Here is a 56,098-nt window from a genome sequence, read left to right on the forward strand (position 1 = left end):
AGAGCTTGAAATGGTGGATCAGCGCTTCCATCGACCGCTTCATCTCGCCGCGCGGCGGCGGCGACACCTTCCGGTCCTCGATCTTGTAAGGACCGTCCGGCATCTCCTTGCAGCACTGGCGGATGATGCGCAGCGACTGGCGCATCTCTTCCATGCGGACCAGATAGCGCGCCCAGCAATCGCCCGTCAGCCCGACCGGAACGTCGAAGTCCATGCGGTCATAGACCTCATAGGGCTGCGACTTGCGCAGATCCCAGGCGACGCCGGAGCCGCGCAGCATCGGGCCGGTGAAAGCCCAATCGAGCGCTTGTTCCTTGGTGACGATGCCGATGTCGACGGTGCGCTGCTTGAAGATGCGGTTGTCGGTCAACAGATTGTCGACGTCTTCCATGAATTTGGGGAAATTCTCGGTGAACGCCCAAATATCCTCAAGCAGACCATCCGGCAGGTCCCAGGCGACGCCGCCCGGACGGAAATAATTGGCGTGCAGACGCGCGCCCGACACCCGCTCGTAAAACTCCATCAGCAGCTCGCGCTGCTCGAAGCCCCACAGCGGCGGGGTGATGGCGCCGACGTCGATGGCGCCCATCGTGACCGCGAGAATGTGGTTCAGGATGCGGGTGATTTCCGAGAACAGCACGCGGATGTATTGCGCGCGCAACGGCAGCTTGATCTGCAACAGATTCTCGACGCCGAGCACGAAGGCGTGCTCCATGCACATCGGGCTGACGTAATCGAGGCGGTCGAAATAGGGCGTCGCCTGGATGTAGGTCTTGTATTCGATCAGCTTTTCGGTGCCACGGTGCAGCAGGCCGATGTGCGGGTCGCACCGCTCGACCACTTCGCCGTTCAGCTCCATCACCAGACGGAGCACGCCGTGGGCCGCCGGGTGCTGCGGCCCGAAATTCATCGTGTAGGGCTTGATCTGCGTCTTGGCGGCCGGGCCGCCGGCGCCAGCCACGACGACCCCAGTCGCCTCGGCGCCGGTCGCCGTTTCGCTCGTCACGGTCGTCATGCTCACGGCTTCTTGCTCCCGTCCTGGAGGGCGGCTTTCTCGTCACCGGGCAGCATGACGTTGGTCATGCCTTCCCACGGGCTGAGGAAGTCGAAGCTGCGGAAATCCTGCGTCAGCCGCACCGGCTCGTAGACCACGCGCTTCTGGTCTTCGTCGTAGCGAACCTCGACGTAGCCGGTCAGCGGGAAATCCTTGCGGAACGGATGCCCCTCGAACCCATAATCGGTGAGGATGCGGCGCAGGTCCGGGTGGTTGTCAAAGAAGACGCCGAACAGGTCCCAGGTCTCGCGCTCGAACCAGTTGGCCGCGCTGTAGACGGACACCGCCGACGGGACGGGCGTGTCCTCGTCGGTGGTCAGCTTCACGCGCATGCGCCGGTTGTGCTTGTAGCTGAGGAGTTGGTAGACCACCTCGAACCGCTCGACGCGATCCGGGTAATCCACCGCCGTGACGTCGGTCAACTGCTCGAACGAGCAGACCGGATCGTCACGCAGCGTGGTCAGCGCCGAGAGGATGGCGGCCCGCTTGACCGTCACCATCAACTGGCCGAGCCTCACCTCAACCGTCAGGACGTCGTCGCCAAGCTTGGCGGCGATCGCGTCCCCGAGTTCCTTCAACGCCTGTTCGGACATGGGCCGTACCCTGCCTTCTGACTGGTCTTAGCGAGCGATGCGGTTGCCGCGCCGGATCTTTTTCTGAAGCTGGAGGATGCCATAGACCAGGGCTTCCGCCGTCGGCGGGCAACCCGGCACATAGATGTCCACCGGCACGATCCGGTCGCAGCCGCGCACCACCGCGTAAGAGTAATGGTAGTAACCGCCGCCGTTGGCGCAGGATCCCATCGAGATGACCCAGCGCGGTTCCGGCATCTGGTCATAGACCTTGCGCAGCGCGGGGGCCATCTTGTTGGTCAGCGTGCCGGCGACGATCATGCAATCGGACTGGCGCGGGCTGGGACGCGGAATCACGCCGAAGCGGTCCAGATCGTACCGGCTCATGTAGGCGTGGATCATCTCCACCGCGCAGCAGGCCAGACCGAAGGTCATCGGCCACAGCGAGCCGGTGCGCGCCCAGGCCAACAGATCCTCGTACTTGGCCAGCACGAATCCCTTGTCCTGGATTTCGTCGGAGACGGCGCGGATGTACGCGTCCTGTTCCGGTCCGGGCGGAATTGGCGCCAGCGGCTTGGCGACCTCTACTCCCATTCCAGCGCTCCTTTTTTCCACTCGTAAATGAAGCCGATGGTCAGGATGCCCAGGAACAGCATCATCGACCAGAAGCCGAACAGCCCGATGTCGCCCAGCGCGATGGCCCAGGGGAACAGGAACGCGACTTCCAAATCGAAGATGATGAACAGGATCGAGACCAGATAGAATCGAACGTCGAACTTGGTGCGGGCGTCCTCGAACGGCTCGAAGCCGCATTCGTAGGGGGAGACCTTTTCGGCGTCCGGGTTCTTCGGGCTGATGACGTAGGACGCGCCCACCATCACCACGGCCAGCGCGATACCGATCAGCAGAAACACCAGGATCGGAAGATACTCAATGATCAGCGGAGTCGACACCGCGTTCCTCCCATAAGCCCACGGCCACGGACGCCGTTCCAACCGCTTGATCGGTGGACGCGCGCGACGCGGCAGGAATGCCTTGGATTAGCCCATCAGACGGGCCGGAATATATGCCGAGAGCGAGAGCAAGGAAAGGGCTTTGAACGCTTTCCACAACGCAAAAGGGGTCGTTTGATTACAGAATTACCCTTGGTAATACCACGCTTTACGCGCTGTTGAGGAAAGGAGAGGACAAATGCAAAAAGGCCCGCGAAGCGCGGACCTGTTGAGAATTACTCTCAGGAATTTTTAAATTTCAAAAGGAAAGTGGCGCGAGTGACGGGACTTGAACCCGCGGCCTCCGGCGTGACAGGCCGGCGCTCTAACCAACTGAGCTACACCCGCGCTGAGCGACTGTGGAATTCGGCTAACGCCTTGAGGCGCCTTCCGTTTTCCGAAGGCCGTCTGGCCCCCGTCGTTCGGTGGGCGGTTTTTAGACGCCAACCCCATCCCTGTCAATCACAAATTTGAAAAAACTTGCGGCTCTTGTTTTCCACATCCTGCGGCAATGGAGCGCGAGGCCGCTCAAGACAGGCTGTGCTCGGCCCGGCGCAACTCATCAAGCTTCTCGAACGCTTGGATCATGCCTTCGGACAAATCGCGATGGTCCACGGCGTCCGGGCCGCCGAATCGCGTCAGGGCGTCTTCCAACGCGCGCGCCAAATGTTCGGCCACATCCAGATGCCGTTGCTCCAACGCCAAATCCAGCGCGGCCAGGATGCGGTCTCCCAAGCGGCGTTCGTTCAAGGTCATGATTCCCCCCAGTCCCGGTTGTCTCGGCGTTGCAGAAGCCTATCAGAATCAGAGGCCCCGCGCCGAGGATTTGTGAATCAAAACGCTCCCTCTTCGGCTTGACGCGGGCGCCGGAGCGCTTTCGACCTCATCCGCCGCGTGCCATACTGCGGGCATGCGACAGCCCCCTCCCTCCCCCGCCGCCCGTTTCCCATTCGGCCCGCGCTGGCGGCGCCTCGCCGTCGCGCTCTGTCTCGCGGTCGTCGCGCCCGGCATGGCCAACGCGGCCGCCAATGTGTCGGCCGGGCAAGCTGAAGCGAAGGAGGTCGCCAAATCACAGGGAAACTGCACGCCCGCCAAGGTTGACGTCATGCGCTACGCCCCTGGACGGGAAGGGAACACGGTGTTCAAAGTCGGCTGTTCGGAAGACAAGGACGCCTTCGTCCTGGTTCAATGCCGTTCGCGGATTTGCGCGCTGCTCCGATAGGGCCATTTAGGGGTTGTTAATCACGTTGGCGCGCAATGCCAGGGTTGGAGAAGGAATCGGCGCCCGACGCCGGAAAACCGCCACGCACGTCACGGATCGGGATGAGCAGGATGAAAACCGCAACGACGCGAGGCCGACGCCAGCCGGTGTGGATGGCGGTTTTGCTGGCGTCCTGGCTGGCGCAGAGCGGTTGCACCGCGACTCAACTGACCGGCGCGGCGGTTGGCGTCGATATGGTCAGCTTGAACGCCACCAAAAAGACCATTGGCGATCATGTGGCGTCCGGCATCACCGGACAGGATTGCTCGATCATCAGCCTGACGGAGACGGGAACCTATTGCCCGGAAAAGCTCGTGGTTGACCGCTCGCGGCTCTATTGCTACCGGACCTTGGCCGATGTGGAGTGTCACCACATCCCCGACCCCTACAAGAACGGTTACACCGCGCTCGCCAGCCCGCCGCCGGACCTCAAGCCCGCCGCGCCCAAGGCCAAGGGCTGGTTTGACGATTGAGCCGCGACCCGACGCGGGGATGGGCGTTTCAAAGGGCGAATCAGCGGATTTTCTTGGCGACGAAGGCCTTGGCGATGGCCATCATCGCCTTTTCGTGATTGGGACCGCCAGCGGCGGCGGCTCCCGTCGGGCGCGGCGCGGAATCGAGCGGAGCCGCGCCGCCGGACGGCGTCCCGCCATCCCGGTCCCCCGGCTCTCGTCCCAATTGATTCAGCACATTTTCCAAAGCGTCCCGGCTCAAGCCCGAGGCGGACGGACGCGCGCCGCCCGCCGCCGCGCCCGCGCGCGCGCGCGACGGCGCGGCGGATTGTGGACGCGCCGCCCGCTCGATGGCGGCGGCGACGATGGCTTTGAGAAAGGGTTGCGCCATGCCACGCAGCAAATCGGGGTCGGTCGCGGCCCAGCCCATCAAAATCTTCTGCGCCAGCGCCCGGCTGCCCTTCGACGCCAGGATCGCTTCGCGCACTTTGCCGTCAACGTAGGAATTGCTCATCGCCCGCGCGCCCTTGACACAGCCGCGACCAAGACGTCGGGGCCGAGTTCGACTGTCGATCCACATCGGTTAACAAAGTGTTGCGATGAACTAATCGTTGCCCGTCGGCGCCCGCGCGGCGATAGTGGCGGACATGCTGATCGAAACCTTCGCCGATCTGATTTGTCCGTGGTGCTACATCGGCAAGAACCGATTGGCGCGCGCGTTGGAATTGCGGCCTGGGCTTCGCCCCAACATCCGCTGGCAGCCGTTTCAGCTCAACCCGGACATGCCGCCGGGCGGAATGGCCCGTTCCGATTATCTGGCGCTGAAGTTCGGCGGACCGGAGCGGGCGCGGCAAATTTACCGCATGGTTGAGGACACCGCCGAACGCGACGGGCTGCCGCTGGCGCTCGACCGCATACGCCGCACGCCCAACAGCTTTGACGCGCACCGGGCGATTCGCATCGCCGGGCGGCATGGCCAGGGCAACGCCATGGCCGACGCCCTGTTCGCCGCCTATTTCGTCCAGGGGTTGGACATCAGCGATCACGATGTTCTGGCCGCCACCGCCACCGCCGTTGGACTGGACGCGACGGAAACCAAACAACAACTGGCCACCGACGCGGAAAGCGCGGCGGTCCAGTCCGCCGACGCGCTGGCCCGCCAGATGGGATTGCAGGCGGTTCCCTGCTACATCTTTGATCGGCGCTACGCGCTGTCGGGCGCGCAAGAACCGGCCAGTTTCCTGCCGCTGCTTGATCTTGGCGTGGATGATTCGGAAAATCTGTCGGTGGTGAACGGCTGAATCGGTCGCTGGTAAGACCCGCCCCGCCGACCCATTACGCCCGCTTGTCCCAGCCGCCGCGTTCGTTTTGCTGCCAGTAGGTCAAGGCGTGACCGGCGGCCTTGCAGGCTTTCCAACGGGCGCGCGCCGCCAGCACCGCGTCCTCGTCGTTGCCGTCGAACAGGTCGCAGACCAGATCGAAGCCGTCCATCCGGTCGCTGACCGATCCATCGACCACCACCAGCACGGTGGCGTTGTTCGGATTCTCATCCTCCGCCGTCAGCCAGATCGGCTGTTTGTCGGCGAAGCCGTCGCGGGCGGCGCCGTGCGGCAGGAACGAATTGGGATCGTAGGTCCACAAAAGCTGATTGAGCGCGTCCACCCGCTCCGCCGAGGCGGCCAGCACCACGGCCCGCCAATTGCGCTCCAAAACCTTTTCCAGGATCTTGGGCAGCGCCTGTTCCAGCCTGCGGCGTTGCAGATGGTAAAAGCGGACTTCGGTCATCGTGGAATGGTCGCGTTCTCGCATCGTCAACGAAACGCCCCGCCGCCAGAGTCACCGGCGGCGAGGCGCTCCATCATCTCACGATCTCAGCCCCCGTGGAATCAGGCTGCGTGACATCAGGCTTCGTGGAAATCGGCGACGAAGCGATCGAGCAGACGCACGCCGAAGGCCGACGCGCCCTTCGGCACCGTGGCGCCGTCCTTCTTCGCCCAGGCCACGCCCGCGATGTCGATGTGCGCCCACGGCACGTCGTTGACGAAGCGCTTGAGGAACTGCGCGCCGACGATGCTGCCGGCCCCGCCGCCCGACCCGACATTCTTCATGTCGGCGGCGGGGGTTTCGATTTCCTTGTCATAGGCGTCGTTCATCGGCAGACGCCACAGCGGCTGACCGACCTTCAGACCGGCGGCGGTCAGATTCTGCGCCAGCTCGTCGTTGTTGGCGAACAGACCGGCGTGCTCATGGCCCAGCGCGACGATGATCGCGCCGGTCAGGGTGGCGAGGTCGATCATCAGCTTGGGCTTGAAGACGTCCTGCGCGTACCACAGGCAATCGGCCAGCACCAGACGGCCTTCGGCGTCGGTGTTGATGACCTCGATGGTCTGGCCCGACAGCGAGGTGACGATGTCGCCGGGGCGCTGCGCCGTGCCGGACGGCATGTTTTCCACCAGACCGACGATGCCGACGGCGTTGACCTTGGCCTTGCGGGCGGCCAGCGCGTGCATCGTGCCGATGACGGTCGCCGAACCGCCCATGTCCCACTTCATGTCCTCCATCCCGGCGGCGCCCTTGATGGAGATGCCGCCGGTGTCGAAGGTCACGCCCTTGCCGATGAAGGCCAGCGGGCGCTGGTCCTCGCCGTCGCCGTTGCCGTTGTAGCGCATGACGACGACGCGCGCCTCGTGCGCGCTGCCCTGGGCCACGCCCAGCAGAGCGCCCATGCCCAGCTTGCGCAGCTTCTTCGGTTCCAGAATCTCGACCTCGACGCCCAGATCCTCCAGCGCCTTGGTCCGGTCGGCGAGGCTTTCCGGGTAGATGACGTTCGCCGGTTCCGACACCAGATCGCGGGTGAAGAACACCGCGTCGGCCAGCGTGTCGAGTTTGGCGAAGGCCTTTTTGGCCTCGTCCGCGCCGTCGGCCAGCAGCGTCAGCTTGCCCAGCGACGGCTTCGGCTCCTTCTTCTCGGCCTTCTTGTCGTTGGTCTTGTATTTGTCGAACTTGTAGGAGCGCAGACGCGCGCCAAAGGCGATCTCGGCGGCGGCGACCGCGCCGGTCAGCGCCGCGCTCTCCGGCAGATCGACCAGCACCGACGCCTCGTCGCCCGCCTTGTCCAGCGTGACGAACAGCGTGCCGCCGACCGATTGCAGGGTCAGGTCGGTGATTTCCTCGGCCTTGCCGACGCCGACCAGCAACACGCGCTCCAGCTCGACCCCCGACGGGGCCAGCAGGGTCAGCGTCTCATCCTTCTTGCCGGTGAAGCGGGCGGCGGCCATGGCGCGGGCGAGCGCCCCGCCGGTCTTCTGGTCCAACTCCTGCCCGAGCGCGCCGAGGCTGCGGTCGGTGGCGACGGTGACGGCGAGGATGCCGGGCTTGCCCAGCGCCGACGACAAGGACGGCTTCGCGAAGGAGAACTTCATGTGGTCCTCTTGAAATGACCCGACGCCGCCGACGGCGGTCGGAAGGAAGACGGCGCCGACGGCGCCCGGAGGAAAATGGCGGGTGAAACCCTAACCCAGCGATAAAGGCCGCGCCACCCCGCCTGTCAAGGTCGGGGGCGGAGATTGGATTCGTTCTGCGCCGCCATGCCCCCTCCCCAGCCCTCCCCCGCTTCGCGGGCTACGGCATTCACACATCTTCGGTTTAGGCAACTCATTGGAAGAAAAAGAACTTTTCTCCGTCATTCCCGCGAAGGCGGGAATCCAGACTTACCCATAGGGTTCGTCTGGCAAACTCTGGATCCCCGCCTGCGCGGGGATGACGGAAAATCTGTTTTATTTCAATTGGTTGCAGAAAGAAAAAGATGTGTGCATCCAGTAGGCTTCGCGGGAGAGGGAGCATGAGAAAGCGGTGAGGCAGTCCCCTCTCCCGCGTTCGCGGGGGAGGGTTAGGGAGGGGGCCAACCGGAGCGCGGCTCAAACCACAAACCGCTCAGGCGTCGGTCGCCGTCGCGATGTCTTGCGGATCGACCTCGCCCAATTCGGCGCCGTCCAGATTGGCGGTTTCCCCATCATCCGCCGTTTCAGCCGCGACCTCCTCGGCCTTCCGGTCGAGAACGGCGGCGAAGAAGCCGTCGGTGTCGTGGCGGGCCGGGGTCAGGCGCAGATAGGGGCCGTCGCAGGGAACCGGGCCGAACCCCTCTTCCGCCCACACCTCGGCCACCGGCTTGACGGTGAATTCCGGGTGGGTTTCCAGGAAATGGGCGATCTGCCCCTCATTTTCGTCGAACAGCATGGAGCAGGTGGCGTAGACCAAGCGCCCGCCCGGCTTCACCAGCCGCGCGGCGCTGTCGAGGATGTTGGCCTGCAACGGCACCAGCTCGCTCAGGCCCGGCCCGAGTTGCCGCCAACGGCTGTCCGGGTTGCGCCGCCAGGTGCCGGTGCCGGAGCACGGCGCGTCCACCAGAACGCGGTCGAACTTGCGTTTATGGCGCTTCACCCAGGGATCGCGCTCGCTGGTCAGCGGGTGCGCCTCGATGTTGTGCAGACCGGCGCGGCGGAACCGCTCGGCGGCGCGCTTCAGGCGACCGGCCAGCACGTCGCAGGCGACGACGCGGCCCTTGTTCTTCATCATGGCGGCGATGGCCAGCGTCTTGCCGCCCGCGCCCGCGCAGAAATCGACCACCTGATGGCCGGGCTTCGGAGCCACCGCCAGCGCGACGAGTTGCGAGCCTTCGTCCTGGATTTCGACCAGACCGTCCTTGAACGCCTCAACCGAACCCAGCGGCGGACGGCCCTTGACCCGCAGGCCGAACGGCGACCATTGCGTGGTTTCGGCGACGATCTGCGCCTTGGCCAGCGCCTTGATGGCGCTCGCCTGGTTGGCCTTCAGCGGGTTGATCCGCAGGTCGAGCGGCGCGGCGTCGAGCAGTTTTTCCATCTCCACCGCGAAACGGTCGCCCAGCGAGGCGCGGATCGGACCCTCGGCCCAATCCGGGCATTCGACGCGCACCGCTTCGGGCATCTCGGGATGCTCCAGCGTGTGGGTGTCGAGCGCGCCGACCAGCGCCAATTCGTTTTCCGTCATCCGTTCCGGCGCGAATTTGCCGCCGCTGAACATCTCCAGCACGACGCCCGCGTTGCGGCGCTCTTCCAGCAGGGCATAGGCCAGCGTGCGGGCGCGCGGCGTCGGGCGATGCCCGGCGCGTTCGATCCACCAGCTCAGCCGCGCGTGACGCCGCAGGATCGCGTAGGTGGTCTGCGCGACGTTGCTGCGGTCCTTCGAGCCAATGTAGCGACGGTTGCGGAAATACGCGCTCATCACCGCGTCGGCGGGGCGGGCGATCTCGTCGATCTCGGTCAACAGCTCGATGACCGCCTGAAGGCGGGCGGCGGGTGTCATGGTGGCGGAATCCTTCGGGGGGCAAATGCGGCGGACGCAAAACGGCGTCGGCCCACCCTGTCGATACCGCGTTTTACGGTCGCTTGTCACGTCTTGCGCGCGGCGGCGGCGGGCGGGGCCGCCATGACGGGCCGTGACATCGGCGCGCGGGGGACGGAACCAGGGCAAACAGCCGTTGACGCTGCCGACGCCGCTCGGCACAAACGGGCCGGGGATGTGACTTTGGCGTGACAAGCCGTGACGCGCCCCAAGAGTTTTGAAACAGCGCGTCTTGGGCAAGGGGTGGCGTGATGGCGGTTGCGGGCTGGACGGCGGCGCATGAAGCGGCGGCGCGTGAAGCGATGGGGCGCGGGATCGGGCGCGCGGTTGGGTTGGGCGCGGCCTTGGCCCTGGCGGCCTGCGCCGGAACCACGCCCACGGCCCACCTGCCGGGCGGCGGCAAGCGGCCCTATGTCAGCCCCGAACAGATCGCGCCGGATTTCCGGGGGCTGGCCGGTTGGGGCGAAGACGACCACGCCGAAGCCCTGCCCGCCGTGCAACGCACCTGCGGTTGGGTGAAAAACCAGCCGCCGGGCAAGCCGCTGGGGGCGAACCGCGCCGCCGGAACCACCGACGATTGGCGCGCCATCTGCGCCGCCGCCAACCGTCTGCCGTCCAACGACCCGGAAGCCGCCCGCCTGTTCTTCGAGGCGAACTTCACCCCGGTGACGCTGGGCGCGGGGCAGGAGGGGCTGTTCACCGGCTATTACGAAAGCGAATTGCGCGGAAGCTGGACGCGCAGCGAGCGTTTCAACACCCCGCTGTACCGCAGACCCAACCAAGGCTCCCTGCCCTCGCGCGCGCGCATCACCAGCGGCGCGTTGAAGGGCCGGGGGCTGGAACTGTTGTGGGTGGACGATCCCATCGACGCCTTTTTCCTGGAAATCCAGGGATCGGGCCGGGTGCGGATGACCGACGGCTCCTACGTCGGCCTCAGCTATGGCGGGCAGAACGGCCACAGCTATTACCCGATTGGCCGCCACATCATCGACCGGGGCGACGCCACGCCGGACCAGATGTCGCTGCAACTGATCCGCCGCTGGCTGAAGGAGCATCCGGGCGAGGCCAACGACGTGATGAACCTCAACCCCTCCTACGTCTTCTTCAAGCAGCGGACGGACGGCGGACCACGCGGCGCCCGCAACATGGAGCTGACGCCGGGCCGCAGTCTGGCGGTGGACGTCGATCATGTGCCGTTGGGCGTGCCCTTGTGGCTGGAGGTGCGCGAGGCCCCGGTGCCGGGCGGCGGTTTCAAACGGCTGGTGCTGGCGCAGGACACCGGCGGCGCCATCAAGGGGGCGGTGCGCGGCGATCTGTTCTGGGGCGCCGGGGCGGAGGCCGAAGAGGGCGCCGGGGTGATGAAGGCGCGCGGGCGCTTCACCATGCTGGCCCCGCGCAACGCGGCGTTCCAGACGGCCCAGGCTCAAACCAAGTAAATGCGGCTGGTCCGTCTGACCGATCTGGCCGACCAAGAATCGGCGTTGGCGGCGTTGGAGGCGATCTTTTTCGCCTCCACCACCCGCACGGACTTCGCCAGCGTGGAAGAGCGCGCCGCCTTTCTGGCGACCTGGACCGGCTGGTTCGTCGCCCACGCCCCCGCCGATCTGTGGTTCGCGCTGGCTGAGGACGGGACCATCACCGGCTATCTGACCGGCTGCAAGGACAGCGCCGGGGCGACGCCGCTCGACCGGACCATCCCGAAATACGAGGTCTTCGCCGATCATTTCGCCGCCTACCCGGCGCATTTCCACGTCAATGTCCGGCCCGGCTGGCGCGACCGGGGAATCGGGCGTCTGTTGGTGGACCGCTTCGCCGAGGATTGCCGGGCCGACGGCTTGCCGGGTCTGCACCTCGTCACCGGGATTTTCGCCCGCAACGTCGCCTTCTACCAGCGCGCCGGATTCACCGACGCCCTGCAACGCGGCCCGCTGCTGTTTTTGGGGCGGCGGCTGTGCTAACACGACCATAGAAGGTCTGCGTCGCTTTCCCCCTCCCTACCCCTCCCCCGCTCGCGCGGGAGAGGGAACTCCGCTGAACGCCGACAAAGCTCAAGGCCCCCTCTCCCGCGCAGCGGGGGAGGGTTGGGGAGGGGGCCATCCCGCCAACGCAAAAGCCCGCCCGAAAGCCCGCCGCATGACCCGCCCGCCCCTGCTCATCGAAAGCCCGCAGAACCCGCAATTCAAGCTGTGGGAATCGGCGTTGGACGGGCGCGGGTTGAAAAAGAACGGCAAATTCCTGCTGGCCGGATTGAAAACGGTGCCGGAGGCGCTGCGCCAGCGCCCCGACCGATTCGAGCGACTGCTGTTCACCGATCCCGCCCAGATCGCCGGGTGGCCGCTGCCGCCGGGGGTCGAGCCGGTGCGATTGGCCCCCGCCCTGTTCCGGGCGCTGGACGTGTCGGGAACCGGCTTCCCGCTGCTGGTCGGCGCCGTGCCGCGTTTCCCGATGATCGACCTGAGCCAGCCGCCGCAGGGGTTGGAACTGCTGTGCGCGCTGGGCGATCCCAGCAATCTGGGGGCCTTGCTGCGCAGCGCGGCGGCCTTCGGCGCGTCCCGCGTCGTGCTGCTGGAGGGCGCGGCGCACCCCTTCCACCCGAAATGCCTGCGGGCGGCGTCCAACGCGCAATTCTCGCTGACTCTGCTGCGCGGCCCGCGCTGGACCGAGGTCAACGCGGCGGCGGGACCGCTTTACGCGCTCGACGGCGGCGGCGCCGACCTGACCCGCTTCGACTGGCCGACCGATCTGCGGCTGATTTTAGGCGAAGAAGGCCAAGGCGTCCCGGCGGACTGCCCGGCGGTTCGCCTGTCGGTGCCGACCACGGGCAATGTGGAATCGCTCAACGCCACCGTGGCCGTCAGCGTCGCCCTGTTCGCGCGGTTCGCGGCGCTGCGATAAAAAGAAAATCCCTCCCCCGCGCTGGCGGGAGAGGGAGAGACAAACCATCAACGCAGACGGTCAACCCTGGCGGTAGTTGGGCGACTCGTTGGTGATGGTGATGTCGTGGACGTGGCTTTCGCGCAGGCCCGCGTTGGTGATGCGGACGAACTGGCACTTTTCGCGCATCTCGGCGATGGAGGCGCTGCCGGTGTAGCCCATGGCGGCGCGCAGGCCGCCGACCAACTGATGGATCACCGCCGACACCGGCCCCTTATAGGGAACGCGGCCTTCGACGCCTTCCGGCACCAGCTTCATGGTCGAAACTTCCTGCTGGAAGTAGCGATCCGCCGAGCCGCGCGCCATCGCGCCGACCGACCCCATGCCGCGATAGCTCTTGTAGGAACGGCCCTGGAACAGGATGACCTCGCCGGGGCTTTCGTCGGTGCCCGCGAACAGGCTGCCCAACATGGCGACGCTGGCGCCGCCCGCGATGGCCTTGGCCAGATCGCCCGAATATTTGATGCCGCCGTCGGCGATCACCGGAATCCCGTGCTTCTCGCACTCCTCCACCACGTCCATGACGGCGGTGAGTTGCGGCACGCCGACGCCCGCGATGATGCGGGTGGTGCAGATCGACCCCGGCCCGATGCCGACCTTGACGGCGTCGGCGCCCGCGTCGATCAACGCCTTGGCGGCCTCCGCCGTGGCGACGTTGCCGGCGATGACCTGGGTGTAGTTGGACATGGCGCGCGCGGCGCGCACCTGATCCAGCACCTTCAGCGAATGGCCGTGCGCGGTGTCCACCACCAGCACGTCCACGCCCGCGTCGAACAGAGCCTCGGCGCGGGCCAGACCGTCGTTGCCGGTGCCGGTGGCGGCGGCGACGCGCAGACGGCCACGGGCGTCCTTGCAGGCGTGCGGGTGGGCTTGCGCCTTTTCGATGTCCTTGACGGTCAACAGGCCGATGCAGCGGTAATCCTCGTCCACCACCAGCAGCTTTTCGATGCGGTGTTGGTGGAGCAGGCGCTTGCCCTCGTCCTGGCTGACGCCCTCGCGCACCGTGACCAGATCCTTGGTCATCAGCTCGCTGATCGGCTGGCGGGGGTCGTCGGCGAACCGCACGTCGCGGTTGGTCAGCATGCCGACCAGCTTGCCGACGCCGCGCGCGTCGCGGCTTTCGACCACCGGAATGCCGGAAATCTTGTGGTGGGCCATCAGGTCCAGCGCGTCGGACAGCATCGCGTCCGGCGTGATGGTGATCGGGTTGACCACCATGCCCGATTCGTACCGTTTGACCTTGCGGACCTCTTCGGCCTGCTGTTCAATGGTCAGGTTGCGGTGGACGACGCCCAGACCACCCGCCTGCGCCATGGCGATGGCGAGGTTGCTTTCCGTGACCGTGTCCATCGCGGACGAGATCAGCGGGATGCCCAGTTCGATGGTCTTGGTCAACCTTGTCCGGGTGTCCACATCGTTCGGCAGGACGGAGCTTTCGGCTGGAACCAAAAGGACGTCGTCGAAGGTCAGGGCTTCGCGAATTTTCGTGACGCGCGCCATGCTGTGGATCTCCCGCAAGAAAAACGTGGCGCACTATACACAAGCCCATGGGCTTGTGAAGCCGTGCGCACACTGCATCTGTTATGCAAAGGCGTGACGCCGCTCAGCGCGCGTCACGACCGCCATCCAGGCCCTCATCCTGGTCATCGTCCCCGCCCTGGTCCCGGTGATCGCTGGTCTTGACGCCCCGGAAGCCGGTGGCGACGACGTAGGTTTCCGAGGATTCCGCCCGGCTGGCCGCCGGTTTGGCGTGCTTGACCACGGCGAAGGCCTTCTTCATCCGGTCAAGCAGATCGCGTTCCGCCCCGCCCTGGAACAGCTTGGCGACGAACACGCCGCCCGGCGCCAGAACCTCTTCGGCGAAATCATAAGCCGCTTCGGCCAGACCGGCGATGCGCAGATGGTCGGTTTGCTGGTGGCCGGTGGTCGGGGCCGCCATGTCGCTCAACACGATGTCGGCGGGGCCGCCCAGCGCCTCTTTCAAACGAACCGAGGCGCTGTCCTCCAGGAAATCGGCCTGCATGGTGACGGCGCCGGGAACGGCGTCCATCGGCAGGATGTCCAGCCCGACGACCTTCCAACCCTCTTTGCTGGTTTGCACCTTCTCCACCGCAATCTGCGTCCAGCCGCCGGGGGCCGCCCCCAGATCGACCACCCGCTTGCCGGGCGCGAGAAAACGAAACTTCTCGTCAAGCTGCAACAGCTTGAAGGCCGCGCGCGAGCGGTAGCCGCGCTTCGTCGCCTCGACCACATAGGGGTCGTTGAGGTGACGCTCCAGCCAACGGGTGGAGGATTCCGACCGTTTGCCCGCCGTCTTGACACGCACCGTGGCTTGGCGCCCACCCGGACGCGACGACGGAGTCTTTTGCACCATAATGCTTCACTGCCCTTGGTTACTCGCCGGTGGCCCCGATCAGGTCCACCAGAATGCCTTCGCGCAAACCACGGTCGGCGATGCGCAGACGCTCGACCGGCCAGACGTCGCACAGCGCGTCCAGCACGGCGCAGCCCGCCACCACCAGATCGGCGCGGTCATAGCCGATGCAGGGATGACGCGCCCGACCGTCAAAGTCCAGCCCGACGAGATGTTCGATCACCGTGCGGGCGTGGTCGATGCGCAGATAGCTGCCGTCCACCGCCCGCCGGTCGTAACGCCCCAACCCCAGATGCACCCCGGCCAGCGTCGTCACCGTGCCGGACGTGCCGAGCATCTGCACCTGCCCGGCGGCGACGCGGTCCTGGATGCGGTTGCGCGCTTCGAACGGGGCGATGGCGTCGGCCACCGCGTCGATCATGCGGTTGTACATGGCGGGGGTGACGTCCGGCCCGCCGAACTCTTCGGTCAGGCCGATGACGCCGCAACGGATGGAGATTTGATCGAGGATGCGCGGCGGCCGCCCGTTTTCCAGCGCCAGCCACATCAACTCGGTCGATCCGCCGCCAATGTCGAAGACCAGCGCGTAGGGCGAGCCGCGCTCCAGCAGGGAGGCGCAACCGGCCAGCGCCAGACGCCCTTCCTCTTGGCTGGAGATGATTTCCAGAGCGATGCCGGTTTCCCGTTCCACCGCCGCGACGAATTCCGGGCAATTGACGGCGCGCCGACAGGCCTCGGTCCCCACCGCGCGGGCCGACGTGACGCCGCGCCGCTCGATCTTCGATCCGCAAACCCGCAACGCGGCGATGGTGCGCTCCATCGCCAGATCGGACAGCCGGTCGTTGCGGCTCAGCCCCTCGCCCAGACGCACGATGCGGGAAAAGGCGTCGATGACGCGAAAACCGCCGCCGGGGGCCGATTTGGCGATCAACAGGCGGCAATTGTTGGTGCCGAGATCCAGCGCGGCGAAAACCGGGCGCAGCAACGCGGGCGAACGCAACCGCCCGGTGTCGCTCTGCCGCTCGCTGTGCACCTGAAGAATCACGAACCCCGTCCCACCGCGCTTAAAGAGCGGAGCATAACCCGGATTGCGGTCCGGCGGGAACCCCCCATCCGGGATTTGCTCCCGGATGAAAGGAAACCGCCCTTTGGTCCGGGCCGGTTACTTGCCGGTGATGAAGGGGCAGGCGCTTTTTTCCAACGGCAAAAAGGCCTCCGCCGCCGGAATGCTGCGGACCTTGGTGTAATAGTCCCACGGGGCCTTGCTCTCCGCCGGGCTTTTCACCTGATAGAGCGACAGGTCGTAGAGGACGCGGCCATCCTTGCGGACGCTGCCCGGCGTGCCGAAATAGTCGGTCGGCATCGCCTTCATCGCCGCCGTCACCGGCTCCGCCTCCGTACCGCCCACCTGCTGAACCGCCTTCAGCCAATGGGTGGTGGCCAGATAGGTGTTCGCCTGCTCCTTGCTGGGCATCTTGCCGTGGCGATCAAAGAAGCGCTTGGACCAGGCCCGCGTCTTGTCGTTCTGGTCCCAATAGAAGCCCTCGGTCACATACAGCCCCTTGGCCAGTTCCAGACCCAGCGAATGGACGTCGGTGATGAAGACGATGTAGCCGACCATGCGCTGGCCACCGGCGATCAGGCCGAACTCGCCCGCCTGCTTGATCGCGCCGATGGTGTCGGCCCCGACGTTGGCCAGCGCCACCACCTTCGCCCCGCTGCCCTGGGCGCTCAGCAGGTAGGAACCGAAATCGCCGGCGCCGATGGGATGCTTGACGCCACCCAGCACGGTTCCGCCCGCCGCCTTGATCGCCTCGGTCGCCGCCTTTTCCATCGCCGTGCCAAAGGCGAAATCAGCGGTGATGAAGTACCAGGACGCGCCGCCCGCCTGCACCACCGCGCGGGTCGCCCCCACCGCCAGCGACGCCGTGTCGTCCGCCCAATGGATGGTGTAGGGCGAGCATTGGCCGTTCGTCAGTTCGGTGGTGGTCGCGGCGCTTATCATCAGCACCTTTTTCTTTTCACGCGCCACCGCCTGGACCGCCAGCGCCACCGACGACACCGGAATGTCCGTCACCATGTCCACGCCATCCACGTCGAACCAGCGGCGGACGATGTTCGACGCGACGTCCGGCTTGTTCTGCATGTCGGCGGCGATGACCTCGATGGGACGGTCCAGCACCTTGCCGCCGAAATCCTCCACCGCCATCTGGGTCGCCAGCGTCGCCCCCTTGCCGCCGATGTCCGACGCGAATCCCGCCTCGTCCACCAGAACGCCGATCTTGACCGGCTTGACGTTTTGCCCCCAGGCCATGGTCGCGCTGGTCGCCAGCAACGCCGCCGCCAGGGCGAAGGGCCGTATCGAAACGCTCAAGGATTCCTCCCACAGGATTTTTTGTCTTCCGAATTCCGGTCGCCGACGCCTCATCCCCGATATGATGGATTGATGAAACTATCAGCGAATACGAACAGTATCGTATGAAACCTTATCGCTGTCGAGCGCGTTCCAACCGTGGTTTTTGTCCGAACGGCGGCGCCAAAAAATCCACCACGCGCAAAAAGAAACCCCCGCAACGATGGCGGGGGTTTCAAAACGGCCATGGAAGGAACAAACACCAATCTGGTGAGCAAAACCTGTCAGTTCAATGAACCTTGAGCATCACGAGTCGAAATCTTCGACCGCATCAAGTAAGCGCCGGTGGAGTCATGATCTTACTCACCCTCCCTGGTTTCGGTATCACCATCAATCTCAAGACAAGACGCTTGAGAGACATCAGAAACACGAAATCCGTTTTCTTCACCTCGACGATTACTATAAGGCAGAGCCTGCGCCTGTTCTGGGAAACTGTCAAGACCGTGTCGGCGGCTCTTTTGACGATTTTTGACAACAAACCAAAGACAACAAAAAGAAACCCCCGCACGTTCGGCGGGGGTTTCTGTTGCGAGCATACGCAGCCCGCACGTCGGTCGCCATCAGGCGAAAGAATTTCAAATTGTCAGGGCCGAACAGATCGGCATGCTCAAGTAAGCGTCGGCGGAGTCATGATCTTACTCACCCTCCCTGGCTTCGGTTTGATCGATGGACGCCCAAGACAGACCGCTTGAGAGACACCAGAACCCCGGAAACCGTTTCAATCACCTCAGCGATTACTGTAAGACGAAGCGTGCTCCTGTTCGTTTGGAGTGTCAAGAGCCTCTGTGGCGACAAGCCCGCCGTCAATCGCCACGCGCTTGGATGGCGCGCCAAGTCGATGAAACGCGGATGGCGGAGGCTCCAACCGCCAAGCTCAAAGACCCAAACTGTCCGGCGGTCGGGTCGCGGCGTGGCGCTTGACCAGACTGTCCATCTCCTTGGCCCAGCCGCTGTAATTGCGGTGATACTCGGCCAAGGCCGGATCGTCGCGGGTCCGTTCGGCCAGCGCGTGGAGCAGCGGCGCCTGGAGCGCCGCCAACGCCGCCGCGTCAGGCCGCCGGGTGGCGGTGAGGAAGGAGGACAGGTTGGTGACGAGGTTGCCGCCGGTCGGCTTCGCCGCCAGCGTGGCGAGGCTGTCGAGAACCCAGGGCATGTATTTGAGGACATACGCGGCGTAGACCCGCATCACCGGAGCCTGTTCAATCAAATCGGCGCGCTCACGGTCGAAATCGCCCGGATCGACGATGGCGTGGTCGCGGTACACCTCCGGCGCCGCCGCCGAGGTGTCGCACTCCCACCCCTTGCGCGGGACCAGCAGATCGGCCTGATCCTTTTCCTCACGGTAGGGGTAGAAGGGCATGGTGCGGCAGCGCGACGGCTTGTCGGCGTGGATGCCGCACAGACGATCCGGTCCCAGCTCCGGGCAGGGGTAGGACGGCGGCAGATAGGCGGTCGGCGCGATCAGCACCGCCACCGTCTTGCGGTTGGGCAAGCGCACGGTCGTTCCCAAACGCCCGGTCAGGTCAAAGGATTTCGCCCCCGACCGCACCGGCGTCCACACCAACGCCAAGGGAAAGCGCCCGGCGTGGGCGATGGCGTCCTTCAGAGTCAGCGGCAACCAGCCATGGCAGCATTTGCCGCAAGCGGTGCAGGAAAAGCGCGGGGCCATGGCGGTTCTCGGTGGCGAGGATTCTCAAGGGCGTGGATCAGGCGCCGCAGCAGGTCTTGAACTTTTTGCCGGACCCGCAGGGGCACGGCTCGTTGCGCCCGACCTTGACGACTCGGCGGGGCGGATCCTTCGGGTTGACCACGCCGCTGACATAGAGCCAAGCCCCATCCTCGCGGCGGAAGCTGGCCCGCTCGTGGTGGCGCATCTCCTGCCCGTCGCGGCGGAAGCGGATGAGGAATTCGACGGTGGCGTCGTCGCCCTCCTCCGCCGTCTTCAGGATCTCCAGACGCTCCCACGCGCATTCGTCGGCGACCCGTTCAGCCTCGGCGCGGTTGAAATCGTCGCGGACCTCCGGCGCGTGGGTGCGCTCGACATGGTCCAGATCATGGCGGACGAAGGCGGTGTAGCGCGAGCGCATCACCGCTTCGGCGGTCAATCCCGGCGCGCCGCCCAGCAACGGGCCACAGCAATCCTCATAAGCGCGGGCGGAACCGCAAGGGCAATCGGTCATGGAACAGACGGTCCTCAAAAAGCACGAACAGAGCCGCCGCACTCTGTCATCTTTGGCCCGGCGAATCCATGCGACGGAAGCGGCGGCGCTTCCAAATCACCCGCAGACTCCGCAGGCCGCCGACGCCACCCGGTGGGGCGGCTTGATCGCGGGTTTGCGCGGCGGCCAGGGCGCGGCGGCGGTCGGGGCCGCGTCCTCCCCCTCCGGGCGCAGGGACGACAGGCGGTTTTCCGCTTCATCCCGCAAAGCGACGACGCCACGCCACGCGTCGGTTTGCAGCAGCCCGCGCCAATCGCAGCCGAACAGGCCGGAAATCAGCCAGCCGCACAGGATGACGACGACCAACTGTTCGGAAAAGCCGCCGGTCTTGATGATCGGCAAGGCGAAGGTGCGCCGCCGCTTCAACGGGTAGAGCAGCGGCAAGCCCGATGGCGACAGCAGATCCCCGGCCAGATGGGTCAGATAGCCCACGAGAAACGGCGCGCTGTAGGCTGCGTGGACGCCGCTTTCGGAAAACAACCAGGCGCAACCGGCCACAGCGAACAACGAATGAGTGATCCCCCGATGGCCGAACACCAGCGAGATCGGCACGGAGATCGGTTTCAGCCGACTGCCCAGGGTTGATTTCGGATGGTCGATGTCGGGGGCGAGCGACCCCAGAACCGCCAGACCGAGTCCCAGCGGGTCCAGCGGCGGCAAGCCATAACGGGCCGCCAGCCACGTCCAGGTCGCGGCGCCGACAATGATGTGTGAGGACGCCATCATCGCGCGCCGTCCCCCTTCGATGCCCGCACCCTGGAATCCTCTCCGCACTGCCTTCCACGCGCGTCATGGGCGCGGAAAACGGAGGGTAATCCTAGCATCGGAACGGAATCAGAACAACCATGCGCCGCGTGCGGCGCGCAAAAGAAAGGCCCCTCTCCCGCAATGGAAGAGGGGCCTTGACGCGTTTGTCGGCGCGCCGACGGTCGGCTTACGCCATGCCGTCGCTGCTCTTGGCGTAGCCCAGCGTCTTCAGGGCTTCGGCGATTTCCGGCAGGATGCCGGGATCGTCGATGGTGGCGGGCATCTTGTAATCGGCGCTGTCGGCGATCTTCTGCATGGTGCCGCGCAGGATCTTGCCCGAGCGGGTCTTGGGCAGACGCTCCACCACCAGGGCGCGCTTGAAGTCGGCGACCGGGCCAATCTGGTCGCGCACCAGTTGGACCACCTCCTTGACGATGTCCTCATGCGGGCGGGTGACGCCCGCCTTCAGGCAGACGAAGCCCAACGGCACCTGCCCCTTGAGATCGTCGGCCACGCCGATCACCGCGCATTCGGCGACGTCCTTGTGGCTGGACAGCACCTCTTCCATCGCGCCGGTGGACAGGCGATGGCCCGCCACGTTGATGATGTCGTCGGTGCGCGCCATCACATAGACATAGCCGTCGTCGTCGATGAAGCCCGCGTCGCCCGTCTGGTAGTAACCGGGGTAATCGGCCAGATAGGATGTCTTGAAACGCTCGTCGGCGTTCCACAGCGTCGGCAGCGTGCCGGGAGGCAACGGCAGCTTGACGCAGATGGCGCCGATGTCGCCGCGCGCCACTTCTTGCAGTTCGGCGTTCAGCACGCGGACGTCCCAACCCGGCATCGGGCGGGTGGCGGAGCCGTATTTGATCGGGAACAGATGGACGCCCAGCGGGTTGCCGGAAATCGCCCAGCCGGTTTCCGTCTGCCACCAATGGTCGATGACCGGAACCTTCAGATTGTCCTCGGCCCAATGCAGGGTGTCGGGATCCGACCGTTCGCCCGCCAGGAACAGGGCGCGGAAATGCGACAGATCATATTTCTTCAGCAGCAGCGCGTCGGGATCCTCACGCTTGATGGCGCGGAAGGCGGTCGGCGCGGTGAAGAGCGTGCCGACCTTGTGCTGTTCGATCACCCGCCAGAAGGTTCCGGCGTCGGGCGTGCCGACCGGCTTGCCTTCAAACACCAGGGTCGTCGCCCCGGTCAGCAGCGGCGCGTAAACGATGTAGGAATGGCCGACCACCCAACCCACGTCCGACGCCGCCCAATAGACCTCGCCCGGCTCGACGTTGTAGATGTTCTTCATCGTCCAGCGCAGCGCCACCGCGTGGCCGCCATTGTCGCGCACCACGCCCTTGGGCTGCCCCGTCGTGCCGGAGGTGTAGAGGATGTAGAGCGGATCGGTCGCCGCCACCGGCACGCAGGCCGCCGGTTCGGCGGTCTTCACCGCTTCGGCCCAATCGACGTCGCGCCCGGCGATCAACGTCGCGGTTTCCTGCGGGCGCTGGAGGACGATGACGCTCGACGGCTTGTGGTCGGCCTGCTCGATGGCGCTGTCGAGCATCGGCTTGTATTTGATGACGCGGTTGGTTTCGATGCCGCAAGAGGCCGACACGATGGCCTTGGGCGTCGAATCGTTGATGCGGGTCGCCAGTTCATGCGGGGCGAAGCCGCCGAACACCACCGAATGCACCGCGCCCAGACGCGCGCACGCCAGCATGGCGACGACCGATTGCGGGATCATCGGCATGTAGAGCAGAACGCGGTCGCCCTTGCTCACGCCCTGGTCGCGCAGCACCCCGGCGAAGCGCGCCACCTGATCCTGCAATTCGGCGTAGGTGATGGTCTGGACGGTCTGCGTCACCGGGCTGTCATAGATGATCGCCGCCTGCGCGCCCCGCCCGCCTTCGACATGGCGGTCCACGGCGTTGTAGCAGGTGTTCAGCTCGCCGCCGACGAACCAGCGGTAGAACGGCGCGGCGCTGTCGTCCAGCACCTTGTCCCACGGCTTGAACCAGGTGATCTCTTTGGCCGCGTCGCCCCAGAATCCTTCCGGATCCGACAGGGAACGGGCGTGCATGTCGTCGAAAGCGGCGGCTGTGCTTTGGCTCATCGGGGGCGTCCCTTATATTATAATTGGCTCGCATTTCCTCGCGAACGCGCAATGATCCATCACGCGTCCCGCTTCAATCTGCGCCAAGAATATAAGCGAGCGCAAATGTCAGAAGGTCGGGGGTGCGACGGGCTGTCGCATCCCCCAATCATCCTGACCACGCACAGCGCTCAAAACCCGACGCAGGCCGGGCGCGCGATCTTCTCGGTGCGCATAATCATACACATTCTCTCTTGCGCGCGTCGGTTCCCGACGTAAAATGACCGCTGCGGAATGAAACAGGCGCGTCAACCATGAACAGCCGCGAGTTGATCCGACGGCTTCAAGACGATGGTTGGATTCACACCGACACAACCGGGTCGCACCATCATTTCAAGCACCCGACCAAACCGGGCAAGGTCACGGTTCCTCACCCGAAGCGCGACCTTCCCATCGGCACGGTGAAGAGCGTTCTGCATCAGGCCAAGCTCAAGATTTAAGGTTGTCGATCATGCCCCACTACATCGCCCTGGTTCACAAGGATCCTGACAGCGACTATGGCGTGACGCTGCCGGATTTTCCCGGTTGCGTCAGCGCGGGCGAGACCTTCGACGAGGCCGTGCGCGAAGCGGCGGACGCGCTGTCCGGCCACGCCGCTGGGATGCGCCGTGACGGCGACCCAATTCCACCGCCGCGCTCCCTGGACGCGATCAAGGCCGCCGCCGAAGATTGGATCGTTTGGACCGACGCCGTCGTCGTGGCCATTCCCTTGCTGCCGCCCAGCGGGCGTGCAGTTCGGGTCAACATCACGCTGGATGAACGATTGCTGGCGGAAATCGACGCCGCCACGACCAACCGCTCCGCGTTTCTGGCCGTTGCCGCGCGGCAGGCGCTGGACGCGGCGTCCGCCTGAGCCTTCGACGCTTCTCTCAGAACCCGACGCAGGCCGGGCGCAGGACGATGGCGACCGCCTGTTGTTTGAAGCGCTTTTTGTAGATGTCGGCCAACTCGTGGATTTTGGCGAGCGACGCCGGATCCTGGCCGGTCAGCAGGGTCAAAATCTTGCTCGGCTCGCGCACCAGCCGCCCGGTGGCGCTGTCGCGCCAATGGCCCGCCGCTTCCTGGATGGTCAGCCCGTCGGGAAAGCGCGGGGCGATCTCCGTGTTCACGAAGCGCGCCCACGCCTTGTCGCTCACGCCCAGCCGGTCGCCGATGTTGCGGCCAAAGAACAGCCGCGCCTCCACCATCGGGCTGCCCGACAGCAGGGCGCAGTCGGGGCCGGACGGCGGCGTTTCCGCCGTGGTTTGAGCCAGCGCCCCGCCGCCAAGCGACAGTGGAACCAGCAAGGCCAGAGACAGCAAAGCCGCGCGCATCCTCATCATCGCCCTCCGTTGGAAAACCCGCCCATGATACGCGTTTTCCCGTTCAGCGCGAAGAGATGTCAGGAACTCCCCCACGCGCGCCTTTTCCTTCGCGCTGGTCAGACGCCCGCCGGACGGCTATGGATGGCGCATGGCTTCCGACCCGCCCATCACCGGCATTCGCCCGATCCTCTCCGTCGTTCAGAGCAACGGCGAACGGCTGATCGTGGCCCGGTTGACCAATCTGGGCGGCGGCAGCCAATCGAATCGCTTCGTCCTGCGCCAATCCGATTTCCGCCCGCCCTGGACCCACCCGGACAAGGGCTATTTCGGTTACGCCGAGGTCGCCCGCGCGCTGGACGCCAACGGCTGGCGCGGCTGCAAGATCGAAGCGATGCCCACTGCCGATCTGGAGGAGCGGCGCGCCCGCCTGCTCGCCCGCAAAAAGCTGCATCTGCAATGCGTCGAGGCCGCCATTCGCCGCGTGCAGGAGAGCAACGCGACGTAATCGTCACGCGAAGCCTTCCGGTCGCCGACGACTGCGCCTATATCCCTGACACCGTTTGTCTGGAGGGTGTTTTTATGACCAGCAGTGCCGCCTTGGCTGCAACCGACAGCCCCGATTTGGGCACGCTCCCCGCCTGGGATTTGAACGACCTCTACCCCGGCATGGACGCGCCGGAGTTGAAAGCCGACATCGAGCGCGCCGACGCGGCGGCCAAGGCGTTTCAGGAGCGTTACGCCGGGACCCTGCCCGGCCTGTCGGGCGACGGGCTGGCCGAGGCCATCGCCGCCTATGAGGCCATCGACGAAACGCTGTCGCGCGTCATGTCCTTCGCCAGCCTGACCTACAGCGGCGACATGGCCGATCCGATCATCGGCAAATTCTACCAATCCATGCAGGAGCGGGTGAACGGCGTCTCCGCCCAACTGATCTTCTTCACGCTGGAGATCAACCGGCTGGACGAGGACGACGTGACGGCCAAGCTGGCAGCCTCGCCCGCTCTGGCGCGCTACGCCCCCTGGCTGCGCGACGTCCGCCTCTACCGCGACCACCAGCTTTCCGACGAGGTGGAGCGGTTGCTCCACGAGAAATACGTCGTTGGCCGCGCCGCCTGGAACCGCCTGTTCGACGAGACCATGGCCGGGCTGCGCTTCCCCATCGACGGCAAGGAGCTGACCAGCGCCGAGGCGTTGAACCGCCTGTCCGACCGCGACCCGGCCAAGCGCCGCGAGGCGGGCGAGGTGGTGGGCCGCGTCATGGGCGACAACGCCCGCCTGTTCGCGCTCATCACCAACACGCTGGCCAAGGACAAGGAGATCGAGGACAACTGGCGCCATTACCCGTCGCCGACCTCGGCCCGCAACCTGTCCAACCGGGTGGAGGACGGGGTGGTGGACGCCCTGGTGTCCGCCGTCAAGGCCGCCTACCCCGACCTGTCGCACCGCTATTACGCGATGAAGGCCAAATGGTTCGGTCAGGATCATCTGGATTACTGGGACCGCAACGCCCCCCTGCCCAACGACGCCGACCGGACCATCCGTTGGGACGAGGCGCGCGACATCGTGCTGGGCGCCTATGGCCGCTTTTCGCCGGATCTGGCGCGCTTGGGCCAGCGTTTCTTCGACAACCCGTGGATTGACGCGCCGGTGCGGCCCGGCAAGGCGCCGGGGGCCTTCGCCCATTCCACCGTCCCCAGCGTCCACCCCTATCTGCTGGTCAATTTCCAGGGCAAGACCCGCGACGTCATGACCCTGGCGCACGAGCTGGGGCATGGCGTTCACCAGATCCTGGCCGGGAAGCAGGGGCATTTCCTGTCCGACACGCCGCTGACGCTGGCCGAAACCGCGTCGGTCTTTGGCGAGATGCTGACCTTCCGCGCCCTGCTGGCGGCGGAAACCGACCCGGCCCGCCGCCGCCTGCTGCTGGCGGGCAAGGTGGAGGACATGCTGAACACGGTGGTCCGCCAGATCGCCTTCTTCGATTTTGAACGCCGCGTCCACACCGAACGGCGCGAGGGCGAATTGACCGCCGACCGCATCGGCGAAATCTGGATGGCGGTGCAAACCGAAAGCCTCGGCCCGGCGCTGCGCTTTGACGCGGGCTATCGCCATTACTGGTCCTACATCCCGCACTTCGTCCATTCGCCCTTCTACGTCTACGCCTACGCCTTCGGCGATTGTCTGGTGAACTCGCTTTACGCGGTCTATCAGGACGCCGAACAGGGCTTCGCCGAAAAATATCTGGCGATGCTGACGGCGGGCGGCACCCTGCGCCACCAGGATCTCCTGGCCCCCTTCGGCCTGGACGCCTCCGACCCAGCCTTCTGGCAAAAGGGCCTGACCGTGATTCGCGGCTTCATCGACGAGTTGGAATCCACCCCCGCCTAACCCCTCCCCCACCCAAAACCCTCTCCCCCCACTTTAAACCCTCTCCCCCCCGGGGAGAGGGCAGGGTGAGGGGGAAACGGCGCCGAGACCCAAACGACAGAGAAACCCCTTCCCCCCCACCCCACTTGACCCCGGTCAAGGGCGCGCCCCTCTCTTCCGGCCATCCTGGCCTTCGGACCCCACCCCCGAAGACCATCGCCGCAAGGACGACCCGCGCCATGATCGCGTTCGACGACATCACCCTGGGCCACGCGGTCATGGACCGCGACCACGCCGACTCCCTGGATCTCTGGACCGCCGCCACAGCCGCCCCGGCGGGCGCGCTGGCCCACCCCTTCGCCGCCTTCGCCGCCCATCTGCGCGCCCATTTCGCGCGGGAAGAGGCGCTGATGACCGAACACGGCTTCTTCGCCCTGCACTGCCACAGCGCCGAACACGCCCGCGTACTGGCCGAAATCGCGTCCCTGGACGCCGCCCTCACCCCCGAAACCGAAGACGCCGCCCGCCGCTACCTCCGCTCCGACTTCCCCGACTGGTTCCACAACCACCTCGCCACGATGGACCGGGTGACGGCGGGGTTTTTGGTGGGGGTGGAGAATCCTAACGATTTCTAAATGATATAGAGAGCAGTGGTTGGAAGGAGCTTGGAAAATCCTAGCGGTTGACTTTCTCTCAACAACATGCTCGTGTGGCAGCGTTAAGATTATATATGAAAGAAGAGCGTTGCAAATGAGATCAGAAGATAAAAGACAGTGCCCAAAGCATTATGTGAGTGTTATACGGATAAATGGCCTTTGGGGAGCCAAAAATTTTGTTATCCCTCTTAACAGAGGGGTTAATTTTCTTATTGGCCCCAATGGGACAGGAAAAACAACAATAATAAATTTACTTTCAAGTATACTTCGTGGAGATTTCCGCGCATTATTTGAAATACATTTTTCAAAAATAATTATCGAACTACGCAGCATAGACAATCAAGATGAACCATCCTTTTACATAGCGGCTGAACGTGCAAATAAAAACAACAAAACCGATGATATGGTTATATTGAATATTATTGAAAGTGGAAAAATTGAACCTACAATTTCAGAGAATATATCGCTTGCTTCAGAAAGTTCTCAAACTCCACCATGGAGATTAGGAGCGGCATGGACGAACACCACCCAAGATTCAATTGTTTCATCAAAACTTCGGAATTTCCTTGACAGCCTCTGCCATACGACTTGGCTATCAATCCATAGATCTGAGTTAAAAGCAAAATTATTTGGGGAAAATCAAAGCGACAGCGCTGTCGAAAGACATCTTGCGGATTTGCAACAGCGTTTTCGCGCTTATAATGCTGAGCGCAGTGAAATGGTAAAGAAAGAAGTAAAGGATTTTGAGAAAAATATATTCCTGTCTCTGACTGGCGGAGGAGGATTTCCTAAATTTACATCAGATTTTACCAATAACATATCTATTCCGAAATATCGCGATGTCATAAAGCGTGTTCTAGCCAGTTTAGATATACCGCATCGTCGTTATGAGAAAAATTTTGATGAATTTTTCCGTAAGGCGGAAATTTCCTTGTCAAAGATTCAAGCAAAACAAGGAAGTGCAAATCTCGAAATTGAAGATTTTTTTGTCTTGTCTTCTCTTCTTCAGGCAGAACGAATTGGCGAACATTGGGTAGAATATCAATCAAGAATTGATAAAATCAATCGAGCGAAAACCATTTTTCTCAGCATAACTTCAGACTACTTGCAGCCGAAAAAATCTTATATCAGCAATGACGGCGGGTTGATTTTTTACCGATTTTGGGAAAGCGAGGAAGATCTGAAAGGAGATTCTAAGCCCATTATCCTGCCGACAAGTCAGTTGTCGTCCGGAGAGAAGCAAATGGTTATATTTTTACTGGAAACACTCTTACAAGATGGAAAGCCATATATATTTATTGCTGACGAGCCTGAAATTAGCCTTCATGTCATATGGCAAGAAAAACTCATAAATGCAATACTAACTCTCAACCCTTCATCACAAATAATATTTGCAACTCATTCCCCTGATATTGTTTCAGAATATGCTGATTGTACTATTAATATGCAGGAATATTCGCAAAATGCCTAACGTATTCCTAAGAAGCCGTAGCGGAATAACAAACTTCCACCAATTTACTGGAACTGATTTTACTGCCTACTGCGAAGGCGGCACAAATCAAATTTCCACTTCAGATGCATCTTTGGGTTGCTGCAATGTTTCTGCTGAAGATAGAACATACTGGCACGCAATGTGCAGGTATTTTGCAAAGGAAACTAAGATACATTTCAAGCCAATTGGCTCTTGTATTAAGCTTTCCGAACTCATCATTGAAATAAAAAAAATCAACCCTAGTAATGTTGTGGTTTTTATTGATCGTGACTGGCGTCAATATACTGGAGGAATACATTATGAGAAATTTGTTGTTTATACATTCAGTTATTCATGGGAAAATGATGTCGTGAAGTCTAACAATGTTGCTCACGCCGCCATTAATTTGGCGCACATAGATCATGATAATTTTTCAACTATTTCATTAAACTTTGACTCCTTATTAAAGACATTGCAAGATACTATGAGGGTATCTTTTAAACGCCAAATTGAATCTTTTAACTCTGGCGCAATATTTTTTCCCACTGATTCCAATCTTAACGGGGCTTTGGAAGAGCATAATGGGAAATGTCACATAAACAGATATAGGATATCCAAGATATTTAGGAAAGCAAAATTAAAATATAAATACCTCAGAGAGGCTCCCTCGGCAAAATTATTTCACATCAGCAACTGCCCTGGTCATGTAATGATGGGCATAGCAACAAAGACTATAAGGTGTTACTTGAAAGAAATTGGGGTGCAAATGCCGTTCAGCGATCAACAGATTAGAGCGATGATTATACGAGAGTTCAAAGATAACGTGACAAAAAACATGTCGCGTGATGAGATTTGTTATTATATGAACTCCATAAAAAGAGCATTTACTTACCCATAACGGTACACAGTTACTTAGAACGGATCGCGTAAAATCGGAATTGATTTGAAGCGTGAATCCGCTCGATAAATCAAAGCTTAGAGTATCCGTTATGGACAAGCGGTTTTTTCGCCCCACTTTCGGCCTTTGCTCAAGAGGGCATTGGCGAAGATAACGAGCTTTCGCATAACGGCGGTAATTGCGATCTTTGGAGCTTTCCCGGCGTCGGTGAGACGGCTGTAAAGCTCTTTGAGATTTGGATTGAAGCGAGCGGCGACGAGTGCGGGCATATAGAGGGCCTGGCGCAGGATAGCTCTTCCACCGCGAATATGAGCTTTTCCTTTCCATGTCCCGGACGTCTGGGTCATGGGGGCAAGTCCAGCGAGGCTTGTGGCCTGTTTGGCGTCAATAGCGCCCAATTCTGGCATTTCAATCAGAAGGATTGCGGCTGTCAGTTGACCGACGCCGGGAATGCTGACCAGGATTGCGGCGCGTTTGGCCAGTTCGGCGTCTTCGGCGATGCGTTTGGTGATTTCGGCGTCGATGGCGGCGATGTCAGCCTCCACCTGCTTGATCCTACGGTCGATCATTTTTTCGATCAACGGCAGAAGAGCGATCTTCTGACGGTTCTTCGCAGCGGTCAGATCCTTGGTTAAAGCGCGGCGGGCGAGGAGCAAATCCTTGAGCAGCAGGATATTTTTGCTTTGCGGCGGCGACGGGGTCAGCTCCAGAGCTTTGCCCATCCGGGCCAGCATGGCGGCGTCAACGGCATCGGTCTTGGCGAGCGTTCCGAGGGCTTCGGCAAAACGACGCGCTTGGCGTGGATTGACTTTGACGGTCGGCATCCCGGCGCTGACAAGAGCTTGCTCCATGTCATGCGCGTAACGGCCTGTCGCTTCAAAAACGATGCGGTCGATCGGTGTGGCTTTGATCCAACGGATCAGCGCCTTGTGACCTGTCGTGTCATTGGTGAAGCGCTTGGCGGCTCCATCGGGCAGTCGATGGGCGTCAAGGCTGTCTTTTGAAACGTCGATGCCGATGCTAGAGTTGCTCATCTTTTCCATGTCCTGTGCTTGTCGTGCGGGCCATGACGCCCTGGTATCCGTTCAGGTCTGTGGAAAAGACGGGGGTGATCAAACTCTAACTCGGTCCTTTCGACCAGCGCCGTGACGATCTATCCCCCGCCGCGTGGGGGGGGGGGGGGCCCCCCCCCCCAAGCGGCCCATTCTTGCAGAATGAGCCGAGCGTTCTATAAGACAAGCGCGCGGCGCGGCGTCAGCCCCGCAGCGCGTCCAGCCTTTTCAGATGATCGACGGCGTGATCGACGAAGGCGCGCACCCGGCCCGGCATCAGGCGCGCGGTCGGCACCACCACATGCACCGGCAGGGGCGGCGGTTCGGCGTCCGGCAGCAGGCGGACCAGCGCGCCGCTCGCCAGATCGTCGGCGGCCTGATAGGACAGCGGGCGGGTGATCCCCTGCCCGTCCCGCGCGGCGAACAACGCCGATTCAACGTGGCTGACGATCAGGCGCGGGGTCAACCGCACCACCCGCTCCCGTCCGTCCAACGTGAAGCGCCATTCCGGCGGTCCCCGACGGAGGGCGTTGAAGATGATGGCGTGTCGGTTCAAATCCTCGGGCGTGTCCGGCGCGCCGTGCGCGGCCAGATAGTCCGGGCTGGCGACCAGCATCCGCGTGACCTGCCCGACCCGGCGGGCGACCAGCGCGGAATCGCCAAGCGGGCCGATGCGGATGGCGACGTCCAACTCCTCGTCGATCAGGTCAAGATTGCCGTCGGACAGCGCCAGCTCAACCCGGACGTCAGGATAGGCGCGCATGAAGCCAATGACCAGCGGCGTCACATGCTTGCGCCCGAACATCACCGGGGCCGTCACCCGCAGGCGACCGCGCAAGGGCTGTTCACCGCCCGCCACGATCAACGCCTCGTCATAATCGGCCAGCAGGCGCCGCGCCTGCTCGGCCAACCGCCGCCCGGCCTCGGTCGGGGCCAAATTGCGGGTGGTGCGTTCGATCAGGCGCACGCCCAACCGCTCCTCCAACCCGCCCAGGCCGCGCGTGACCGCCGCCGCCGACCGCCCCAGCCGTTTGGCCGCCCCCGCCAGACTGCCAACGTCGAGAATGGCGACGAACAACGCAAGCTCGTCCAGCCGGTCCATCCATTCTTCCTATTATCGCAAGAGTTCCTTGCGATGAGAGCGCATTCCCCCGTTGACGCGCAAGTGGTTCCCTGTGGCGACGCTTGGTTCCACCCACGGAGTTCCCCGATGCCCGCCCCTGACCTGACCCTCATCACCCTGTGGGGCGGCTCCGGACGCTTGAGCGACGCGCAGGGCGTCGCCGTCCGCCTGCTGGCCTTCATGGACGGTCATCTGGAAAGCCGCGACTGGCTGGTGGGCGACCGCGCGACCATCGCCGACCTCGCCTGCTACGCCTACATCGCGGGGGCGGCGGAGGGCCGCGTCCCGCTTGATCCTCACCCGGCGGTGCGACGCTGGCTGGAGCGGGTCGAGGCTCTGCCAAATTTCCCGCCAATGCCCCACACCCCCATCCCCGAAACCGTTTGACCAGGAAAGACCCGGCCATGGACCAAGATCCGATCATCGACCCCTTCCACGCGGGGGAACGGGAAGCCCAGGCCCGAGCCGGGTTCCGTGTCCCGTCCGCCCCGATCCGCGACGCGCTGACCGCGCAGCACCGTGATTTTTATCCCCTGCTGCCCGCCTTGTTGGTCGCTGCCCCCGACGCGGCGGGCGCGCCCAGCGCCGGGATGCTGACCGGGGCGCCGGGCTTCGTCTCCTCCCCGGATCCGCGCCTGTTGCGGGTCCGGCCCAGCCACGCGGCGTGGGACGTCCACCTTCGGCCCGGCGCGCCGGTTGGGATCCTCGGCATTGATCTGGCGACCCGACGGCGCAACCGGGCCAGCGGCTTGGCCGTCGCCGTCGCGGGCCATGGCTTCGACCTCGCCATTGAGCAAAGCTTCGGCAACTGCCCGCAATACATTCAAGGGCGCCTGGTGGAAACGGACAGGGCCACCACCGCCACCGCCCGCGCGGCCCTGAACGGGCTGGACGACGACGCCCGCCGCATGATCGCCAGGGCCGACACCTTCTTCGTCGCGTCCACCTCGGAGGCAGGACCGAACGGCGCCCCCGACGTCTCGCACCGAGGGGGTCCGGCGGGCTTCGTCCGCGTCGAGGGCGACCGGCTGCGGATTCCGGACTATTCCGGCAACCGCTATTTCAACACGCTGGGAAACTTCGTTCTGAACCCGCAAGCAGGACTGCTGTTCCTCGACTTCGTGACCGGCGACGCGCTGCATCTGACCGGAAGGGTCAGCGTCGATTGGAAAGCGCCCGACGATCTGCCGGGCGCGCAACGGTCCTGGACCCTAATGGTCGAGCGGGGATGGCGGCAACCCGCCGCCATCCCCCTGCGCTGGAGTTTTCGGGACCAGTCCCCAGCGACTCTGCGCATCGCCGGAGCGGGCTGACCAAATCACCGCATCGCGCCGTCCAGCTTGGCCTTCCACAGGCCGTTGGCGAGCGCTCCGGTCATCCACTGGTCAACCGCTTGCTTCAGCGCCGGATCCTTGCGCAGCAGATAGGCGTTCTCGAAATGGGTGAAGGGCGAGGCCACCGGCACGGCGCACAGGACGCCGCCGCTCAGTTTGGCCTGCAAATCAGCCTCGATGCCGTCCGTCACCATCACGTCGGCCTTGTCGGCGGCGATTTGGCCGAAGATCGTCTTGTTGTCCGGCCACACCTCGATCGGGGCCTTGGTGAAGGTTTGACGGGCGAACTTCTCGTTGGTGCCACCGGGGTTCACGACGACGCGGGTGGTCGGCTGGTCAATGGCCTCCACCGTGGTGAATTTCTCCTTGTCGGCGCAGCGGGCGATGGGGCGCTTGCCGTCGCTGACGTTGGGAACCGAGAAATCGCCCGCCGCCGCCCGGTCGGCGTTGACCGTGATGCCGCCCAGCGCGACGTCGAACTTCTCGGCCTTGAAATCCTCCAACAGCGTCTTCCAGGTCGTCGGCACGAACTCGGCCTTCACGCCAAGCGCCGTCGCCAGCTCCTTCGCCATTTCAATGTCGGCGCCAATCAGCGCGCCGTCGGCCCCCTTGTAGCTGAAGGGTTTGTAATCGCCGGTGGTGCCGACGCGCAGAACGCCCGTTTGTTTGATCGTCTGCAAGGCGCCGTCGGCGGCCTGCGCGTGGAAAGGAACAGCGGCCATGGTGGCGACGCTCACCAACAGCCCGGCCAAGAACAATCTCATCGTGAAATCCCCGTATCGATTGGTGATGGGCCGGTTTCCTCCCGGCCCTTGTGCTGCCGTCGGCGATCTCCGCCGCCGCGACATCCAACAGTATGGAGCATGCGCCGCGCAAGAAACTGTTCAAAAAGGCCATGAACGGAACAAACAGCGCAAAATCCTTGCGGAAACCCACCGGGTTTTGGCGTTTCATTCACCACAGGAATCGCCACACAGCGTGGTCGCCCCGCCGCCGGAAATGTGGTTCGATGACGGTTTGATGACGCCAACGAAGGAAAGCGCCGATGAGTCAGTCCACGGAAACAGGTCGTTGGGTGCGCGCGCTGTCGGGCGCGCTGGTCCTCTGCGCGCTGACGCTGCCGGTTATGGCTGCTGATCCGGTCGGGCCGAACGACCTGCTGAACGCTGAACTGTGGATGCAGCGTTCGGTCGAATACAAGGCAACCGCCCTGTCGGTCTACGCGCTGGGCAAGCTCCGGCTGGACGAGGCGTTGGCTGACAAGACTTGGACGGCGGCGACCGAACAGACCGGAGCCTTCCAGGATCTGCCCCCCGCCGTCATCCTCGATCTTGACGAAACGGCGATGGACAACTCCGCCTACCAAACCGGGTTGATCGCCACCAACAGCGATTTTTCGTCGAAGACCTGGGACGCCTGGGTGAAAGCGGAAAAGGCCACCGCCGTTCCGGGCGCGGTCGAATTCACCCAATACGCCGAATCCAAAGGTGTGAAGGTCTTCTACGTCACCAACCGCAACGCCGACCAAGAGGAACCCACGCGCCGCAACGCCCAAGCTCTGGGTTTCCCCATGGGCGGCAACGTCGACACCTTTCTGATGTCGAAAGAAAAGGCGGATTGGGGATCCGCCAAGGGAACCCGACGCGCTTACATCGCCAAAGATTACCGGATCCTGCTGCTGTTCGGCGATAATTTCGGCGATTTCTCCGACGCCTACAACGGCGGCGAGGCCGAACGGTTGACCGCCTTCACCGCCGCCAAGACCCATTTTGGCCATGATTGGCTGATGCTGCCCAACCCCGGCTACGGCTCGTTCGAGAGCGCGCCGTATCAGCACAATTTCAAACTGTCCGCCGAGGAAAAACGAGCCAAGAAGATCGGCGCGCTGGAACCCTGGACGCCGCCCGCCCCCTGACAAACGCCCTCCCCCCTTGTTCCCGCGTTGGGCAAGGGGGGAGCATCGCTCACACCGTCAGGTATTTGCGGACGTCTTCGTCGTTCAACGCCATCCGGCTGCCCGCCAGCGCCACTTCGCCCCGCTCCATCACCGTCCAATCGTCGGCCAGATCGCGAGCGAAGTCAAAATACTGCTCGACCAGCACAATCGCCATGTCGCCCTTGTCGCGCAAATAGGAAATCGCCCGACCGATGTCCTTGATGATGGAGGGCTGAATGCCCTCCGTCGGTTCGTCCAACACCAGCAGGCGCGGGCGCGTCACCAGGGCGCGGCCAATCGCCAATTGCTGTTGCTGCCCGCCCGACAAATCGCCGCCGCGCCGCTCCAGCATCGAATCGAGCACCGGAAACAGCTCGAACACCTCGTCGGGGATGGATCGTTTGCCGCGCGGCAAGGGGGCGTAGCCGGTCAGCAGATTTTCCCGCACCGTCAGCAACGGGAAAATCTCGCGCCCCTGCGGAACATAGGCGATGCCGCGCCGCGCCCGGTCGGCGGCGGCGAGCTTGGTGACGTCGGCCCCGTCCCAGTTGATCGTCCCGCCGCTGATCGGCTTCAACCCGACGATGGCGCGCAGAAGGCTGGATTTCCCCACCCCGTTGCGCCCGACCAGACAGGTGACTTTGCCGACCTCCGCCGTCATGGAGACGCCGCGCAGCGCCTGGGCCGCGCCGTAATGAAGATCGACCGAACGAACGTCCAGCATGTGCGTTTCCTTCCTCAACCCGGCGTCAACGGCCCAGATACACGTCGATGACCTGCTGGTTGGCGCTGACCGAATCCAACGATCCTTCGGCCAGAACCGACCCTTCGGCCAGAACCGTGACCTTGACCCCCAACGCCCGGACAAAACTCATGTCGTGTTCGACGACGATGACCGAATGCTTGCCCGCGATGTCGCAGAGCAGGCGGGCGGTCTGTTCGGTTTCGGCGTCGGTCATGCCCGCCACCGGCTCGTCCACCAGCAGCAGTTTGGGATCCTGGGCCAGCAGCATGCCGATCTCCAGCCACTGCTTTTCCCCGTGGGACAGGCTGCCGGCCAGACGGTCGCGCTTGGGCGACAGACGGGTGATGTCGAGGATGTCCTCGATCCGCGCCCGGTCCTCGCGGCTGATGGCGTAGGTCAGCGTCTTCAGCGGGCTGCGCGGGGCCTTCAGCGCCAGTTCCAGATTGTCCCACACGCTGTGCGGCTCGAACACCGTCGGGCGCTGGAACTTGCGGCCAATGCCGAGGTTGGCGATGGACGCCTCGCGCAGCTTGGTCAGGTCGGTTTCGCCTTCAAACAGGATGGTTCCGTGGTCGGGCCGGGTCTTGCCGGTGATGACGTCCATCATCGTCGTCTTGCCCGCCCCGTTCGGCCCGATGATCGCCCGCATTTCGCCGGGCATCATCGTCAGCGACAGGTTGTTCAGCGCCCGGAACCCGTCGAAGCTGACCGACACGCCGTCAAGGTAGAGAAGAGTGTCTTCCGCGCTCATGGCTCACATCCCCTTCTGATCGGCGGTTTTTCCGTTCGGCGCGTTTTTGCCCTTGGCGCTGGGCAGACGGGCGGTCAGTTGCGCCCACAACCCCAACAGCCCCTTGGGCAGGAACAGCGTCACCAGCACGAACAGGCCGCCCAGCGCGAACAGCCAGAATTCGGGCAGCGCGCCGGTGAAATAGCTTTTGCCGAAATTGACCAGAACCGCGCCCAGGATCGCGCCCGCCAGCGTGCCGCGCCCGCCGACGGCGACCCAAATCACCGCCTCGATGGAGCTGGCCGGGGCGAATTCCGACGGGTTGATGATGCCGACCTGCGGGACGTACAAGGCCCCCGCCACGCCCGCCATGCAGGCCGACAGCGTCCAGGCGAACAGCTTGTAGGATTCGGTGTTGTAGCCCAGGAAGCGAACGCGGCTTTCGGTATCACGAATAGCCACCAGCACCTTGCCGAGCTTCGACGCGATGATGCCCGACGCGATCATGTAGGACAAGGCCAACGCCGCGATGGTCGCCAGGAACAGGCCGACGCGGGTGCCCGGCGCCTGAATGTCGAAGCCCAAGATTTCCTTGAAGTCGGTCAGCCCGTTGTTGCCGCCAAAGCCCATGTCGTTGCGGAAAAAGGCCAACAGCAGGGCGAAGGTCAACGCCTGGGTGATGATCGACAGATAGACGCCGGTGACGCGGCTGCGGAAGGCGAACCAGCCGAAGGCGAAGGCCAGCGCGCCCGGAACCACCAAAACCATGACCGCCGCGAACCAGAAATGATCGAAGCCCAGCCAGTACCAGGGCAACTCCTTCCAGTTCAGGAAGACCATGAAGTCGGGCAGGATCGGGTTGCCATAGACGCCGCGCGGCCCGATCTGGCGCATCAGATACATGCCCATGGCGTAGCCGCCCAGCGCGAAGAAGGCGGCGTGTCCCAAGGACAGGATGCCGACATAGCCCCACACCAGATCCAGCGCCAGCGCCAGCAGCGCGAAGCACAGATATTTGCCGAGCAGCGAGACGGTGAAGATCGAGAGATGCCAGGGCGAGCCTTCCGGCACGATCAGCGTCATCACCGGGACCAGCACGGCCATCAGGGCCAGCACGGTCAGGACGAGTCCGGCCTTGCGGTCCAGCCCCATCAGAAAAAAGCGCGTCAGCATCGATCAGGCCTCCACCGCCCGGCCCTTCAGCGCGAAGAGACCGCGCGGACGCCGCTGAATGAACAGGATGATGAAAATCAGAACCAGGATCTTGCCCAGCACCGCCCCGGCGTAAGGCTCCAGGAATTTGTTGAGCGACCCCAGCGCCAGCGCGCCGACCAGCGTGCCCCACAGATTGCCGACGCCGCCGAACACCACCACCATGAAGCTGTCGATGATGTAGCTCTGGCCCAGATTGGGGCTGACATTGTCGATCTGGCTCAAGGCGACCCCGGCCAACCCGGCGATGCCGGAGCCAAGCCCGAAGGTCAGCGCGTCCACCCGCGCGGTGCGGATGCCCATGGCGTTGGCCATCGGGCGATTCTGCGTCACCGCGCGGATCGACAGGCCGAACCACGTCCGTTTCAGCGCGACCAACAGGGCGGCGAAGACGGCGAAGGCGAAGACGACGATCCACAACCGGCCATAGGTGATGGTCAGGCCGCCCAACTCAAACGCGCCGGACATCCAGCTTGGCGCGCTGACCTCGCGGTTGGTCGGCCCAAAGAGGGAGCGCACCGCCTGTTGCAGCGCCAGCGACAGGCCCCAGGTCGCCAGCAGGGTTTCCAGCGGACGGCCATAAAGCCAGCGGATCACGCTGCGCTCGATGATGACGCCGACCCCGCCCGACACCAGAAAGGCGGCGGGCAACGCCAGCAGGACCGACAGATCGGTCAGACCGGGCGCGTAGGTCCGCAAGCCCTGCTGGACCAGAAAGGTGGTGTAGGCCCCGATCATCACCATTTCGCCATGGGCCATGTTGATGACGCCCATCACGCCGAAGGTGACGGCCAGCCCAATCGCCGCCAGCAGCAGCACCGAGCCGAGCGACAGCCCGTACCAGAGATTTTGCAGCGCCCCCCAGAACAGCAGCTTTTGTTCAACCGTGGCCATGGCGGCGGCGGCGGCGGTCTTGGCGGCGTCGGACGCGCCCGAGGCGGCGATCATCGACAACAGCGCCAGCGCGTCGCGGTCGCCGCGTCCGGCCAAGGTGGCGACGGCGGCCTGGGTGTCGGCGTCCGACGCCCCGGCGGTCAGGATCACGGCGGCGCGCGCCTGCTCCATCGCCCGGCGGATGCGCTCGTCCTTTTCCTTGGCGAGCGCGGTGTTGAGCGCGTCCAGCGCGTTGGCGTCGCGGCTCTTGAACACCGCGTCGGCGGCGGAACGGCGAACGGCGGGATCGGGACTCATCAGGGTCAGCGCGCCCAGCGCGGCGCTGATGGCCCGGCGCAGCGCGTTGTTGACCTTGATCTTGTCGATGGCGCCGGCGGCGGCCTCGCCCAGCGCCGCGCCGCTCAGGGGATCGGTCAGGGCGTAGCCCGCTCCGGCCTTGCGGGCGATGACGACCAGACCATCGGCCTTGCGGACATAGAGATCGCCCGCCTGAAGCGCCTCGATCACCGGAACGGCGGCGGGGTCGCCCGCGTCGGACAGTTGGTTCAACGCCTTTTCGGTGCCGGAATAACCGCCGCCGCCCATCGTTTGGACCAGCGGACGGAGATCGGCGGCCAGCGCGGCGGATGTGGTGGCGATGGCCACACAAGCGGCCATGAGCCAGCGGAGAGCGCGTCGCATCGCGGATCCTTCGTTGGGCGTGGGGAGTGTCGCAAATGGAGAAACGCTTGCCCCCTCCCCGGCCCTCCCCCGCTTATGCGTGAGAGGGGGCCTGTTCCCCTCCACCGCGCAAGCGGGGGAGGGTTAGGGAGGGGGCAAGCGTTGGAACACCTCAGATCAAGTGGTCAGAACCGAACCGCTCAGGTCCCCTTGCCGCCGCACTTGCCGGTCTTCACGTTGAAGTTGCCGCAGGACAGGGGCTTGCGCCAATCGGAGATCAGGTCCTTGCTGTCCGGCAGGAAATCCGACCACTCGTCGCCGGGGACCAGGCCCGGGGTCTTGGAGACGGTCTCGAACTGGCCGTTCTCCTGCACTTCGCCGATCAGGACCGGCTTGGTGATGTGGTGGTTCGGCAGCATCGCCGAATAGCCGCCGGTCAGGTTGGGAACCGCGACGCCGATCATGCTGTCGATCACCGCGTCCGGGGCCACCGTGCCCGCCGCCTCGACCGCCTTCACCCACATGTTGAAGCCGATGTAGTGGGCTTCCATCGGGTCGTTGGTCACGCGCTTGTCGTTCTTGGTGAAGGCCTTCCAGCTCTTGATGAACTCGGCGTTGATCGGGGTGTCCACCGACTGGAAATAGTTCCAGGCGGCCAGATGGCCCAGCAGCGGCTTGGTGTCGATGCCCGCCAGCTCTTCTTCGCCGACGGAGAAGGCGACGACCGGGATGTCCTGCGCCTTGATCCCCTGGTTGCCCAATTCCTTATAGAAGGGAACGTTGGCGTCGCCGTTGATGGTCGAGACGACGGCGGTCTTCTTGCCGGCCGAACCGAACTTCTTGATGTCGGCGACGATGGATTGCCAATCGGAATGACCGAACGGCGTGTAGTTGATCTTGATGTCTTCGTCCTTGACGCCCTTGCCCTTCAGGTAGGCTTCCAGGATCTTGTTGGTCGTGCGCGGGTAGACATAGTCCGTGCCCGCCAGCACCCAACGCTGAACCTTCTCCTTCGACATCAGGTAATCGACCGCCGGGATCGCCTGCTGGTTCGGGGCGGCGCCGGTGTAGAAGACGTTGCGCGAGGATTCTTCACCCTCATACTGCACTGGGTAGAACAGCAGGCCGTTCAGCTCCTCGAACACCGGCAGCACCGACTTGCGGCTGACCGAGGTCCAGCAGCCGAACACGGCGGCGACCTTGTCCTTGGTCAGCAGCTCGCGGGCCTTTTCGGCGAACAGCGGCCAGTTGGAGGCCGGATCGACCACCACGGCTTCCAGCTTCTTGCCGAGAACGCCGCCCTTCTTGTTCTGCTCGTCGATCAGCATCAGCATGACGTCTTTCAGCGTGGTCTCGCTGATCGCCATGGTGCCGGACAGGGAGTGCAGAATGCCGACCTTGATGGTGTCGTCCGCCGCCTGGGCCGAACCCGCCAACGCGCCCATCGCCAGACCGGCCAGCGCGCTGATCCCGAACGTCGCAACCCGTCCCGTCATTCCCCGCCCCATCGTCTGCTGAATCGTCCGCATGAAGTTGCCCCCTATCTTCTGCCGCCCCGCTTGGCGCGGAGCCTCACGAAATTGTCAAAACGGAGGCTATCGCGGGTGCGAAGAGACGTATCTACGTCAAATGCCCCATATGGGCGGCGCGGCGTGCCGACGGCGGGACGCAGGTTGGAAACGCGAAAGATTTTCCCGCTTCATGGAATAACAACGCGCGGCGAACGTCACATTCTGGAAGCTGTTCTTTGATCGACCACATGAACAGGACGGCGCATGGCGCATCGGCGCGCGGCGCAGTGCAGCCGACACCAAATGTCACTTGCGCCGACGTGGGTCTTGACCGAACTATAGCCTGCTCATTCTTTCGCCGTTCACGATCTGGTCTCCCGAACCATGCTGTATGATCGCCACCTGCTCATCGGACGTTACGCCGCCGTTGGAATCGCGGGCTGCCTGATTGGCGCGCTGGTCGGCGGAACAGCGATGGCCGGAACCGCCACGACGCGCGCCACACCGGCGGCCGCCCCGGTTCCGCTGGTGCAATCCTGGGCCTTGCGGCTGGAGCAGCGGGCGAACGACCTTCAGAACGCCCCCAAAGTGACGGCGACCCGCATCGGCTATGGCGCGGTGGTGAAAAAGGGCGACGGCGGTTTCATCGAGACGGTGGCCCCCGCGCTGGACGTGCCGACCGACGTCGTGGAAGCGGCGTCGCCCTATCCGACGGTGGACGCCGCCCCGCCGGTGGTCTTCCATGTGCGCTCGCCGCTGGCCGACCGCGTCGGCAAGGTGGCGCGGCGGTTGATCGAGCTTGGCCATCTGCCGCCCGACCAATGGACCGACAGCTTCGAGGATCCGTTGGAGAACGCCGTGCGCGCCTTCCAGATCGTCGAGGGCTTGCAGCCCGACGGCAAGGTCGGCGAGGTGACGCGCCAAGCCCTGGACCGCACCCCGGAGCAGGCCGCCGCGATGATGCGGCGCGCCGCCGCCGCCATGCGGGCGCAACAGGCGTCCATCCCCGACACCGCCGTTCTGGTCAATTTGCCCAGCCAGACCGTGACCTACATCGAGCATGGCCGCCCGGTCTTCACCATGCGCGCCGTGGTCGGTCGCCCCTCGCGCAAAACGCCCTTGCTTCAGGACAAGATCACCAGCGTCACCATCAACCCGACCTGGACGGTCCCCCCCACCGTGCTGAACGAAGACAAGCTGCCGGTTCTCCGCAAAAAGGGAACCACCGGCATCAAGAACGCCGTCGTCTATCTGGACGGCAACGAAGTCGCCACCGCCTCCGTCAATTGGTGGGCGGTCGATCCAGGCCGGATCCGCATCGTCCAGAAACCGGGCGACGACAACGCGCTGGGCCGGTTCCGCTTCAATCTGACCAACGGCGATGGCATCTTTCTGCACGGCACCAACGACCCGCGCCTGTTCAGCCGCGACATGCGCGCCGCCAGTTCGGGCTGCGTCCGCTTGGAAGACGCCCGGAAGATGGCCAACACGCTGTTGACCCCCGCAAAGCTGTCCCCCACCGCCGTCGCCCAACAGCTCGACACCGGCGAAACCAAGACCGTCCGCCTGCCCAACGCCATCCCCGTGCGCTTCGTCTCTTGGAACGCCTCGGTTGACACCGACGGCACGGTGCGCGTGCATCCCGACATCTACGAAGACGCGCCCAGCCAGCCGCCCACGACCACCCCAGCCAAACCCCGCCCAATGACGAAACCGGCGGTGCTGCCCGTTCCCCCGCCGCAAGTTGGCCCGGTGTCCTCAGCGACCGTCCGCAACCTCGCCGCCCCACCCATCACCGCCACACGGATGTGATCGTCCGCCTTCCCAGCGTGACGGAGACCGCATGACCGACCACAGCTTGATCGCCCGGATCGACCATTTCGTTCTGACCGTCGCCTCCATTGACGCGACCTGCGCCTTTTATGGCCGCGTTTTGGGCATGGAGACCGTGACTTTCGCCGGAGGACGCAAGGCCCTCGCCTTCGGCCAACAGAAGATCAACCTGCACGAGGTGGGGCGGGAGTTTGAGCCGAAAGCCCACCGCCCGACCAGCGGCTCCGGTGATTTCTGCCTGATTTCCAACACGCCGCTCGACACGATCATCGCGCATCTTTGCGCGCAGGGCGTCGTGATCGAACTTGGCCCCGTTGACCGCACCGGGGCTATGGGACCGCTGCGTTCCGTCTATTTTCGCGACCCCGATGGCAATTTGGTCGAAGTGTCGAACCAGATCGTCATCTCTTAACAGTCAAGCCGCCGGATCGAACAACGGTTCCGGCAGACCTGGCGCCGCGACCGGCAAAGCGAACAAACCACCAGACTGTGGAAAACGCTCCAACTCGTCCGCCGGACGCCCGGCGGACGCTGTGGTCAAATAGAGAGTCCGGCGATCCGCCCCGCCAAACGCCACCATGGTTGGGCAGCGGGCGGGAACCGGATGTTCAGACAGCAACACGCCGGTTGGAGCGTAGCGTTGCACCCTCCCCCCTTCATACAGCGCGGTCCAGTAACACCCCTCCGAATCCACCGCCGCGCCGTCCGGACGGCCTCGATCATCGTCGGTCGGCTGAAGCCGGACGAAGATCTCCCGATCCGACAGATCCCCTGTCGCCAGGTCGTAATGATAGCGGTAGACCGTAAAAGTCGGGGTGTCAGAATGATACAGCGTTCGCCCATCCGGGCTGAAGGCCAGACCATTGGAGGTCAAAAGACCGCCCGCCAACGCCGCCAACCCCCGGCGGTCAAAACGGTAGAGGTGTGCCTTGCCGCCCGCCTTCGGCTCGTCCAACGTGCCCGCCAGGAAGCGGCCCGCCGGATCCGCCCGCCCGTCGTTGAAACGGCTGGTCGCCGTGTCTTCAGGGTTGGCCGCCATCTGTTCGACCAGCGCGCCCGCCGCGTCCAACCGCCACAGGCCCGACCTCATCCCAGCCAGAAAGCCGCCCCCCTTCCGCAAGGCCAGACAAGCGATGTCTTCGGGCATCGCAACAGCCCGGTTGGAACCCTCGGACGGATCGAAACGGTTCAGCGTTCGCCCCTTGATGTCGACCCAATAGAGCGCCTGTTCATCCGCTGACCAGAGCGGGCATTCCCCCAGCTTCGCGCGCGCGTCTAGAACGCAGGAAAAGGATTGGCCGGTGGTCATGGGACAAGCGCCTCATCAAGGGGATTCGACATTGGAACGCGCGAGATTGGCCGGGGTTCGGCCAACAATCAAGCCTGCGTCACGACAGTCCCATTGGCCCTCGGCGACTCGTCATCCGCTTTCGCGGCAAGACAGCGGTTCATCTCCCGAAACAGCACCGCTCGGTCAATGGGTTTCGCGACATAGCCGTTCATGCCGACCGCCTTGCAACGGGCGACATCCTCGGGGAAGGTGTTGGCGGTCAGCGCGATGATCGGCGTCCGGTTGGTGGGGAACGTCATGTCCCGAATGATTTTCGTCGCGGTCAGCCCGTCCATCACCGGCATGTTGACGTCCATCAACACCAGATCAAAGGCCTCCCGTCGCATCGCCGCCACCGCCGCCGCCCCATCTTCCACCTCCACGACGCCGTGCTTGGCCTGCTTCAGCAGGGTGACGACCAGCAGGCGGTTCATCTCGACATCCTCAGCCACCAGAATCCGCAGCCCTTCGGGCAACGCCGCGTCAACCAGCGGGGGCGCGGCGGGCAAATTTGGCAAAGCGGCGGCGGGAAGCGACAGCGGAGGCGGCGGTGGACGGCCTGTCGTCACCATCGAACGGCCCACGTTCGGCGTCGCGGGGCGCAGCGCGTCCAGCCGTTGCTGCAACTCAGCCGGATCATAGGGTTTGGCGATGACGTCATAACCGGCCTGGGCCGCGTCGTCGGCGATCACCGCGTGAGCGGAGAAGCCGGACGCCAACAGAACCGCCAAATTCGGGCGCAGCCGTCGCGCCTCACGGGCCAGTTCCGCTCCATTCATCCCCGGCGGCATCACAATGTCGCTGAACAAAAGATCAAGCGGAGCGGACTGGCGCAAAATCGCCAAAGCCTCATTGGCGTTGGCCGCGCCAAGCACCTGATGCCCCCAATTCCGCAGCAGAGCGACGCCGCTGTCGCGAATCGTCGGGTCATCTTCGACCATCAAAATCGACAGGGAAGCGCGCGGCGCCAGCGGCGGCGCAACCCTGCGCCCGGCCTCGTCCGCGACCCGATCTGGGGCGAAGCGCGCCACAGCGACCGTTCCCTGCCCTTGCGCGCTCGACAACGTCAGCGTCCCGCCATGAAGCTCCATCAGCCGCTGGGTCAGCGGCAAGCCCGCAGCACGGCGTGGCCCCGCCCGATTCTCCGAGACGTCCTCCCGCTCGAACGCCCGCAGCATCGGCGGCGCATCCGACTCCGCCGTTCCCATGCCGTTGTCGCGCACCTGAAGCCGCAACGCCCCATCAGCGTCCAACGATGTTTCGACATCCACCCGCCCGCCGGTCGGCGTGTGTTTCATCGCGTTGGACAGAAGATTCAGCAAAATCTGACGGACGCGCTTCTCGTCGCCCCGCAGATAGCGCGCCGCCGGATCGACCGAGGCGACGATCTGAACGCCCACGCGCCCCGCCCGCTGCGCCAAGAGCCGGATGGCGAAGGTCGTGGCCTGTTCCAAATCCACGGTTTCGTCGTCGAGAACCAGTTGCCCCGCTTCAGCCCGGACATTGTCCAGGATCTCGTTGATAAGCTCCAGAAGATGCTGGCCGCTGTCACGGATGTTGAGGGCGAAATCCTTGTAGAACGGGTTGCTGATCGGCCCTTCCGACTCCCGCGCGATCAGATCGGCGAAGCCGATCACCGCGTTCATCGGCGTGCGCAACTCATGGCTCAGACTGGCGAGAAACTCGCTTTTGGAGCGATTCGCGGCGTCGGCGGCCCGCCGAGCGTCGCAAAGCTCCGCCTCCATCACCTTGCGGGCCGTGATGTCCCGTTCGACGCTGACGCACTCCAGCGGCGCTCCCCAATCATCCATCACCAGACGGATCGCCGCCTCGATCCACACCCACCGGCCATCGGCATGACGAAGCCGATAGACGACCGTCATGGTCGGTTGGCTGCGCGTCAGGCCCGACAACCCATCGGCCACCGTCGCCAGATCATCCGGATGAACCCGCTCCACCAACGGGCGCCCGATCATCTCCGCCGAATCGCACCCCAGACACGCGCGCACGCCGTCAGAGCAATAAAGGCGCGCCCCGTTCAGGTCCAGCCGCCCGACGATGTCGGACACGCTGTCGGCCAACAACCGATAGCGCGCCTCGCTGTCCCGCATCGCCCCCTCCGCCTCGTTGCGGCGGGTGATGTCGCGAGCGTTGACCGAGATGATGGCGATGGCGCCGTCGTCCCCCTGAATCGGCGTCTGGGACACCTCCCAGCGGCGGGGGACTCCATGGATGACTCCGTCCTCTTCAAAGCGGGTCGCAGCCCCCGCGTCGACGCAGCTTTGCAAGTCGCGGCTTGTCTTTTCCGCCAGAGTGGGGGGAAGAAAGGCGCTCAGTCCTTTGCCCTCCACGCGTTCCGCCGTCGTGTTCCACGCCAACAGAGCCGCCGCGTTGGCCCACCGCACGACAAAGGAGCCATCCCCAACGACCCGAACGATGAACAGCCGGTCGCTGGAATGATCGAAAACAGCGCGCAGCGTGGCTTCGCTCTCGGCCATCCGACGGGATTGAGCGGCAAACTGCCGCCGCAGCCGCCAATAGAACAGCAGCGCGAGCGCCAGAAACCCGATGGTGAACGCCAGGGTGATGATGATGTCCATTCCCATGCCACCCCCCTGCCCCAGCCCGCCGCGACGCGCCAAAAACGCCGCAATGATGATCGTCCCTAAAATGTCTACACGCACTGCTCGACAAGCAAAAGACTCAAACACCTACATTCTTCATCGGGATTGATCCATCGGTGTTTCAAGTATCCTTCCGGTTGATGCATAATTCCCGGCGTGGTTGAAGGGGAAGGTTGAAGCCCCGACGAGCAGTGTCTTACTCTGGATCTGCCCCCTTGCCCTATCCTTGCGAAGCATACGATAATATGTTCTTCCCTGATCTTGCCTCCTGACCTATGTCCAAAGGCGTTCTCATGCCGCTGGCGGTTTTTTCGCAAAGCTTGGTCGCCCGCACGACCGCCTCGGCGGCGTTGTTGGTCTCGATTTTGATCGCGGTCCCCATGGTGGTGCTGATCCAGGCCGATGTGCGCAGCACACGCGCGGAGCTGGCCATTCGGGCGGAGCTGGCGACAAAGATCGTTCTGGACGAGGTCGCCAACGCGCTGTGGGATCTCGACCCGGAGGAGGCGCTGACCGCGCTGACCCCATTGCGGTCGGTCGACGCCTTTGCCGAAGCCGTGATTCTGGGAAGCTATGGCGAGCGCTTTGCCGCGTACCGGAAGCCTGGAACAGGTCCGCTGTCCGACGAAGCTTCCACCACCGCCGTAGTCCCTCTCGAACATTTGGACCGCCTCGGCAACAAACGCACAATCGGCGCCATGCTGCTCCGTTTGGACGCCTCGCCCACCAACGCCGCCATTCGCCACGACGTGGCGATGCTCAGCGGCATTGGCGTCGGCATCCTTCTCTTCCTGGTCATTGGCGTGGTCTGGGCGACGCGCGGCGTCACCGCGCCGATCGCCGCCATGACCCGGACGATGACCGATCTGGCGGCCGGCGACGTCTCCGTCGCCGTGCCGGGACGGCACCGCGACGATGAGATTGGCCGGATGGCGACAGCCTTGCGAATCTTCCGTCAAAACGCCATTGATCTGCGCTTGGCCAAGGAACGGGCGGAGCAGGCGGTCGCGTCCAAGGCGAAATTCATGGCCGCCGCCAGTCACGACCTGCGGCAACCCGCGCAATCGCTGCTGATGCTGACCGCCTTGCTGCGCACGACCGCAAAGACGCCCGACGTCGCCGATTCCGCGCAAAAGATCGAGCAGGTGGTGATGAACCTCAAGCAGTTGCTGGACGAACTGCTGGAAGTTTCCCGGCTCGACGCCGGAGGCGTGGCCGTGACGATGGGCGTCCATGACGTCGGCGACCTGTTCCAGGCGCTCGACACCCAATTTGGCCCTGTCGCCCGAAACAAAGGGCTGACGCTGACCGTCTCGCCCATGCGCGCCAGCATCGTCACCGACCGCGTGCTGCTGCTGCGTCTGATGAGCAATTTGATCGACAACGCCATTCGCTACACCCTGTCGGGGTCCATTCAGATCGTCGGGTTGGAGGTTGGCAGTCAAATCATTCTTGAGGTTCGCGACAGCGGCATCGGCATTCCCGAAGACCGCTTGGATGCGATTTGGGAAGAGTTCCACCAGCTTGGCAACCCGGAGCGCAACCGCGACAATGGCATTGGGTTGGGCTTGTCCATCGTCAAACGGTTGGCCGCCACGCTCAATCACCCGGTGAAGGTCCGTTCAGTCCTTGGCAAGGGATCGGTGTTTTCCGTCGCCGTTCCCCTGGCCGCCAAACTGGCCCACCCGCCGGAGCCGCCAGCCGTTCGTCTGGAACCCGTTCCCGCCTCTCCCGTCTCCCCGGCCTCTCCCACCCTCGCGGCCAACAGCGTCGCGGTTCTGGTCATCGATGACGATCCTTTCGTGCTGAACGGATTGTCGCTCTTTCTCGCCAACGAGGGGCATCGGGTCCACGGCGTGTCCACCGCCGCGCAAGGCGTGCAGGATGTCCAGGACGGTCTGTTCAAACCGGACGTCATCGTTGCCGACTATCATCTGTCGGCGACGGACACCGGCATCGACTTCATCAACCGTCTCTGGATGTTGCTGGGAATCCGCATTCCGGCGATCCTGATTTCCGGTCGCCTCGACAGCGTCGTCACCGGCCAGGCCGCCGATTTGGGCATCACCGTCGTGGCCAAACCCATCATGCCGGATGTGTTGTCGCGGCTGGTCGCCGAGCTTCCCCGAACGCATTGATTGAGAAAATCATCAGCCGCCATAACAATCTGGCGTCGATCCTTTGGATGGCTTGCGTTCGCCACCGAACAGCCTACCCTTCATCATGCCCCATCACGCAGCGTCGCGGATTCTATCCGTGTCAAGGGATCCCTGCGTTCGGGCAAACCTCAACCGATGGAGAATCGCTGTGCAGACCATGTCGATCACTCACAACCAGCGCGCGCGCGAGGTCATTGCCCGGTTCGATTTCAGCCCCGTTTTGCGCTGGGCGCTGTCCAAAGGCATGCCGCCTCACACCGCCGACATCGCCTTGAACCAACTCAAACTCTTTCTGATCGCCTGCGCGGAACACCCGAACACCGATCTGGCGCCGCCCTCGTCCGCTTGCGATGAGTTGTGGCACGAATTCATTGTTGCCGACACCCGCAGCTATTGCCGCTTTTGTGACGCCGTGTATGGAGAGTATCTGCACCACAACGGCGCGACCGCATCGCCAGAGCGCCTAACCGCCGCTCGCCAGAACAGCGCCCTTTTGCTTGGCCTTCCCGCAACCGCCGACTGCTTGCGCGAGGCGCAAGGCGCCGACGGCTCGCGCGCGCCGCAAGGCGTCGATTGTCTGCGCGAGGCCGTCGCCCCGGATTGTTTGCGGGAGGCGTCGCCCGCGCGCGTCTGACCGCGTGGTTTGCTTCATGGTCAGGCGAAGTTCATGCCGCCGAAAGGCGTGATGAAATTGTCGGTTAGGGCATTGCTGCGCAGAGCCACATAGTCCGGTACGACCAGAGGGATCACCGGCAAGTCTCCCATGATGATCTGCTCCGCGTCCTTGTAGGCCGTGGCTCTTTCTTTTGGCTGGGACAGCGCCATCGCCGCCTCGATGATGGCGTCGAATTCGGCGTTGACCCAGCCAACCGGGTTGAAGCGGCTGCGGCTGGAAAACAGTTCGTCCAGGAAGTTCATCGGATCGGGGTAGGTCGCCGTCCACCCGAACAGGAAGGCCTCATAGTCACGCCGCCGCGAGCGGGAAATGAACTCCTGCCGAGGCGTCATCACCAGTTTGGCCGGAATGCCCGCGTTGTTCCATTGCGACACATAATAGACAAACTCCCGTCGATACTCCGGCACGATGTGTACGGCAAATGGCTCCAACCCCCGGCCTTCTGGATAACCGGCCTGGGCCAACAGATCCTTGGCTTTAATCGGATCATAGAGCAGGGCCGGGAGTCGCTCGTTCGTCAACAGGGCGGGAGGCACGACACCGTTGTGCACGCGGGCCATGCCTCGGAAGAAGCGCTCCACCATAGCTTCACGATCAATCAGCAAGGACATCGCCTGCCGCACACGAAGATCGCCGAAGGCCTTGACTCGGCGCGGGTCCAAAGCGACGGCGCGCATTTGCATGCGAGGGCACGAAATCAGTGATCGCTTAAAGCCCGGATCATCGGCGACCAAGCGCAGCGCGTCGGTGTCGACAAAAGAGAAATCAATCTGGCTGTCGTTGAACAACGTGATGCCATCGTTGCCGATGCCGGTCGCCAGAAACGACACCCGGTCAAACGGCACCACTCCGCCCCGCCAATGGGGGTTGGCCGCGACATCGACCCGAATGCCATCGGTGCTGCCTGTCAATCGATAGGGACCCGTGCCCGCCGACATCTCACGGTGCCAGTTGGGTCCGGCTTCCGCGATGGCTTCGACATCAACGATGTTGAAGCGGGCAAAGGGGAAAATCGCGCAAGGCTCGTCACACATCACCTCCAGCGTGTGATCGTCCAGCACAGTGACGCCGCTCAACTCGCCGCTGGCCTTGTTCCGCATGTCACGAAAGCCACGCACCTTGGATAAGGCGAGCGCGGCAAAATGCGTTCCCTCCGCCACAAGCGCCGCCTCGAACGTCCGTTTGACGTCCAGCGCCGTGAAAGGGCGCCCGGTTTGGAACAAAACATCGCGGCGCAGCGTCAGACGCCAGCGCCGCGCTCGATCGAAGGCCTCCCAGGACGTCGCCAAACCGGGCAGAATGCGGCCATCCGGGTCAACGCTGGTCAGACTTTCATACATAGCGCCAAGAATCTGACGCGCGACCAGATCATTGACCGTCAGCGGATTCAACGAGACGGGCAGGGCCTTGATGCCAACCCGCAAGGCTCCGGCCCCCGCAGCCCTAGCCGCCGAGCCCGCCGCAACCGATCCAGCCGCAACCCCCGCAGCGCCGAGCAGACTCAAGAAGTGTCGTCGCTGGACAGTCCGCATGTCGGCCCTCGTGGCGCTCAGTGTCGGAATCCCCATGCTGTAGCACAGGCGCAGCGCCTGGTCACGCAAGCCGACATGGCGCGGTCGGAGAAGCGAGGGTTTCGATCTCGAAAGGCACCCTTTGGTTGCTTACAAAATAACTTTCAACCAAAACGCGCTTTCGACATCGAAACCCCACCATTCTCAAAGGGTGAGCAGACCGTCGATCCGATCCCGCAACCGCTTCAGCCGCTCCCGGTGCTCCAACTGCAAAGCGGCTTCAACCGCGCTGATCGCGTCCAAATCGCGGTCGATGCGGTTGATCGCCTTGCCCAGAAGCTGCAACGGTTCAGCGGCGGCCTTCGCTGGGGTCGGACGGGCCGCCCGCACAGCGCTCACCGTCAAGCCGCCCGTGCGGGCTGATCGCCAGAGCTGGCGAGCGCGCTCAATGTCATCCATAAACGCCAGCTCCACCAACGCCGACCGCGACACCAGATCGGGGTTGGCGCGGTAATCGGCCAGAATGTCATCGGGCAGCGACAGAATCTTCAGACGCTTGGACACCTCGGCTTCCGAACAGCCGACGGCGGCGGCGACCTCAACCTGGGTGTATCCGTGCGCCTCGATCAATTGCGCCAGCCCGCGCGCCAGATCGATGGCGTCCAAATCGACACGCTGAACATTTTCGATCAGGGCGATTTCTTCGGGTTTGCCCTTGGTGATGATCGCCGGAATCGTCGGTCGGTCCAGCAAACGGAAAGCCCGCAGGCGCCGCTCGCCGGCAACCAGCCGGTAACGTCCCTTCTCCGCCGCTTCCTGCACCAGAACCGGCTGTTGCAAGCCATGACGGGCGATGGAGTCGGCCAGCGAACGCAAAGCGTCCTCATCGAACACGGTGCGGGGTTGATCCGGGTTGGTGTCGATCACCGCCAGATCGGCCTCGATCAACCGGGGCAGAACGCCGCTCAAACCGAACATCCGGTCGGTCTCCGTGGCGAAGCCAGACTCCTTGGCCTGGAGCACCGTGGCCGCCGTCTGGCGGGTCAGTTTTTTAGGCGGCATCGACAACCTCCGGCAAACGGCCGCTGGCGCTCAGCAGCGCGGTGGCGATGGCGGCGTAGCTTTCCACGCCGGGGGCGCCGATGTCGGCGTCCAGCGTGATGACGTTCGCCCCCGCCGCCTGGGCGTAGATCGTGGCGCGCGGGACCGGCGGAAACACCCGACGCTCAGCTCCCCACAAGCGGCTGATGTCGTCCAGCGAGGAACGGTCCTGAGTCTGGCGCGGGTTGTACATGGTGGGCAGGATGCCAAGAACCGCCAGACGTGGATTAAGACGCCGCTGGATCTTGCCGACCGTGTCGAGAAAGGCGCTGACCCCCAAAATGGCGTGCGGCTCGGCTTGGCACGGCACCAGAACAAAATCGGCGGCGGTCAGGGCGTTGATGGTGACGGCGCCCAGATTGGGCGCGCAGTCAATCACCACAACATCGTAACGCGTTCGCACCCCGTCCAGGATTTCCGCCAGCGCGGTCTGGGCGTTGGTCAGATTGCCCGGCAACTCGGTATCGGCGCTGGCCAGCGCGATGCTCGACGGCGCCACGTCCAGCCCTGGCACGCTGGTTGGCAAAATGATGTCTGCAAGTCCAATCTTGCCCATCAGAGCGTGATACAAGACCTTGCCCGCTTCGGTCAGGGCCACGACGTCGGCTTGCGGGATGCCAACATGCACCGTGGCGTTGCCTTGCGGATCGGCGTCCACCAGCAGCACCCGGTTGCCCGCCCTCGCCAAAATGAAGGCGAGGTTGATCGAGGTGGCGGTTTTGGCCGTCCCCCCCTTTTGCAAGCCAATGGCGATGGTGGCGCCCCGGCGCGGCTCTGTCGTTTCCGGCTGTTCCAGCGCCAGCAACAGCAAACGGCCCAGCACGTCGCGGGGCAGGGCCTCCTTGCCGGTTTCCCATTTGCTCAAGCGTTGCTTGTCGTATTTGCGCCCGGTCATTTCGTTGACGAAGGCCGCCATTTGCGTTTGGGTCAGGCCGCGCCGTTCCCGCAACGCTTTCAATTCCTCACCCGTCACCCCGCACCCTCCTGCGCCATCGGTTGGCGCAGAGCCTAGCAAGTCGTCGCCACTCGGGCAACTGGCGTCTACTAACGGAGGATGCGATCAGACCGTCTCGTCATACTCGACCTTGGGAACGTCGATCCAAGACGGGGCGGGACCATTGTCCTTGCGCCAGAACAGCACCGGCAAATCGGCGTTCAGCACCCGCCCCAGCACCGCGCCGCGCGCCTTCATGGTTTCCTTGTATTCAGCGGCGTCCACGATCCGCACGCCATAACCAGGGATTCGGCCCGTCTCAAGCACCGGGCCCAACGCGTTCTTGAACTTGCGCAGGTCATTGTCGGAGCCAACCCGCTTGCGCAGCGGCTCCAACGCCATCCAAAATCCGCTGCCCCGCGCCAGATGCGCGCGGGCAATCTCATAGAGCCGCTTCTCCACCGGCTTCAGCGCAAAATATTGGTCGTCATAGGTCAGCAGATTGTAGCCCAAAGCGGCGCGCGCCACCCAGCCCGACAGGGTCAGCTTCAACCCGCGAACGGCGCGTTCGCCGTCCTTCTTGCGCTGGTAAAGCAGCTTATAATCGGAAATCCACGAGAAGGCGCCGCTTTCCCCCTCCCCGCCGGTTTCCAGATTGGTTTTGATCTGCGTGCCCTGCAACCGCTCCAACGCGCCTTCGATCTTGTCATAGGCGCTGCCGCCCGCCGTCTTGCCGACGATGCGTTGCAGATCGCTGGTGGTGAAGTGCAACTCCCCCATCTTGGCCGTGGCCTTGCCTTGGTCCATCTTCTCGCGCAACAGAGAGATGGCGTAAAGCAGCACCGCCTTGTCCCAGATCGTCGCGACGCCGACGTTTTTCGGCGCGCGCACTTCGATCCGCACCTTGCCATCGTCATAGGTCGCCAGCGATTCAACCTTGTCCTTGGACAGGCCGAACAGGCTGTAGACCATCATGTGGCGGTCATTCTGAACGTCGCCCGTCAGCGGGGAGTCGAGCCGCAAAGCCAGTTGAAGCGGGCGTTCAAGAAGCTCGGCGTTGCTGCTGTCATCCATCCCATCTCTCCACGACACGCGGATCGCGTGCGACGGCCCGGTGTCCCAACTCATCCTGTCTGGGTGCGTGGTCCATCATTGACCACCGCGCCGTTCGGTTCCACTGCTGCGGCCCAAACGTCGTCGTTCTGCCGAAAGATTCCCCCGATCCTTCGGCTTTCCAGCAGAGCCGTCGCCACAAATGTCGCCGTTCTGCCAGTTTTTAAGGGGCCATTCTCGCGATTCGCCTTTTCCACCTCGGCTTGCCTGTGCTTTTCCAACCCGCCAGAACGTCTCTGTTCTGCCGGAGAGGGCAGGGGAAGAGCGCGCAAAATTACAGTAACTCATTAATTTTGTTTATTTTTATATAGAACCGTCAAACGGCGTACCTCTGGAAAAGGCGGAAACGCGGCATCGCACTGGCAGAACAGCGACGTTTGCCGAGCGCTGGTCGTTTCCGATTCTCGCGCGAATCCGGCGACCCCATCGGAGACGGGGGGCCGTGAATCACCGATTATTCGGCAGAACGACGACGCTTCTCTCCCAAATCACTTTGAAAGCTCGTTTTCGCGGCGAAGAATCTTTCGGCGGAACAGCGACACATGGCTCTGAATCTTTCGGCGGAACGGCGACGTCCATCGGAAAACCCACCAAGAAAACACAGAATAACCCATTGTATTATCATGATAAAATAGGATGACGCCGGGCATCCGTCGAGGCGGGCGGGATTTTGCCAAGATCGTGGACAGGGCGGCAACAGCGCGTACACATTGCAGTCTTGGGGTGAAAAGCCCCGCTTCAGGATTTTGCGCCCACGGCGATGGCTGCGCGCGCGACAGGAGAAACCGATGGCGTAACAGACACCCCATCTCCGGAAACACAAAAGGCCCAGATTGCTCTGGGCCCTTCGTGTCGGAAGGAGGAGACCGAGGGACACCCGATCACCCCACATCTGGCGGTTTGGCGACTCCATGATGGCAGGGCGGGCTTTGAAAGCCAAGTGGATTCACCCGAGTCCGCTTATGGAATCCCTTTGTCTCCGTCCCAGAGATTTGGAACGAGAGAGGGCTTGCCCATGAGGCCGTACATGGAGCTGTACCGGCGTTGGATTGCTGTGCCTGGCCTCCACGCCGCCGACATCGCGGTTTTGTCCGCGCTCTACGCGCACGCCGACAACAACGGCGTGTGCGCCGCCACACAAGGCGAATTGGCCGACGAGCTTGGCCAAAGTCGCGCCTGGATCAACGCGGTCCTCAAATCCCTGCAAGCCCCTGCCGTGGCTCTGGTCGAGGCGCGTCCGCACCGTGGTTATCGCGGTTTTCTTTACGCGTTGACCAACGCGTCGTCCGACACTTGCTGTCAGTCCGCTGACAGCAAGTGTCGGACGACAAACATCTCCTTAGATTCAGAGAATCCTGAATCCTCCTTCTCCTCCAAAACGGAGGGGCATGAGGCTTTGCCTCTCGATTGGACGCCGGAAGCCATCGATCTTGCTTGGGCGCGGACCCAACGGCCTGACATTGAACCGGCTCAAGTCACCCACAAGTTCGTCGCCTGGTGTCGTAAGGCGCATCAACGCAACGGCTACCGGCCAAGCGATCCCAGCTCCGCTTGGAGACGCTGGATCCTGCGGGAGTTGGTTACGCCCAGTGAACCACTCTCCGCTGATCTGTCGCACAGCCTACCCACCCAGACCATCGCCAGCGTTCGTCGTCGGAGTTCCAGCCATGACCACAATCCCTGTCCCTCGTCCCTTGCTTCGGGAAAGCTCCACGCCGCTGGACGGCGATCTGTGGAGCGGGGAGGCGCCGATGTGGTTGCCCGAAACCAAGACACCCTCGCCGCCCTCCGCGCTCGTCTCGCTTGCCCGGCTTGACGTCGTCGATCTGCGTTTTGAAACACAGGATTTGACGCCGGACGAGTTGGGGGTTTTGGCGGATCAGGTGGACGGGGCCATTGATCGGTTGGTCCCGCCAATTGGGGCGGACAATGTCTTGATCGGCGTCGAAAAGCTGGCCAACCGTTATCAGTTGGAATTGCCCGACGCCGCTCTCCTGGAGGCCGACATTCTGGCGATGGCCAATTGGCCGGCGGACCGCTGGATGGCCGCGTTCCGCCGGATCTGGACCGAATTTCGCAGTGGGTGGAGCCGATTTCCGAGTGTGGGCGATTTCCGCGCCGCGCTGGACGCCACGCCCGCCCCGGACGCTTCCCGGCAGATGGACGCTTTGCGTCGTCTTTCTTCGCGACTGCGGCAGGAGCAGAGCTTGCGGGCGCGAACCCTGGAGCAACGGCGGCGGATGCGCGAACGGGAGGAGGTTCTTTATCGTCTTCCCACGCCGGAGCGGCGGATTGAGATCGCGGAGGCTCCTTCGGTGGTCTCCACGGCGGTTCCGTCTGGATCCGGATCATTGATGAAACGCGCGCGTCAC

Annotated in this window: 54 protein-coding genes and 1 tRNA gene (2 of these 55 cut by a window edge); 22 read left to right on the forward strand and 33 right to left on the reverse strand. The window is 63.6% G+C overall.

The window, feature by feature from the left end:
• The 6 genes from ACODS4_RS12065 to ACODS4_RS12090 all read right to left on the reverse strand — a co-directional run.
• Window positions 1–910: the 5' portion of an NADH-quinone oxidoreductase subunit D gene (locus ACODS4_RS12065; protein ID WP_488863991.1), read on the reverse strand. 239 nt of this gene lie to the left of the window's left edge; only the first 910 of its 1,149 coding nucleotides appear in the window; it begins with the start codon at window positions 908–910; the stop codon falls past the left edge of the window.
• Window positions 911–1,017: 107 nt separating this feature from the next.
• Window positions 1,018–1,647: an NADH-quinone oxidoreductase subunit C gene (locus ACODS4_RS12070; protein WP_488863887.1), complete on the reverse strand. Its 630-nt coding sequence runs from the start codon at window positions 1,645–1,647 to the stop codon at window positions 1,018–1,020.
• Window positions 1,648–1,674: 27 nt separating this feature from the next.
• A complete protein-coding gene (locus ACODS4_RS12075) occupies window positions 1,675–2,220 on the reverse strand; it encodes a NuoB/complex I 20 kDa subunit family protein (protein ID WP_179166169.1) in 546 nt (181 codons plus the stop codon).
• Window positions 2,211–2,579, reverse strand: a complete 369-nt coding sequence (locus ACODS4_RS12080) for an NADH-quinone oxidoreductase subunit A (protein WP_126998780.1) — start codon at window positions 2,577–2,579, stop codon at window positions 2,211–2,213. Before ACODS4_RS12080 ends, ACODS4_RS12075 begins: the two co-directional genes overlap by 10 nt.
• A gap of 310 nt (window positions 2,580–2,889) precedes the next feature.
• Window positions 2,890–2,966 (reverse strand) — tRNA-Asp (locus tag ACODS4_RS12085).
• A 180-nt stretch (window positions 2,967–3,146) separates the two neighbouring features.
• Window positions 3,147–3,374 (reverse strand): hypothetical protein, encoded by a 228-nt coding sequence (locus ACODS4_RS12090; RefSeq protein ID WP_488863890.1) that lies wholly within the window; start codon window positions 3,372–3,374, stop codon window positions 3,147–3,149.
• Between the two features lie 576 nt (window positions 3,375–3,950).
• On the opposite strand from ACODS4_RS12090, the gene ACODS4_RS12095 reads away from it, so the two are divergent.
• Entirely contained in the window at window positions 3,951–4,352 is a 402-nt protein-coding gene (locus ACODS4_RS12095; protein WP_488863891.1) for a hypothetical protein, read from the forward strand.
• A 40-nt stretch (window positions 4,353–4,392) separates the two neighbouring features.
• Here the strand turns inward: ACODS4_RS12095 and ACODS4_RS12100 are convergent, their stop codons facing one another.
• Window positions 4,393–4,845, reverse strand: a complete 453-nt coding sequence (locus tag ACODS4_RS12100) for a hypothetical protein (protein ID WP_488863893.1) — start codon at window positions 4,843–4,845, stop codon at window positions 4,393–4,395.
• Between the two features lie 133 nt (window positions 4,846–4,978).
• On the opposite strand from ACODS4_RS12100, the gene ACODS4_RS12105 reads away from it, so the two are divergent.
• Window positions 4,979–5,632, forward strand: coding sequence for a DsbA family oxidoreductase (locus tag ACODS4_RS12105; protein ID WP_488863895.1), 654 nt, complete (start codon window positions 4,979–4,981; stop codon window positions 5,630–5,632).
• Between the two features lie 34 nt (window positions 5,633–5,666).
• Here the strand turns inward: ACODS4_RS12105 and ACODS4_RS12110 are convergent, their stop codons facing one another.
• The 3 genes from ACODS4_RS12110 to ACODS4_RS12120 form a co-directional block, all read right to left on the reverse strand.
• Window positions 5,667–6,116 (reverse strand): DNA polymerase III subunit chi, encoded by a 450-nt coding sequence (locus ACODS4_RS12110; RefSeq protein WP_488863897.1) that lies wholly within the window; start codon window positions 6,114–6,116, stop codon window positions 5,667–5,669.
• A 116-nt stretch (window positions 6,117–6,232) separates the two neighbouring features.
• Complete coding sequence (locus tag ACODS4_RS12115) at window positions 6,233–7,753, reverse strand: leucyl aminopeptidase (RefSeq protein WP_488863899.1); 1,521 nt, start codon at window positions 7,751–7,753, stop codon at window positions 6,233–6,235.
• Window positions 7,754–8,264: 511 nt separating this feature from the next.
• Entirely contained in the window at window positions 8,265–9,674 is a 1,410-nt protein-coding gene (locus ACODS4_RS12120) for an RsmB/NOP family class I SAM-dependent RNA methyltransferase (RefSeq protein WP_488863901.1), read from the reverse strand.
• 290 nt (window positions 9,675–9,964) lie between these two features.
• Between ACODS4_RS12120 and mltA the strand changes: the two genes are divergently transcribed.
• The 3 genes from mltA (at window position 9,965) to ACODS4_RS12135 (ending at window position 12,608) form a co-directional block, all read left to right on the forward strand.
• Window positions 9,965–11,149 (forward strand): murein transglycosylase A, encoded by a 1,185-nt coding sequence (gene mltA, locus ACODS4_RS12125; protein WP_488863902.1) that lies wholly within the window; start codon window positions 9,965–9,967, stop codon window positions 11,147–11,149.
• The gene (locus ACODS4_RS12130; protein ID WP_488863904.1) at window positions 11,150–11,671 is read left to right on the forward strand and encodes a GNAT family N-acetyltransferase; all 522 of its coding nucleotides are present in this window, start codon (window positions 11,150–11,152) and stop codon (window positions 11,669–11,671) included.
• Between the two features lie 175 nt (window positions 11,672–11,846).
• Complete coding sequence (locus ACODS4_RS12135) at window positions 11,847–12,608, forward strand: TrmH family RNA methyltransferase (RefSeq protein WP_488863906.1); 762 nt, start codon at window positions 11,847–11,849, stop codon at window positions 12,606–12,608.
• 60 nt (window positions 12,609–12,668) lie between these two features.
• On the opposite strand, the gene guaB is transcribed toward ACODS4_RS12135, so the two are convergent.
• From guaB to ACODS4_RS12175, 8 genes are all read right to left on the reverse strand, one after another.
• A complete protein-coding gene (gene guaB / locus ACODS4_RS12140; protein WP_488863908.1) occupies window positions 12,669–14,147 on the reverse strand; it encodes an IMP dehydrogenase in 1,479 nt (492 codons plus the stop codon).
• Between the two features lie 103 nt (window positions 14,148–14,250).
• Window positions 14,251–15,021, reverse strand: coding sequence for an RlmE family RNA methyltransferase (locus ACODS4_RS12145; RefSeq protein WP_488863910.1), 771 nt, complete (start codon window positions 15,019–15,021; stop codon window positions 14,251–14,253).
• A 19-nt stretch (window positions 15,022–15,040) separates the two neighbouring features.
• Window positions 15,041–16,066, reverse strand: a complete 1,026-nt coding sequence (locus ACODS4_RS12150) for a Ppx/GppA phosphatase family protein (RefSeq protein ID WP_488863912.1) — start codon at window positions 16,064–16,066, stop codon at window positions 15,041–15,043.
• A 117-nt stretch (window positions 16,067–16,183) separates the two neighbouring features.
• The gene (locus ACODS4_RS12155; protein WP_488863914.1) at window positions 16,184–17,395 is read right to left on the reverse strand and encodes an ABC transporter substrate-binding protein; all 1,212 of its coding nucleotides are present in this window, start codon (window positions 17,393–17,395) and stop codon (window positions 16,184–16,186) included.
• 913 nt (window positions 17,396–18,308) lie between these two features.
• Window positions 18,309–19,103 (reverse strand): YkgJ family cysteine cluster protein, encoded by a 795-nt coding sequence (locus tag ACODS4_RS12160; RefSeq protein ID WP_488863916.1) that lies wholly within the window; start codon window positions 19,101–19,103, stop codon window positions 18,309–18,311.
• A gap of 37 nt (window positions 19,104–19,140) precedes the next feature.
• Window positions 19,141–19,614: a YchJ family protein gene (locus ACODS4_RS12165; RefSeq protein ID WP_488863918.1), complete on the reverse strand. Its 474-nt coding sequence runs from the start codon at window positions 19,612–19,614 to the stop codon at window positions 19,141–19,143.
• 96 nt (window positions 19,615–19,710) lie between these two features.
• On the reverse strand, window positions 19,711–20,379 hold the full coding sequence (locus tag ACODS4_RS12170; RefSeq protein ID WP_488863920.1) for a metal-dependent hydrolase: 669 nt from the start codon (window positions 20,377–20,379) through the stop codon (window positions 19,711–19,713).
• A 208-nt stretch (window positions 20,380–20,587) separates the two neighbouring features.
• The gene (locus ACODS4_RS12175) at window positions 20,588–22,513 is read right to left on the reverse strand and encodes a propionyl-CoA synthetase (RefSeq protein WP_488863921.1); all 1,926 of its coding nucleotides are present in this window, start codon (window positions 22,511–22,513) and stop codon (window positions 20,588–20,590) included.
• A 293-nt stretch (window positions 22,514–22,806) separates the two neighbouring features.
• Between ACODS4_RS12175 and ACODS4_RS12180 the strand changes: the two genes are divergently transcribed.
• Complete coding sequence (locus ACODS4_RS12180; protein WP_298370603.1) at window positions 22,807–22,992, forward strand: type II toxin-antitoxin system HicA family toxin; 186 nt, start codon at window positions 22,807–22,809, stop codon at window positions 22,990–22,992.
• A gap of 11 nt (window positions 22,993–23,003) precedes the next feature.
• Entirely contained in the window at window positions 23,004–23,405 is a 402-nt protein-coding gene (locus ACODS4_RS12185) for a type II toxin-antitoxin system HicB family antitoxin (protein ID WP_488863922.1), read from the forward strand.
• A 16-nt stretch (window positions 23,406–23,421) separates the two neighbouring features.
• Here ACODS4_RS12185 and ACODS4_RS12190 read toward each other — a convergent pair whose 3' ends face one another.
• Window positions 23,422–23,874 carry a DUF3574 domain-containing protein gene (locus ACODS4_RS12190; protein WP_488863924.1) on the reverse strand — a complete coding sequence of 151 codons (453 nt, stop codon included), beginning with the start codon at window positions 23,872–23,874 and terminating at the stop codon, window positions 23,422–23,424.
• 130 nt (window positions 23,875–24,004) lie between these two features.
• On the opposite strand from ACODS4_RS12190, the gene ACODS4_RS12195 reads away from it, so the two are divergent.
• The 5 genes from ACODS4_RS12195 (at window position 24,005) to ACODS4_RS12215 (ending at window position 29,248) form a co-directional block, all read left to right on the forward strand.
• Window positions 24,005–24,361, forward strand: coding sequence for a hypothetical protein (locus tag ACODS4_RS12195; protein WP_488863926.1), 357 nt, complete (start codon window positions 24,005–24,007; stop codon window positions 24,359–24,361).
• Window positions 24,362–24,435: 74 nt separating this feature from the next.
• On the forward strand, window positions 24,436–26,244 hold the full coding sequence (locus ACODS4_RS12200; RefSeq protein WP_488863928.1) for a M3 family oligoendopeptidase: 1,809 nt from the start codon (window positions 24,436–24,438) through the stop codon (window positions 26,242–26,244).
• Between the two features lie 218 nt (window positions 26,245–26,462).
• On the forward strand, window positions 26,463–26,858 hold the full coding sequence (locus ACODS4_RS12205) for a bacteriohemerythrin (protein WP_488863930.1): 396 nt from the start codon (window positions 26,463–26,465) through the stop codon (window positions 26,856–26,858).
• Between the two features lie 115 nt (window positions 26,859–26,973).
• On the forward strand, window positions 26,974–28,350 hold the full coding sequence (locus ACODS4_RS12210) for an AAA family ATPase (RefSeq protein ID WP_488863932.1): 1,377 nt from the start codon (window positions 26,974–26,976) through the stop codon (window positions 28,348–28,350).
• Window positions 28,343–29,248, forward strand: coding sequence for a hypothetical protein (locus tag ACODS4_RS12215; protein WP_488863934.1), 906 nt, complete (start codon window positions 28,343–28,345; stop codon window positions 29,246–29,248). Before ACODS4_RS12210 ends, ACODS4_RS12215 begins: the two co-directional genes overlap by 8 nt.
• Window positions 29,249–29,337: 89 nt before the next feature.
• On the opposite strand, the gene ACODS4_RS12220 is transcribed toward ACODS4_RS12215, so the two are convergent.
• Window positions 29,338–30,282 carry an IS110 family RNA-guided transposase gene (locus ACODS4_RS12220; RefSeq protein ID WP_488863936.1) on the reverse strand — a complete coding sequence of 315 codons (945 nt, stop codon included), beginning with the start codon at window positions 30,280–30,282 and terminating at the stop codon, window positions 29,338–29,340.
• Between the two features lie 220 nt (window positions 30,283–30,502).
• Window positions 30,503–31,402, reverse strand: a complete 900-nt coding sequence (locus ACODS4_RS12225) for a LysR family transcriptional regulator (protein ID WP_488863938.1) — start codon at window positions 31,400–31,402, stop codon at window positions 30,503–30,505.
• A 108-nt stretch (window positions 31,403–31,510) separates the two neighbouring features.
• On the opposite strand from ACODS4_RS12225, the gene ACODS4_RS12230 reads away from it, so the two are divergent.
• Window positions 31,511–31,810, forward strand: coding sequence for a glutathione binding-like protein (locus ACODS4_RS12230; RefSeq protein ID WP_488863940.1), 300 nt, complete (start codon window positions 31,511–31,513; stop codon window positions 31,808–31,810).
• A gap of 17 nt (window positions 31,811–31,827) precedes the next feature.
• Window positions 31,828–32,736, forward strand: coding sequence for a pyridoxamine 5'-phosphate oxidase family protein (locus tag ACODS4_RS12235; RefSeq protein WP_488863942.1), 909 nt, complete (start codon window positions 31,828–31,830; stop codon window positions 32,734–32,736).
• Window positions 32,737–32,741: 5 nt separating this feature from the next.
• Here ACODS4_RS12235 and ACODS4_RS12240 read toward each other — a convergent pair whose 3' ends face one another.
• Window positions 32,742–33,479, reverse strand: coding sequence for a transporter substrate-binding domain-containing protein (locus tag ACODS4_RS12240; RefSeq protein ID WP_488863944.1), 738 nt, complete (start codon window positions 33,477–33,479; stop codon window positions 32,742–32,744).
• Here ACODS4_RS12240 and ACODS4_RS12245 point away from each other — a divergent pair.
• Together ACODS4_RS12245 and ACODS4_RS12250 are read left to right on the forward strand one after the other, a co-directional pair.
• Window positions 33,478–33,894, forward strand: coding sequence for a hypothetical protein (locus tag ACODS4_RS12245; protein WP_488863946.1), 417 nt, complete (start codon window positions 33,478–33,480; stop codon window positions 33,892–33,894). The two genes, ACODS4_RS12240 and ACODS4_RS12245, sit on opposite strands and share 2 nt — an antisense overlap.
• A complete protein-coding gene (locus ACODS4_RS12250; protein ID WP_488863948.1) occupies window positions 33,803–34,672 on the forward strand; it encodes a 5'-nucleotidase, lipoprotein e(P4) family in 870 nt (289 codons plus the stop codon). The genes ACODS4_RS12245 and ACODS4_RS12250 overlap by 92 nt, the downstream gene beginning before the upstream one ends.
• 49 nt (window positions 34,673–34,721) lie before the next feature.
• On the opposite strand, the gene urtE is transcribed toward ACODS4_RS12250, so the two are convergent.
• The 5 genes from urtE to urtA form a co-directional block, all read right to left on the reverse strand.
• Entirely contained in the window at window positions 34,722–35,417 is a 696-nt protein-coding gene (gene urtE / locus ACODS4_RS12255) for an urea ABC transporter ATP-binding subunit UrtE (RefSeq protein WP_488863950.1), read from the reverse strand.
• A gap of 25 nt (window positions 35,418–35,442) precedes the next feature.
• Window positions 35,443–36,189 carry an urea ABC transporter ATP-binding protein UrtD gene (urtD, locus tag ACODS4_RS12260; protein ID WP_119833649.1) on the reverse strand — a complete coding sequence of 249 codons (747 nt, stop codon included), beginning with the start codon at window positions 36,187–36,189 and terminating at the stop codon, window positions 35,443–35,445.
• A 3-nt stretch (window positions 36,190–36,192) separates the two neighbouring features.
• Window positions 36,193–37,341 (reverse strand): urea ABC transporter permease subunit UrtC, encoded by a 1,149-nt coding sequence (urtC, locus tag ACODS4_RS12265; protein ID WP_488863952.1) that lies wholly within the window; start codon window positions 37,339–37,341, stop codon window positions 36,193–36,195.
• 3 nt (window positions 37,342–37,344) lie between these two features.
• On the reverse strand, window positions 37,345–38,955 hold the full coding sequence (gene urtB, locus ACODS4_RS12270; RefSeq protein WP_488863954.1) for an urea ABC transporter permease subunit UrtB: 1,611 nt from the start codon (window positions 38,953–38,955) through the stop codon (window positions 37,345–37,347).
• A 179-nt stretch (window positions 38,956–39,134) separates the two neighbouring features.
• Window positions 39,135–40,463 (reverse strand): urea ABC transporter substrate-binding protein, encoded by a 1,329-nt coding sequence (gene urtA / locus ACODS4_RS12275; RefSeq protein WP_298375199.1) that lies wholly within the window; start codon window positions 40,461–40,463, stop codon window positions 39,135–39,137.
• Between the two features lie 366 nt (window positions 40,464–40,829).
• Here urtA and ACODS4_RS12280 point away from each other — a divergent pair, with 366 nt between their 5' ends.
• Together ACODS4_RS12280 and ACODS4_RS12285 are read left to right on the forward strand one after the other, a co-directional pair.
• Window positions 40,830–42,257: a L,D-transpeptidase family protein gene (locus ACODS4_RS12280; RefSeq protein WP_488863956.1), complete on the forward strand. Its 1,428-nt coding sequence runs from the start codon at window positions 40,830–40,832 to the stop codon at window positions 42,255–42,257.
• Window positions 42,258–42,288: 31 nt separating this feature from the next.
• Window positions 42,289–42,690, forward strand: coding sequence for a VOC family protein (locus ACODS4_RS12285; protein WP_488863958.1), 402 nt, complete (start codon window positions 42,289–42,291; stop codon window positions 42,688–42,690).
• A gap of 3 nt (window positions 42,691–42,693) precedes the next feature.
• Here ACODS4_RS12285 and ACODS4_RS12290 read toward each other — a convergent pair whose 3' ends face one another.
• Both ACODS4_RS12290 and ACODS4_RS12295 read right to left on the reverse strand, forming a co-directional pair.
• Complete coding sequence (locus ACODS4_RS12290) at window positions 42,694–43,587, reverse strand: SMP-30/gluconolactonase/LRE family protein (RefSeq protein ID WP_488863960.1); 894 nt, start codon at window positions 43,585–43,587, stop codon at window positions 42,694–42,696.
• A gap of 68 nt (window positions 43,588–43,655) precedes the next feature.
• A complete protein-coding gene (locus ACODS4_RS12295) occupies window positions 43,656–46,214 on the reverse strand; it encodes a hybrid sensor histidine kinase/response regulator (RefSeq protein WP_488863962.1) in 2,559 nt (852 codons plus the stop codon).
• A gap of 311 nt (window positions 46,215–46,525) precedes the next feature.
• Here ACODS4_RS12295 and ACODS4_RS12300 point away from each other — a divergent pair, with 311 nt between their 5' ends.
• Window positions 46,526–48,370, forward strand: a complete 1,845-nt coding sequence (locus ACODS4_RS12300) for a hybrid sensor histidine kinase/response regulator (protein ID WP_488863964.1) — start codon at window positions 46,526–46,528, stop codon at window positions 48,368–48,370.
• Between the two features lie 178 nt (window positions 48,371–48,548).
• A complete protein-coding gene (locus ACODS4_RS12305) occupies window positions 48,549–49,025 on the forward strand; it encodes a glycine-rich domain-containing protein (protein ID WP_488863993.1) in 477 nt (158 codons plus the stop codon).
• Window positions 49,026–49,045: 20 nt separating this feature from the next.
• Here the strand turns inward: ACODS4_RS12305 and ACODS4_RS12310 are convergent, their stop codons facing one another.
• From ACODS4_RS12310 to ACODS4_RS12325, 4 genes are all read right to left on the reverse strand, one after another.
• Entirely contained in the window at window positions 49,046–50,491 is a 1,446-nt protein-coding gene (locus tag ACODS4_RS12310; RefSeq protein ID WP_488863967.1) for an ABC transporter substrate-binding protein, read from the reverse strand.
• A gap of 291 nt (window positions 50,492–50,782) precedes the next feature.
• Window positions 50,783–51,640, reverse strand: coding sequence for a ParB/RepB/Spo0J family partition protein (locus ACODS4_RS12315; protein ID WP_488863969.1), 858 nt, complete (start codon window positions 51,638–51,640; stop codon window positions 50,783–50,785).
• Window positions 51,630–52,652 (reverse strand): AAA family ATPase, encoded by a 1,023-nt coding sequence (locus tag ACODS4_RS12320; protein ID WP_488863971.1) that lies wholly within the window; start codon window positions 52,650–52,652, stop codon window positions 51,630–51,632. Before ACODS4_RS12320 ends, ACODS4_RS12315 begins: the two co-directional genes overlap by 11 nt.
• 87 nt (window positions 52,653–52,739) lie before the next feature.
• On the reverse strand, window positions 52,740–53,687 hold the full coding sequence (locus ACODS4_RS12325) for a replication initiator protein A (protein ID WP_488863973.1): 948 nt from the start codon (window positions 53,685–53,687) through the stop codon (window positions 52,740–52,742).
• Window positions 53,688–54,753: 1,066 nt separating this feature from the next.
• Here ACODS4_RS12325 and ACODS4_RS12330 point away from each other — a divergent pair.
• Both ACODS4_RS12330 and ACODS4_RS12335 read left to right on the forward strand, forming a co-directional pair.
• Window positions 54,754–55,542: a MarR family transcriptional regulator gene (locus ACODS4_RS12330; protein ID WP_488863975.1), complete on the forward strand. Its 789-nt coding sequence runs from the start codon at window positions 54,754–54,756 to the stop codon at window positions 55,540–55,542.
• A 118-nt stretch (window positions 55,543–55,660) separates the two neighbouring features.
• Window positions 55,661–56,098 carry the 5' portion of a hypothetical protein gene (locus ACODS4_RS12335; protein ID WP_488863977.1) on the forward strand. 240 nt of this gene lie beyond the right edge of the window, so the window shows 438 of its 678 coding nt (coding positions 1–438); the start codon lies at window positions 55,661–55,663; its stop codon lies off the right edge, out of view.

It is taken from the genome of Azospirillum sp. FG154, from assembly GCF_057809575.1.

What these genes read in the sequence shown, in the direction of transcription:
- urtB (WP_488863954.1), bottom strand. Translation starts at nt 38,955, where the DNA reads ATGCGACGCGCTCTCCGCTGGCTCATGGCCGCTTGTGTGGCCATCGCC.
- ACODS4_RS12240 (WP_488863944.1), bottom strand. Translation starts at nt 33,479, where the DNA reads ATGGCCGCTGTTCCTTTCCACGCGCAGGCCGCCGACGGCGCCTTGCAG.
- ACODS4_RS12230 (WP_488863940.1), top strand. Translation starts at nt 31,511, where the DNA reads ATGCCCGCCCCTGACCTGACCCTCATCACCCTGTGGGGCGGCTCCGGA.
- ACODS4_RS12170 (WP_488863920.1), bottom strand. Translation starts at nt 20,379, where the DNA reads ATGATGGCGTCCTCACACATCATTGTCGGCGCCGCGACCTGGACGTGG.
- ACODS4_RS12090 (WP_488863890.1), bottom strand. Translation starts at nt 3,374, where the DNA reads ATGACCTTGAACGAACGCCGCTTGGGAGACCGCATCCTGGCCGCGCTG.
- mltA (WP_488863902.1), top strand. Translation starts at nt 9,965, where the DNA reads ATGGCGGTTGCGGGCTGGACGGCGGCGCATGAAGCGGCGGCGCGTGAA.
- ACODS4_RS12070 (WP_488863887.1), bottom strand. Translation starts at nt 1,647, where the DNA reads ATGTCCGAACAGGCGTTGAAGGAACTCGGGGACGCGATCGCCGCCAAG.
- ACODS4_RS12280 (WP_488863956.1), top strand. Translation starts at nt 40,830, where the DNA reads ATGCTGTATGATCGCCACCTGCTCATCGGACGTTACGCCGCCGTTGGA.
- ACODS4_RS12185 (WP_488863922.1), top strand. Translation starts at nt 23,004, where the DNA reads ATGCCCCACTACATCGCCCTGGTTCACAAGGATCCTGACAGCGACTAT.
- ACODS4_RS12175 (WP_488863921.1), bottom strand. Translation starts at nt 22,513, where the DNA reads ATGAGCCAAAGCACAGCCGCCGCTTTCGACGACATGCACGCCCGTTCC.
- ACODS4_RS12305 (WP_488863993.1), top strand. Translation starts at nt 48,549, where the DNA reads ATGTCGATCACTCACAACCAGCGCGCGCGCGAGGTCATTGCCCGGTTC.
- ACODS4_RS12205 (WP_488863930.1), top strand. Translation starts at nt 26,463, where the DNA reads ATGATCGCGTTCGACGACATCACCCTGGGCCACGCGGTCATGGACCGC.
- ACODS4_RS12120 (WP_488863901.1), bottom strand. Translation starts at nt 9,674, where the DNA reads ATGACACCCGCCGCCCGCCTTCAGGCGGTCATCGAGCTGTTGACCGAG.
- ACODS4_RS12110 (WP_488863897.1), bottom strand. Translation starts at nt 6,116, where the DNA reads ATGACCGAAGTCCGCTTTTACCATCTGCAACGCCGCAGGCTGGAACAG.
- ACODS4_RS12315 (WP_488863969.1), bottom strand. Translation starts at nt 51,640, where the DNA reads ATGCCGCCTAAAAAACTGACCCGCCAGACGGCGGCCACGGTGCTCCAG.
- ACODS4_RS12165 (WP_488863918.1), bottom strand. Translation starts at nt 19,614, where the DNA reads ATGACCGATTGCCCTTGCGGTTCCGCCCGCGCTTATGAGGATTGCTGT.
- ACODS4_RS12100 (WP_488863893.1), bottom strand. Translation starts at nt 4,845, where the DNA reads ATGAGCAATTCCTACGTTGACGGCAAAGTGCGCGAAGCGATCCTGGCG.
- ACODS4_RS12160 (WP_488863916.1), bottom strand. Translation starts at nt 19,103, where the DNA reads ATGGCCCCGCGCTTTTCCTGCACCGCTTGCGGCAAATGCTGCCATGGC.
- ACODS4_RS12295 (WP_488863962.1), bottom strand. Translation starts at nt 46,214, where the DNA reads ATGGGAATGGACATCATCATCACCCTGGCGTTCACCATCGGGTTTCTG.
- urtA (WP_298375199.1), bottom strand. Translation starts at nt 40,463, where the DNA reads ATGCGGACGATTCAGCAGACGATGGGGCGGGGAATGACGGGACGGGTT.
- ACODS4_RS12190 (WP_488863924.1), bottom strand. Translation starts at nt 23,874, where the DNA reads ATGATGAGGATGCGCGCGGCTTTGCTGTCTCTGGCCTTGCTGGTTCCA.
- ACODS4_RS12235 (WP_488863942.1), top strand. Translation starts at nt 31,828, where the DNA reads ATGGACCAAGATCCGATCATCGACCCCTTCCACGCGGGGGAACGGGAA.
- ACODS4_RS12300 (WP_488863964.1), top strand. Translation starts at nt 46,526, where the DNA reads ATGCCGCTGGCGGTTTTTTCGCAAAGCTTGGTCGCCCGCACGACCGCC.
- ACODS4_RS12245 (WP_488863946.1), top strand. Translation starts at nt 33,478, where the DNA reads ATGGTGGCGACGCTCACCAACAGCCCGGCCAAGAACAATCTCATCGTG.
- ACODS4_RS12180 (WP_298370603.1), top strand. Translation starts at nt 22,807, where the DNA reads ATGAACAGCCGCGAGTTGATCCGACGGCTTCAAGACGATGGTTGGATT.
- ACODS4_RS12210 (WP_488863932.1), top strand. Translation starts at nt 26,974, where the DNA reads ATGAGATCAGAAGATAAAAGACAGTGCCCAAAGCATTATGTGAGTGTT.
- ACODS4_RS12115 (WP_488863899.1), bottom strand. Translation starts at nt 7,753, where the DNA reads ATGAAGTTCTCCTTCGCGAAGCCGTCCTTGTCGTCGGCGCTGGGCAAG.
- ACODS4_RS12250 (WP_488863948.1), top strand. Translation starts at nt 33,803, where the DNA reads ATGAGTCAGTCCACGGAAACAGGTCGTTGGGTGCGCGCGCTGTCGGGC.
- urtD (WP_119833649.1), bottom strand. Translation starts at nt 36,189, where the DNA reads ATGAGCGCGGAAGACACTCTTCTCTACCTTGACGGCGTGTCGGTCAGC.
- ACODS4_RS12200 (WP_488863928.1), top strand. Translation starts at nt 24,436, where the DNA reads ATGACCAGCAGTGCCGCCTTGGCTGCAACCGACAGCCCCGATTTGGGC.
- ACODS4_RS12075 (WP_179166169.1), bottom strand. Translation starts at nt 2,220, where the DNA reads ATGGGAGTAGAGGTCGCCAAGCCGCTGGCGCCAATTCCGCCCGGACCG.
- ACODS4_RS12145 (WP_488863910.1), bottom strand. Translation starts at nt 15,021, where the DNA reads ATGGTGCAAAAGACTCCGTCGTCGCGTCCGGGTGGGCGCCAAGCCACG.
- ACODS4_RS12095 (WP_488863891.1), top strand. Translation starts at nt 3,951, where the DNA reads ATGAAAACCGCAACGACGCGAGGCCGACGCCAGCCGGTGTGGATGGCG.
- urtC (WP_488863952.1), bottom strand. Translation starts at nt 37,341, where the DNA reads ATGCTGACGCGCTTTTTTCTGATGGGGCTGGACCGCAAGGCCGGACTC.
- guaB (WP_488863908.1), bottom strand. Translation starts at nt 14,147, where the DNA reads ATGGCGCGCGTCACGAAAATTCGCGAAGCCCTGACCTTCGACGACGTC.
- ACODS4_RS12105 (WP_488863895.1), top strand. Translation starts at nt 4,979, where the DNA reads ATGCTGATCGAAACCTTCGCCGATCTGATTTGTCCGTGGTGCTACATC.
- ACODS4_RS12130 (WP_488863904.1), top strand. Translation starts at nt 11,150, where the DNA reads ATGCGGCTGGTCCGTCTGACCGATCTGGCCGACCAAGAATCGGCGTTG.
- ACODS4_RS12220 (WP_488863936.1), bottom strand. Translation starts at nt 30,282, where the DNA reads ATGAGCAACTCTAGCATCGGCATCGACGTTTCAAAAGACAGCCTTGAC.
- ACODS4_RS12290 (WP_488863960.1), bottom strand. Translation starts at nt 43,587, where the DNA reads ATGACCACCGGCCAATCCTTTTCCTGCGTTCTAGACGCGCGCGCGAAG.
- ACODS4_RS12195 (WP_488863926.1), top strand. Translation starts at nt 24,005, where the DNA reads ATGGCTTCCGACCCGCCCATCACCGGCATTCGCCCGATCCTCTCCGTC.
- ACODS4_RS12225 (WP_488863938.1), bottom strand. Translation starts at nt 31,402, where the DNA reads ATGGACCGGCTGGACGAGCTTGCGTTGTTCGTCGCCATTCTCGACGTT.
- ACODS4_RS12330 (WP_488863975.1), top strand. Translation starts at nt 54,754, where the DNA reads ATGGAGCTGTACCGGCGTTGGATTGCTGTGCCTGGCCTCCACGCCGCC.
- urtE (WP_488863950.1), bottom strand. Translation starts at nt 35,417, where the DNA reads ATGCTGGACGTTCGTTCGGTCGATCTTCATTACGGCGCGGCCCAGGCG.
- ACODS4_RS12285 (WP_488863958.1), top strand. Translation starts at nt 42,289, where the DNA reads ATGACCGACCACAGCTTGATCGCCCGGATCGACCATTTCGTTCTGACC.
- ACODS4_RS12135 (WP_488863906.1), top strand. Translation starts at nt 11,847, where the DNA reads ATGACCCGCCCGCCCCTGCTCATCGAAAGCCCGCAGAACCCGCAATTC.
- ACODS4_RS12325 (WP_488863973.1), bottom strand. Translation starts at nt 53,687, where the DNA reads ATGGATGACAGCAGCAACGCCGAGCTTCTTGAACGCCCGCTTCAACTG.
- ACODS4_RS12215 (WP_488863934.1), top strand. Translation starts at nt 28,343, where the DNA reads ATGCCTAACGTATTCCTAAGAAGCCGTAGCGGAATAACAAACTTCCAC.